Annotated in this window: 49 protein-coding genes, 6 tRNA genes, 3 rRNA genes and 1 other annotated feature; of the genes, 29 read left to right on the top strand and 29 right to left on the bottom strand. The window is 58.4% G+C overall.

Annotation, left to right across the window (positions count from 1 at the left end):
* Positions 1–138: 138 nt before the first annotated feature.
* The 6 genes from MC269_RS04340 to speG are packed head-to-tail and all read left to right on the top strand — an operon-like array spanning position 139 to position 5,712.
* A complete protein-coding gene (locus tag MC269_RS04340) occupies positions 139–1,707 on the top strand; it encodes an ABC transporter substrate-binding protein (RefSeq protein WP_239954144.1) in 1,569 nt (522 codons plus the stop codon).
* Complete coding sequence (locus tag MC269_RS04335) at positions 1,707–2,759, top strand: ABC transporter permease (RefSeq protein WP_239954142.1); 1,053 nt, start codon at positions 1,707–1,709, stop codon at positions 2,757–2,759. The genes MC269_RS04340 and MC269_RS04335 overlap by 1 nt, the downstream gene beginning before the upstream one ends.
* Positions 2,756–3,613 carry an ABC transporter permease gene (locus tag MC269_RS04330; RefSeq protein WP_239954140.1) on the top strand — a complete coding sequence of 286 codons (858 nt, stop codon included), beginning with the start codon at positions 2,756–2,758 and terminating at the stop codon, positions 3,611–3,613. Before MC269_RS04335 ends, MC269_RS04330 begins: the two co-directional genes overlap by 4 nt.
* Positions 3,603–4,436 (top strand): ABC transporter ATP-binding protein, encoded by an 834-nt coding sequence (locus MC269_RS04325; protein WP_081142402.1) that lies wholly within the window; start codon positions 3,603–3,605, stop codon positions 4,434–4,436. Before MC269_RS04330 ends, MC269_RS04325 begins: the two co-directional genes overlap by 11 nt.
* The gene (locus tag MC269_RS04320) at positions 4,429–5,106 is read left to right on the top strand and encodes an ABC transporter ATP-binding protein (protein ID WP_081142404.1); all 678 of its coding nucleotides are present in this window, start codon (positions 4,429–4,431) and stop codon (positions 5,104–5,106) included. The genes MC269_RS04325 and MC269_RS04320 overlap by 8 nt, the downstream gene beginning before the upstream one ends.
* Before the next feature lie 60 nt (positions 5,107–5,166).
* Entirely contained in the window at positions 5,167–5,712 is a 546-nt protein-coding gene (speG, locus tag MC269_RS04315) for a spermidine N1-acetyltransferase (RefSeq protein ID WP_033791956.1), read from the top strand.
* A 6-nt stretch (positions 5,713–5,718) separates the two neighbouring features.
* Here the strand turns inward: speG and MC269_RS04310 are convergent, their stop codons facing one another.
* The 4 genes from MC269_RS04310 to MC269_RS04295 form a co-directional block, all read right to left on the bottom strand.
* Positions 5,719–6,138, bottom strand: coding sequence for a hypothetical protein (locus MC269_RS04310; protein WP_081142406.1), 420 nt, complete (start codon positions 6,136–6,138; stop codon positions 5,719–5,721).
* 85 nt (positions 6,139–6,223) lie between these two features.
* Positions 6,224–7,159 (bottom strand): homocysteine S-methyltransferase, encoded by a 936-nt coding sequence (gene mmuM, locus MC269_RS04305; RefSeq protein WP_239955062.1) that lies wholly within the window; start codon positions 7,157–7,159, stop codon positions 6,224–6,226.
* A complete protein-coding gene (mmuP, locus tag MC269_RS04300) occupies positions 7,149–8,555 on the bottom strand; it encodes an S-methylmethionine permease (protein ID WP_081142410.1) in 1,407 nt (468 codons plus the stop codon). The genes mmuM and mmuP overlap by 11 nt, the downstream gene beginning before the upstream one ends.
* 134 nt (positions 8,556–8,689) lie before the next feature.
* Positions 8,690–9,025 (bottom strand): DUF2002 family protein, encoded by a 336-nt coding sequence (locus tag MC269_RS04295; protein ID WP_081142412.1) that lies wholly within the window; start codon positions 9,023–9,025, stop codon positions 8,690–8,692.
* Positions 9,026–9,177: 152 nt separating this feature from the next.
* On the opposite strand from MC269_RS04295, the gene MC269_RS04290 reads away from it, so the two are divergent.
* The 12 genes from MC269_RS04290 (at position 9,178) to emrB (ending at position 22,357) form a co-directional block, all read left to right on the top strand.
* On the top strand, positions 9,178–9,495 hold the full coding sequence (locus MC269_RS04290) for a DUF883 family protein (protein ID WP_081142414.1): 318 nt from the start codon (positions 9,178–9,180) through the stop codon (positions 9,493–9,495).
* A gap of 303 nt (positions 9,496–9,798) precedes the next feature.
* Positions 9,799–10,041: a redoxin NrdH gene (locus MC269_RS04285; RefSeq protein ID WP_239954138.1), complete on the top strand. Its 243-nt coding sequence runs from the start codon at positions 9,799–9,801 to the stop codon at positions 10,039–10,041.
* 4 nt (positions 10,042–10,045) lie between these two features.
* The gene (gene nrdI, locus MC269_RS04280) at positions 10,046–10,456 is read left to right on the top strand and encodes a class Ib ribonucleoside-diphosphate reductase assembly flavoprotein NrdI (RefSeq protein ID WP_239954136.1); all 411 of its coding nucleotides are present in this window, start codon (positions 10,046–10,048) and stop codon (positions 10,454–10,456) included.
* Positions 10,426–12,564 carry a class 1b ribonucleoside-diphosphate reductase subunit alpha gene (gene nrdE, locus MC269_RS04275; RefSeq protein ID WP_239954134.1) on the top strand — a complete coding sequence of 713 codons (2,139 nt, stop codon included), beginning with the start codon at positions 10,426–10,428 and terminating at the stop codon, positions 12,562–12,564. The genes nrdI and nrdE overlap by 31 nt, the downstream gene beginning before the upstream one ends.
* 8 nt (positions 12,565–12,572) lie before the next feature.
* Positions 12,573–13,532, top strand: a complete 960-nt coding sequence (gene nrdF, locus MC269_RS04270; RefSeq protein ID WP_081142449.1) for a class 1b ribonucleoside-diphosphate reductase subunit beta — start codon at positions 12,573–12,575, stop codon at positions 13,530–13,532.
* 383 nt (positions 13,533–13,915) lie between these two features.
* A complete protein-coding gene (gene proV, locus MC269_RS04265) occupies positions 13,916–15,112 on the top strand; it encodes a glycine betaine/L-proline ABC transporter ATP-binding protein ProV (protein ID WP_239954132.1) in 1,197 nt (398 codons plus the stop codon).
* A complete protein-coding gene (gene proW / locus MC269_RS04260; protein WP_239954130.1) occupies positions 15,109–16,248 on the top strand; it encodes a glycine betaine/L-proline ABC transporter permease ProW in 1,140 nt (379 codons plus the stop codon). The genes proV and proW overlap by 4 nt, the downstream gene beginning before the upstream one ends.
* Before the next feature lie 58 nt (positions 16,249–16,306).
* Positions 16,307–17,305, top strand: coding sequence for a glycine betaine/L-proline ABC transporter substrate-binding protein ProX (gene proX, locus MC269_RS04255; RefSeq protein ID WP_239954128.1), 999 nt, complete (start codon positions 16,307–16,309; stop codon positions 17,303–17,305).
* 145 nt (positions 17,306–17,450) lie between these two features.
* Complete coding sequence (locus tag MC269_RS04250; RefSeq protein WP_239954126.1) at positions 17,451–18,638, top strand: MFS transporter; 1,188 nt, start codon at positions 17,451–17,453, stop codon at positions 18,636–18,638.
* A 316-nt stretch (positions 18,639–18,954) separates the two neighbouring features.
* Complete coding sequence (gene mprA, locus MC269_RS04245; RefSeq protein ID WP_081142432.1) at positions 18,955–19,485, top strand: transcriptional repressor MprA; 531 nt, start codon at positions 18,955–18,957, stop codon at positions 19,483–19,485.
* A gap of 147 nt (positions 19,486–19,632) precedes the next feature.
* Positions 19,633–20,805 (top strand): multidrug efflux MFS transporter periplasmic adaptor subunit EmrA, encoded by a 1,173-nt coding sequence (gene emrA, locus MC269_RS04240; RefSeq protein ID WP_239954124.1) that lies wholly within the window; start codon positions 19,633–19,635, stop codon positions 20,803–20,805.
* A gap of 16 nt (positions 20,806–20,821) precedes the next feature.
* The gene (emrB, locus tag MC269_RS04235; protein WP_239954122.1) at positions 20,822–22,357 is read left to right on the top strand and encodes a multidrug efflux MFS transporter permease subunit EmrB; all 1,536 of its coding nucleotides are present in this window, start codon (positions 20,822–20,824) and stop codon (positions 22,355–22,357) included.
* Positions 22,358–22,393: 36 nt separating this feature from the next.
* On the opposite strand, the gene MC269_RS04230 is transcribed toward emrB, so the two are convergent.
* Positions 22,394–23,512, bottom strand: a complete 1,119-nt coding sequence (locus MC269_RS04230) for a tRNA/rRNA methyltransferase (RefSeq protein WP_081142438.1) — start codon at positions 23,510–23,512, stop codon at positions 22,394–22,396.
* A gap of 159 nt (positions 23,513–23,671) precedes the next feature.
* Between MC269_RS04230 and trxC the strand changes: the two genes are divergently transcribed.
* The 4 genes from trxC (at position 23,672) to pssA (ending at position 29,138) form a co-directional block, all read left to right on the top strand.
* Positions 23,672–24,091, top strand: coding sequence for a thioredoxin TrxC (trxC, locus tag MC269_RS04225; protein ID WP_081142440.1), 420 nt, complete (start codon positions 23,672–23,674; stop codon positions 24,089–24,091).
* Between the two features lie 106 nt (positions 24,092–24,197).
* Positions 24,198–24,896 (top strand): tRNA-uridine aminocarboxypropyltransferase, encoded by a 699-nt coding sequence (locus tag MC269_RS04220; RefSeq protein WP_239954120.1) that lies wholly within the window; start codon positions 24,198–24,200, stop codon positions 24,894–24,896.
* Between the two features lie 111 nt (positions 24,897–25,007).
* A complete protein-coding gene (locus MC269_RS04215; RefSeq protein WP_239954118.1) occupies positions 25,008–27,665 on the top strand; it encodes a bifunctional acetate--CoA ligase family protein/GNAT family N-acetyltransferase in 2,658 nt (885 codons plus the stop codon).
* Between the two features lie 117 nt (positions 27,666–27,782).
* Complete coding sequence (gene pssA, locus MC269_RS04210; protein ID WP_081142446.1) at positions 27,783–29,138, top strand: CDP-diacylglycerol--serine O-phosphatidyltransferase; 1,356 nt, start codon at positions 27,783–27,785, stop codon at positions 29,136–29,138.
* A 38-nt stretch (positions 29,139–29,176) separates the two neighbouring features.
* On the opposite strand, the gene MC269_RS04205 is transcribed toward pssA, so the two are convergent.
* From MC269_RS04205 to rluD, 8 genes are all read right to left on the bottom strand, one after another.
* Positions 29,177–30,484, bottom strand: a complete 1,308-nt coding sequence (locus MC269_RS04205; RefSeq protein WP_081142448.1) for an MFS family transporter — start codon at positions 30,482–30,484, stop codon at positions 29,177–29,179.
* 153 nt (positions 30,485–30,637) lie between these two features.
* Positions 30,638–30,753: ribosomal RNA gene (rrf, locus tag MC269_RS04200) — 5S ribosomal RNA — on the bottom strand.
* A 92-nt stretch (positions 30,754–30,845) separates the two neighbouring features.
* Positions 30,846–33,748 (bottom strand): 23S ribosomal RNA (locus tag MC269_RS04195).
* 210 nt (positions 33,749–33,958) lie between these two features.
* Positions 33,959–34,033 (bottom strand) — tRNA-Glu (locus MC269_RS04190).
* 92 nt (positions 34,034–34,125) lie between these two features.
* Positions 34,126–35,666: ribosomal RNA gene (locus tag MC269_RS04185) — 16S ribosomal RNA — on the bottom strand.
* Together the 16S, 23S and 5S rRNA genes with 1 tRNA gene alongside form the textbook arrangement of a ribosomal RNA operon.
* 471 nt (positions 35,667–36,137) lie before the next feature.
* Entirely contained in the window at positions 36,138–38,711 is a 2,574-nt protein-coding gene (gene clpB / locus MC269_RS04180) for an ATP-dependent chaperone ClpB (RefSeq protein WP_081140986.1), read from the bottom strand.
* A 125-nt stretch (positions 38,712–38,836) separates the two neighbouring features.
* Positions 38,837–39,565 carry a purine nucleoside phosphorylase YfiH gene (gene yfiH / locus MC269_RS04175; protein ID WP_239954116.1) on the bottom strand — a complete coding sequence of 243 codons (729 nt, stop codon included), beginning with the start codon at positions 39,563–39,565 and terminating at the stop codon, positions 38,837–38,839.
* Entirely contained in the window at positions 39,562–40,542 is a 981-nt protein-coding gene (gene rluD / locus MC269_RS04170) for a 23S rRNA pseudouridine(1911/1915/1917) synthase RluD (RefSeq protein ID WP_081140984.1), read from the bottom strand. Before rluD ends, yfiH begins: the two co-directional genes overlap by 4 nt.
* A gap of 131 nt (positions 40,543–40,673) precedes the next feature.
* Between rluD and bamD the strand changes: the two genes are divergently transcribed.
* The 4 genes from bamD (at position 40,674) to pheA (ending at position 43,419) form a co-directional block, all read left to right on the top strand.
* Positions 40,674–41,408, top strand: a complete 735-nt coding sequence (gene bamD, locus MC269_RS04165) for an outer membrane protein assembly factor BamD (protein ID WP_081141000.1) — start codon at positions 40,674–40,676, stop codon at positions 41,406–41,408.
* A gap of 273 nt (positions 41,409–41,681) precedes the next feature.
* Complete coding sequence (gene raiA, locus MC269_RS04160; RefSeq protein ID WP_081140983.1) at positions 41,682–42,008, top strand: ribosome-associated translation inhibitor RaiA; 327 nt, start codon at positions 41,682–41,684, stop codon at positions 42,006–42,008.
* A 97-nt stretch (positions 42,009–42,105) separates the two neighbouring features.
* Positions 42,106–42,230 (top strand) — a sequence feature (Phe leader region).
* Positions 42,107–42,154 (top strand): pheA operon leader peptide PheL, encoded by a 48-nt coding sequence (gene pheL, locus MC269_RS04155; RefSeq protein WP_100703679.1) that lies wholly within the window; start codon positions 42,107–42,109, stop codon positions 42,152–42,154. Its footprint overlaps the feature before it by 48 nt.
* Before the next feature lie 22 nt (positions 42,231–42,252).
* On the top strand, positions 42,253–43,419 hold the full coding sequence (gene pheA, locus MC269_RS04150) for a bifunctional chorismate mutase/prephenate dehydratase (RefSeq protein WP_081140982.1): 1,167 nt from the start codon (positions 42,253–42,255) through the stop codon (positions 43,417–43,419).
* A gap of 30 nt (positions 43,420–43,449) precedes the next feature.
* Here pheA and tyrA read toward each other — a convergent pair whose 3' ends face one another.
* Both tyrA and MC269_RS04140 read right to left on the bottom strand, forming a co-directional pair.
* Complete coding sequence (tyrA, locus tag MC269_RS04145) at positions 43,450–44,571, bottom strand: bifunctional chorismate mutase/prephenate dehydrogenase (protein WP_239954114.1); 1,122 nt, start codon at positions 44,569–44,571, stop codon at positions 43,450–43,452.
* A gap of 6 nt (positions 44,572–44,577) precedes the next feature.
* A complete protein-coding gene (locus MC269_RS04140) occupies positions 44,578–45,657 on the bottom strand; it encodes a 3-deoxy-7-phosphoheptulonate synthase (RefSeq protein WP_239954113.1) in 1,080 nt (359 codons plus the stop codon).
* 288 nt (positions 45,658–45,945) lie between these two features.
* On the opposite strand from MC269_RS04140, the gene MC269_RS04135 reads away from it, so the two are divergent.
* A complete protein-coding gene (locus tag MC269_RS04135) occupies positions 45,946–46,476 on the top strand; it encodes a GNAT family N-acetyltransferase (RefSeq protein WP_239954111.1) in 531 nt (176 codons plus the stop codon).
* 68 nt (positions 46,477–46,544) lie between these two features.
* On the opposite strand, the gene rplS is transcribed toward MC269_RS04135, so the two are convergent.
* The 5 genes from rplS to ffh all read right to left on the bottom strand — a co-directional run bounded on the left by rplS (position 46,545) and on the right by ffh (position 50,053).
* Positions 46,545–46,892, bottom strand: a complete 348-nt coding sequence (gene rplS / locus MC269_RS04130; RefSeq protein WP_033752010.1) for a 50S ribosomal protein L19 — start codon at positions 46,890–46,892, stop codon at positions 46,545–46,547.
* 42 nt (positions 46,893–46,934) lie between these two features.
* Positions 46,935–47,696, bottom strand: coding sequence for a tRNA (guanosine(37)-N1)-methyltransferase TrmD (gene trmD, locus MC269_RS04125; protein WP_094078528.1), 762 nt, complete (start codon positions 47,694–47,696; stop codon positions 46,935–46,937).
* A 35-nt stretch (positions 47,697–47,731) separates the two neighbouring features.
* Positions 47,732–48,280 carry a ribosome maturation factor RimM gene (gene rimM, locus MC269_RS04120; RefSeq protein WP_081140977.1) on the bottom strand — a complete coding sequence of 183 codons (549 nt, stop codon included), beginning with the start codon at positions 48,278–48,280 and terminating at the stop codon, positions 47,732–47,734.
* Positions 48,281–48,298: 18 nt separating this feature from the next.
* Positions 48,299–48,547, bottom strand: coding sequence for a 30S ribosomal protein S16 (rpsP, locus tag MC269_RS04115; protein WP_007893313.1), 249 nt, complete (start codon positions 48,545–48,547; stop codon positions 48,299–48,301).
* Between the two features lie 144 nt (positions 48,548–48,691).
* Entirely contained in the window at positions 48,692–50,053 is a 1,362-nt protein-coding gene (ffh, locus tag MC269_RS04110) for a signal recognition particle protein (protein WP_081140976.1), read from the bottom strand.
* 168 nt (positions 50,054–50,221) lie between these two features.
* Between ffh and MC269_RS04105 the strand changes: the two genes are divergently transcribed.
* A complete protein-coding gene (locus MC269_RS04105) occupies positions 50,222–51,019 on the top strand; it encodes an inner membrane protein YpjD (protein ID WP_081140975.1) in 798 nt (265 codons plus the stop codon).
* Positions 51,020–51,036: 17 nt separating this feature from the next.
* Entirely contained in the window at positions 51,037–52,323 is a 1,287-nt protein-coding gene (locus MC269_RS04100; RefSeq protein WP_239954109.1) for an HlyC/CorC family transporter, read from the top strand.
* A 58-nt stretch (positions 52,324–52,381) separates the two neighbouring features.
* Here the strand turns inward: MC269_RS04100 and luxS are convergent, their stop codons facing one another.
* The 9 genes from luxS to MC269_RS04055 all read right to left on the bottom strand — a co-directional run bounded on the left by luxS (position 52,382) and on the right by MC269_RS04055 (position 56,915).
* Complete coding sequence (gene luxS / locus MC269_RS04095; protein ID WP_081140973.1) at positions 52,382–52,897, bottom strand: S-ribosylhomocysteine lyase; 516 nt, start codon at positions 52,895–52,897, stop codon at positions 52,382–52,384.
* A gap of 149 nt (positions 52,898–53,046) precedes the next feature.
* On the bottom strand, positions 53,047–54,651 hold the full coding sequence (gene gshA / locus MC269_RS04090) for a glutamate--cysteine ligase (protein WP_239954107.1): 1,605 nt from the start codon (positions 54,649–54,651) through the stop codon (positions 53,047–53,049).
* Between the two features lie 31 nt (positions 54,652–54,682).
* Positions 54,683–55,111 carry a YqaA family protein gene (locus MC269_RS04085; protein WP_081140971.1) on the bottom strand — a complete coding sequence of 143 codons (429 nt, stop codon included), beginning with the start codon at positions 55,109–55,111 and terminating at the stop codon, positions 54,683–54,685.
* Positions 55,108–55,674, bottom strand: coding sequence for a fructose-1-phosphate/6-phosphogluconate phosphatase (gene yqaB, locus MC269_RS04080; protein ID WP_081140970.1), 567 nt, complete (start codon positions 55,672–55,674; stop codon positions 55,108–55,110). Before yqaB ends, MC269_RS04085 begins: the two co-directional genes overlap by 4 nt.
* Before the next feature lie 451 nt (positions 55,675–56,125).
* A tRNA-Arg gene (locus tag MC269_RS04075) sits at positions 56,126–56,202 on the bottom strand.
* A gap of 182 nt (positions 56,203–56,384) precedes the next feature.
* Positions 56,385–56,461, bottom strand: a tRNA-Arg gene (locus MC269_RS04070).
* A 55-nt stretch (positions 56,462–56,516) separates the two neighbouring features.
* Positions 56,517–56,593: transfer RNA gene (locus MC269_RS04065), tRNA-Arg, on the bottom strand.
* Positions 56,594–56,736: 143 nt separating this feature from the next.
* Positions 56,737–56,813 (bottom strand) — tRNA-Arg (locus MC269_RS04060).
* Between the two features lie 9 nt (positions 56,814–56,822).
* A tRNA-Ser gene (locus MC269_RS04055) sits at positions 56,823–56,915 on the bottom strand.
* Between the last annotated feature and the right edge of the window lie 270 nt (positions 56,916–57,185).

The raw sequence follows: 57,185 nt of genomic DNA, 5'->3' as shown, positions 1-57,185 counted from the left end.
TTAACGCCGGTTTGCCGCCCTTATAACCAGCCCGCTACACTTATAACTTTTATGCATAAGGTTAGCCAATAATAGACTATTCTTCCCTTAAGCCCTCTCGTACACTCGCGTGACTACTTTATAAGGCAAGGAAATACCATGAAAAAAACCGCTGCTTCTCTGCTGGCGCTCTCGCTAGCAGCCGCCTTTGCCGCACAGGCCGCCACGCCGAAAGATACGCTGGTTATCGCGCAGTCGATTGACGACGCCGACAGCTTCGATCCCGCTAAAGGGTTTGAGCTGACCAGCGTGCAGGCCTTTACCAACCTCTATCAGCGTCTGGTCCAGTCCGATCCGCAAAACCCGACGGATCTGAAACCCACGCTCGCCAGCAGCTGGCAGCCTGGCAGCGACAACCGCAGCCTGACTTTCGAACTGCGCAAAGACGCCAAATTCTCCAGCGGCAATCCGCTGCGCCCGGAAGATGTGATCTTCTCGCTGGGTCGCGTGGTGAAGCTTAACCTCGATCCCTCTTTTATCCTGACGCAGCTCGGCTGGACCAAAGAGAACGTCGACAGCTTCCTGAAAAAAGTGGACGACAACCATGTGCAGATCAGCTGGACCGCCAACGTCAGCCCAACCTATGTGCTGAGCCTGCTCTCTGCGCCGGTCTCCTCTATCGTCGATGAAAAAACCGTGAAGGCGAACGAGAAAAACGGCGATCTGGGCAACGGCTGGCTGGCGACCAATTCAGCGGGCAGCGGCCCCTATCAGATCCGTAAAGTGGTGCTGCATCAGGTGGTGCTGCTGACCGCTAACCCGACCTCGCCGGGCGGCGCGCCGAAGCTGAAAAACGTGCTGATCAAAAACGTGCCGGAGCCGGCGGCGCGCCGTCTGCTGCTGGAGCAGGGCGACGCGGATATCGCGCGTAACCTGGGCGCCGATCAGATCGCCGCGCTGAAGGGCAAAGCAGGCGTGAAGACGGAAGCCTACCCGATGGCGTCGCTCTACTACATTCAGTTCAACGTCGGCGGCAACGACACCCTGAAAAACCCGGCGCTGTGGGAAGCGGCGCGCTACCTGTTCGACTACAAAGGCATCGCCAACGATCTGCTGAAAGGCCAGTTCGACGTGCATCAGACCTTCCTGCCGAAGGGCTTCCTCGGCGCGGTCAATGACACCCCTTACAGCTACGATCCTGAAAAGGCGAAGGCGATTCTGCAGAAAGCGGGCCTGACCAACGTCAGCTTCGATCTCTCCACCAGCAACCAGCCGCCCTACCTCGATATCGCCCAGGCGCTGCAGGGCAGCTTCGCCAAAGGCGGCGTGAAGATCAACGTGCAGCCTGGCCTGAGTTCCGAAGTCTCTACCAGCGTGAAGGCGCATAAATATCAGGCGACGCTGAACGCCTGGGGCGCGGACTATTTCGACCCTAACACCAACGCCGCCTCATTCGCCTATAACCCGGAAGATGGCAGCAAAACCATCGCTTACCGCTCCGACTGGCATATTCCCGAGCTGAACAAGCAGGTGCTGGCGGCGACGGCAGAGAGCGATCCGCAGAAGCGCGTGGCGCTCTATAAAGCGATGCAGGAATCGGTGCTGAAAAACTCGCCGTACGTGATCGGTCTGCAGGCACGCAACCTGATCGCGCTGCGCGACAACCTGAAAGGCTACGTGCAGGGCATCAACCCTGACATGGTCTACTACTCACAGGTCAGCAAATAATGGCGCAGTCAGCCTCGGAGGCCGGGTTCGCCCGGCACCTCTGGCCGCGCCTGTCGCGGCTGGTCACCAGCCTGCTGTCGCTGCTGGTGACGCTGCTCGGGCTGCTGGCCTTTACCTTTATGCTCTCCCACCTGTCGCCGGTGGATCCGGTGCAGCAGATCGCCGGAGATCACGCCAGCGAAGCGACCTACGCGCAGGTGCGCCACGAGCTGGGGCTGGATCAGCCGGTGCTGGTGCAGTTCTGGCGCTATCTGGCGCACCTGGCACGCGGCGATCTCGGCCTTTCCCACCTGACCAGTCAGCCGGTGGCGAACGACCTGATGCAAACCTTTCCCGCGACCATTGAGCTGGCAACCTGCTCGATGATCTTTGCCGCCGTGTTCGGCATCAGCCTGGCGTTGCTCGCCGCCTGGAAACCCGGCAGCGTGATCGACAACGTGGCGCGCTTTATTTCGCTGCTCGGCTATTCGGTACCGGTTTTCTGGCTCGGCCTGCTCGGCCTGCTGCTGTTCTACGCCGTGCTGCACTGGTCGGCGGGTCCGGGACGGCTCGACGATCTCTACGTCTATACGCTGGAGCCGAAAACCGGCTTCGAGCTGATCGACAGCTGGCTCTCTGGCGATCGCGAGATGTTCCGCAACGCCATTGCTCACCTCTGGCTGCCGGTGGTGATCCTCGGTTTGCTGGCGATGGCGGGCATTACCCGTCTGCTGCGCGCCGCGCTGCTGGAAGAGAGCAGCAAAGAGTATGTGACGCTGGCGCGCGCCAAGGGCGCCGGTCGCGGCCGCATTCTGCTGCGCCATATTTTCCCTAACGTGCTGGGCACGCTGGTGACGGTGATCGCCCTCTCCTACGCCACGCTGCTGGAAGGCTCGGTGCTGACCGAGACCGTCTTCGCCTGGCCCGGCGTCGGGCGCTATATGACCAACGCGCTCTTTTCCGCCGACACGCCCGCCATCCTCGGCTCCACGCTGCTGATCGGCGCCTGCTTTATTCTGCTGAACGCCCTGGCGGACGCCTTAACCTGGTTAACCGATCCGAGAACCCGATGACGCAACAACTTTCCGAACTCGAAACCGTGCGGCCGCGCCGCCGCCGCCGTCGCGTCACCTCGCTGACTATCGGCCTGACGCTGGTGGCGATACTGGTGCTGACCGCCCTGTTCGCGCCGCTGCTGGCGCCTGTCGACCCTAATCTGCAGACCATTTCGGCGCGCCTGCTGCCGCCGTCGGCGCAGCACTGGTTTGGCACCGACGGCTTCGGCCGCGATCTGCTCTCCCGCGTGATCTATGGCGCGCGCCCGACGCTGCTGCTGGTGTCGCTGATCCTTGTGCTGACCATTCCGGTCGGCCTGCTGGTGGGCATCACCGCTGGCTACGTCGGCGGCTGGACGGAGCGCGTGCTGATGCGCATTACCGATATCTTTCTTTCGCTGCCCAATCTGGTGATCGCGCTGGCGCTGGTGGCGATGCTCGGTCCAGGCCTGATGAACGGCGCACTCGCGCTGGCACTCACCAGCTGGCCGCCCTTTGCCCGCCAGGCGCGCGCCGAAACCCTGGCGCTACGCCGCAGCGACTATCTGGCCGCCGCGCGCATGCAGGGCATCACCGGGCTGCGCCTGATGTTCGGCCATATTCTGCCGCTCTGCATGCCGACCGCCGTGGTGCGCGCCGCGCTGAGCCTCGGCGGCATTATTCTCTCTGCCGCCGGTCTCGGCTTTCTCGGCATGGGCGTACAGCCGCCGACCGCCGAATGGGGCTCGATGGTGGCGGAAGGCAGCAAAGTGATTTTCGACCAGTGGTGGGTCGCCGCCGCGCCCGGCGCGGCGATCCTGTTCGCCAGCCTGGCCTTTAACCTGACAGGCGACGGCCTGCGCGACCGACTGGATACCCGCCATGCCAAATGATCTGTTACTTCACGCCGAGTCGCTGAGCATCCGCAGCGACGACGCGCTGCTGGTGGACGACATCAGCTTCCGCATCGGCCGCGAGCGCGTGGCGCTGGTAGGCGAATCCGGCTCCGGCAAATCCCTCACCGCCCGCTCGCTGATGGGCCTGCTCTCGCCAGCGCTGCATCTGCATGCGCAGAAGCTGGAGGTGGCGGGCCACGACGCGCTGCGCCTGAGCGAAAAAGCCTGGAGCGCGCTGCGCGGCGATACGGTGGCGATGGTGATGCAGGACCCGAAATATGCCCTTAACCCGACGCGCACCATCGGCTGGCAGGTCGAGGAGCCGCTGCTGCTGCACCGCCGCCTGAGCCGCAGCGAGCGCAAAGAGAAGGTGTGCGAGATGCTCGACGCTGTGGGCCTGCCGCAGCCGCGCCAGCTGATGCAGCGCTATCCGCACCAGCTCTCCGGCGGCATGGGCCAGCGCGTGATGCTGGCGATCGCCCTGATCACCGATCCGGCATTTTTGATCGCCGACGAGCCAACCTCGGCGCTCGATCACGCCATGCGCGATCAGGTGCTGGCGCTGATCCGACGCCTGGTGGAGGCGCGCAATATGGGCCTGCTGCTGATCAGCCACGATCTGCAGCAGGTCTCTGAACACTGCGAGCGCGTGATGGTGATGTACAAGGGCCGCGTGCTTGACACCCTGCCCGCTGCGGAGCTGCCGCGCGCTACCCATCCCTATACGCGCACGCTATGGTCGTGCCGTCCGAGCAAAGCGACCCACGGCGAAGCGCTGCCGGTGCTGGATCGCGCCGCGCTGGAGGCGAACCATGATTAATCTTCAGCGGCTCAGCGTCGCGCATAAACAGGGCTATGAACTGCGCACCGTGGTGCATGAGGTCGATCTGCAGGTGAACGCCGGCGAGTGCTTCGGCCTGGTCGGCCCCTCCGGCTGCGGCAAGTCATCGCTGCTGTGGGTGATGGCCGGACTCAATCCGCACTGGCAAGGCAAGATGCGGCTGGCGGGCAGCGACGTCGCGCCGGGCAAGCCCTTTACCGGCCAGCTGCGCCGGGACGTGCAGATGGTGTTTCAGGATCCCTACGCCTCGCTGCATCCGCGCCATCGCCTGCGCCGCACCCTGGCGGAGCCGCTGAAGCTGCTGCGCCGCGATAATATCGACGACCGCATCAATCAGGGCTTCCGCCACGTTGGGCTGGATCCGGCGCTGGCGGATCGCTACCCGCATCAGCTCTCCGGCGGCCAGCGCCAGCGCGTAGCCATCGTGCGCGCGCTGCTGCTGGAGCCGAAAATCCTGCTGCTGGATGAGCCAACCTCGGCGCTGGATATGTCGGTGCAGGCGGAGATCCTCAACCTGCTGAACGATCTCAAGCGCGACGACGGCCTGACGATGGTGCTGGTCAGCCACGATCCCGACGTGATCGATCATATGTGCGATCGCGCCGCGCGCATGGCCCAGGGCCGCATCGTCGAGCAGATCGGTGCCTGATGGATCACGCGCGAGTGGGCACGCTATACTCGCGCGTAATCTATCAGCAATGAGGCTTTTATGACGGTTAAGCTACGCCCGCTAGAGCGGGAAGATCTGCACTTCGTTCATCAGCTGGACAATAACGCCAGCGTAATGCGCTACTGGTTTGAAGAGCCCTACGAGGCGTTCGTCGAACTCTCCGACCTCTACAACAAGCATATTCACGATCAGAGCGAGCGCCGCTTTGTCGTCGAGCACGACGGTCAGAAAGCGGGGCTGGTGGAGCTGGTGGAGATCAACCACGTGCATCGCCGCGCCGAGTTTCAGATCATTATCGACCCGGCGCATCAGGGCAAAGGGCTGGCGAGCCAGGCGGCGAAGCTGGCGATGGAGTACGGTTTTTCCGTGCTGAATCTCTACAAGCTCTATCTGATCGTCGATCAGGAGAATGAAAAGGCGATCCACATCTACAGCAAGCTGGGGTTTGAGACCGAGGGCGTGCTGAAGCACGAGTTCTTTATCAACGGCGAGTACCGCAACACCATCCGCATGTGCATTTTCCAGCATCAGTTTCTGGAGCGGTTCCGCTCAGGCGGCGCGATGGTGAAGCCCACCGCGCAGTAGTGCCCGTCAGCCGCGCGCGCCGACCGGATTAAGGAAGGGGCGCGGATGTTCCGGCTGCAGGTTGTACATGCCGCCGTTGAAGGGATCGACCAGCAACCAGCCGGGAAAACCGCCCAGCGGAATATTGCCGAGCAGATACCAGAGGTTGGCTTTGCCTTCGATCGGCAGCGTTACCGGCACGTAGCCCGGGCTTTCCAGCATCACCTGATAGTGCTTCTTGCCGAAATAGCGGCCGGTCGACTTCGCCAGATCCACGGTTTGCGGCGTGTAGCCCTCCGCCACCGACCGTCCGTCCTCATCCTGTATCGTAAAGCGCGCGCCCTGCGGCTGAGAGTCGATACGCACCGCCTGGCTCGACGAGCCGACAATCGAGGCGCAGCCGCTCAGCAGCAGCGCGGCGGCAAGGATAACAAGTCGCAGTTTCATGAAGGGATCCGCTAAAGAGTCAGAAAGGGCAGTGTAAACCGCCCTTGCGCTGTTAATCGCCTTAGCATCGCCTGTTTTCTGCGCTTTATTGCGGTTGACAGTCGTGCGCAAGCGCGGCGATATCCTGCGGCGTGGTGCGGCAGCAGCCGCCGATCAGCCGTGCGCCGGCGGCGCGCCACTCGGGCAGTTTGTCGTGCAGCGTGCAGCCCGACGGCGCAGAGTGCCAGCTTTTGCTCACGGGATCATACTGCTCGCCGGAGTTGGGATAGACCACCAGCGGCTTGCTGGTCAGCGCCTGCAGCGCGGCCAGCGCCGGCGTCGTCTGCTCCAGCGCCACGCAGTTGATGCCCAGCGCAACAACCTGCGGCTGGGCGTGCAGAAAGGCCGCTACCTCGCGCAGCGGCGTGCCGTCGCTGATGTGCTGCGCGTCGCGCAGCGTAAAAGAGAACCACGCCTGCGCGCAAGGGAACTCCGCCAGCAGCGCCACCAGCGCCTGCGCCTCGGCGAACGAAGGCAAGGTTTCGCACGCCAGCAGATCCGCGCCCGCCGCCAGCAGCGCCTGCACGCGCGGACGGTGAAACGCCTTCATCTCCGCTTCGGGCAGCGCATAATCGCCGCGATACTCCGCGCCGTTGGCGAGAAAGGCGCCGTATGGCCCGACCGATCCCGCCACCAGCAGCGCGGCCTGGCTGTGGCTTGCGGCGCGATAGTCGTCGCGCGCGCGTCGCGCCAGCTCAACGCTGCGGGCGATCAGCTGCAGCGACTGCGCCTCGTCCAGCCCGCGCGCGGCGAAGCCCTGCGGCGTCGCCTGGTAGCTGGCGGTAATAGCGACGCGCGCCCCGGCGGCGAAATAGTCATGGTGCACCTGATAGATCAGCTCGGGGTTTTCCATTAACACCTTTGCCGACCAGAGCGCGTCTGCCAGATTGCAGCCGCGCGCCTCCAGCTCTGTTGCCAGCGCGCCGTCCAGAATAAGCGTGCTGTTTTCAGCCAGCGCCTGCGCCACGGAATTATGCTGCATCATTGGCCTCCTCAGCCTGCGATTTTTTATGGGTAGCAGCGTAAACCGCATAGCAGAGCAGCACAAAGGGAATGCCGCACCAGAGCGCGATGCGCTGCGAAGGATCGAACGCCAGCCCAACGCACGCCAGCAGGCAGAGCACGAAGCCGAGTATCGGCGTCAGCGGGTAGAATGGCGCGCGGTAGACCAGCTCGCTCAGCGCCCTGCCCTGCGCCAGATGACGGCGGCGGAACATGTAGTGCGAGGCGCAGATGCTGAGCCAGACGGCCACCACCGCGAAGCCGGAGATGGCGGAGAGCGCGACGAACACCGTGTCCGGCGCGATAACGCTGGAGAGCAGCGCCAGCACGCCGCCCAGCATGCTGACGGTGATCGCCAGCTGCGGTACGCCGCGTTTATTGACGCGGGCGAAGCAGCGCGGCAGCGTCTTCTCATTCGCCAGCGACCAAAGCATGCGCCCAGAGGCGTAGAGCCCGGAGTTCGCCGCCGAGAGGATCGCCGTCAGGATAACGAAGTTAACAATATCGGCCGCGTAAGGAATACCGATCTTCTCAAATACCACCACAAAGGGGCTTTTGACGATACCCGCCTGATCCATCGGGATCAGCGCCGCCAGCACCAGCACCGTGCCGACAAAGAAGATAATCAGCCGCGCCACCGTGGTGCGGATCGCCAGCGGCAGCACCTTCTGCGGATTTTCAGTTTCCCCGGCGGCGATGCCGATCAGCTCGGTGCCGGAAAAGGCGAAGTTAACCGCCACCATGGTCATGATAATCGGCAGGATGCCGTGCGGCAGCCAGCCGTGCTGGGTGAGATTGCTCAGCCCCGGCGCGGCGCCGCCCGCTTTCAGTGGAATAAAGCCGAACATCGCCGCCGCGCCCAGCACGATAAAGGCGATGATGGTGACGACTTTGATCAGCGAGAACCAGAACTCCCCTTCGGCGAAGAAGCGCGTGGAGATGATATTCAGCAGGTAGATCGCGACGCAGAACAGCAGACACCAGATCCACACCGGCACCTGCGGAAACCAGTACTGCATGCAGAAGCCTGCGGCGGTAAAGCTGGAGCCGAGCGCCACCGTCCAGGTGAGCCAGTAGAGCCAGGCAACGGTGTAGCCGGTGGCCGGGCTGAGATAGCGCGCCGCATAGACGTGGAACGCGCCGGTTTCCGGCATCGCCACCGACAGTTCGCCCAGACAGACCATCACCAGCCAGACCACCAGCGCGCCGATCAGGTAGGCGAGCAGCGTGCCCGCCGCGCCGGTGGTGGAAATGATATAGCCGGTATTAAAGAACAGCCCGGTGCCGATGACGCCGCCCAGCGACAACATCACCAGATGGCGTGTTTTCATGGTGCGCTTAAATTGATCCCGTGACGGGTTTTCCTGCTCGCTCATCTTTTACCCATATGGACGTCTAAACATCTATATGGCAGGTTTATACGCGTCGCTGCGCAAAATTGCAACGTGGGAAAAGATAAGGTTTTGCTAAAAAAAGACGCCTTGCCCCGCGCTGACGGGGCGGCCTGTTGTCAGCCGAAGACGCTTTGCAGATAGCGCTCCAGCGCGACGCGCGAGCTGAAACCGTGGGGAATACCGTAGTGCTCCTGCGACTCGCCCGCCAGATAGAGCGGAAAACGCGTGTAGTGATCGCAGGTTTTGACTTCAGACGCCGGCTCGGCAAACGGCTGACTCTTCTCTTTTAGCGTGGGGTGGATCACCAGCGCCGTGCGTCCCATACGGGCTTCGCGGTTAACGTAAACATAGCTGTCGCCACGGCGATAACCGTAGGCTTTCGGCGTGACCTCATCGACTTCAAATCCCGCCTTTTCCAGAACGCGCGCTACCTCATCGGGTCGTAAATACATGCTCTCTCCTCTCTTCTTTCAAGCCTCGCAACCTTACAACAGCACGCCGCCATGCGGCTTTCGGAATTTCCCTAAACCCCGGTCCTGCCGATGCGTTTATCCGCGTATCGTCTACACTCAGTATTACGTTTAAAATCAAAGGGAGCGAAAAAATGTTTAATCGAACCACTAAAAACGATGACATTGATGTTAACCAGGATGTGAACGATCTCGCGGATTCGCTGGAAGCGCTGCTGAAATCCTACGGCAGCGAAGCGAAAGATGAAGTGGACTCTGCGCGCAGCCAGGCGCAGGCGCTGCTGAAGCAGACGCGCGCGAAGCTGAACGGCGGTCATAATCGCGTGTCGCAGGCCGCGCGCGACGCAGGCACCCAGGTCGATGCCTATGTGCATGACAAACCCTGGCACGGCGTCGGCATCGGTGCCGCTGTCGGGCTGGTGCTGGGCGCCCTGCTGGTCGGCCGTCGCTAACACCGCGTAACAGAAGAAAACCGGGCCTCGCCATCGCGAGGCTTTTTTTTGCGCTTTTTTTAGCCGCCCGCCTTTACAAAAAAATTTCCTTTTGCCTCGGCCCGCATGCAGCCTGGCGTTAGCAGGATTTTAGCGATCCTCAGTCCAAATCCCTATATCTGGTATGCTTGAATTTATCAGGCACTATATCTAGTATTCACTCTATCATCCAGACACCAGATGCGAGCCACAGCGACGCCACAAATTCAGGCGTAGACGGCGCTACCCCATCACCCTGTCCATGAGCAAAGGGAAATACGAATCATGCGCATTATTATTTACACTAAAGATAACTGTGTCCAGTGCAACGCCACCAAAAACGCGATGGATCGTCAGGGCATCGACTATCAGCTGATCAACCTCGACACGCAGCCTGACGCCATCGACAGCCTGAAATCCCTCGGCTACCGCCAGGTGCCGGTGGTGATGGCGGACAGCGATCACTGGAGCGGCTTCCGCCCGGATAAAATCGCCGGCCTGCGCCAGCTCGCGGCGGCAGGAGAATAATCCCATGTTTCCACTGGTCTATTTTTCCAGCCAGTCGGAGAACACCCACCGGTTTATTACCCGTCTGGGCCTGCCCGCGCGCCGCATTCCGCTCGACCTCGCCGCACGTCTGCAGCAGCAGCAGCCCTACATTCTGGTGGTGCCGAGCTATGGCGGCGGCAGCCGCGGCGCGGTGCCCAGACAGGTGATCCACTTTCTTAATGATGAATCGAACCGGCGCGGCATTCGCGGCGTGATCGCAGCGGGCAACCGCAATTTCGGCGAGGCTTACTGCCTGGCCGGCGACATTATCGCGCAGAAATGCCAGGTTCCCGTGCTCTACCGCTTTGAGCTAATGGGAACGCCGGAAGACATCGCCACGGTTAAAGCGGGAGTAACTCAATTTTGGCAACAACAGACACCCTCAATGGCGTAGCGCTCGACTACCACGCGCTGAACGCCATGCTGAATCTTTATGATGCCGACGGCCGCATCCAGTTCAGCAAAGATCAGGAAGCGACGCGCCAGTTCTTTCTGCAGCATGTCGCGCCGAATACGCTCGCGTTCGCCAGCGCGGCGGAGCGTCTGCGCTATCTGGTAGCGGAAGGCTATTACGAAGCGGCGGTGCTGAATCAGTACAACTTCGACTTTCTCTGCCGCTTCCATGACGAGGCGGCGGCCTGGGGCTTTGAATTCAAAACCTTTCTCGGCGCGTGGAAGTTCTACACCAGCTATACGCTGAAGAGCTTCGACGGCAAACGCTATCTGGAAAGCTTCGAACAGCGCGCCTGTATGGTGGCGCTGACGCTGGCGCAGGGCAGCGAAACGCTGGCGCGCGCGCTGCTGGAAGAGATGCTGAGCGGGCGTTTCCAGCCGGCGACGCCGACCTTCCTCAACTGCGGCAAACAGCAGCGCGGCGAGCTGGTCTCCTGCTTCCTGCTGCGCATCGAAGACAACATGGAGTCGATTGGCCGCGCGGTGAACTCGGCGCTGCAGCTCTCTAAACGCGGCGGCGGCGTGGCGTTTCTGCTCTCTAACCTGCGGGAAAACGGCGCGCCGATCAAACGCATCGAAAACCAGTCGTCGGGCGTGATCCCGGTGATGAAGATGCTGGAGGACGCCTTCTCCTACGCCAACCAGCTCGGCGCGCGTCAGGGCGCGGGCGCGGTCTGGCTCAACGCGCACCATCCCGACATCCTGCGCTTTCTCGACACCAAGCGGGAAAACGCCGATGAGAAGATCCGCATCAAGACGCTGTCGCTCGGCGTGGTGATCCCTGATATCACCTTCCAGCTGGCGAAAGAGAATCGCCAGATGGCGCTCTTTTCGCCCTACGACGTCGAGCGGATTTACGGCCAGGCGTTCGGCGATATCAGCATCAGCGAGAAGTATGAAGAGATGGTGGCGGACGACCGCATCCGCAAAAGCTGGATCGCGCCGCGCGACTTCTTCCAGACGCTGGCAGAGATCCAGTTCGAGTCGGGCTATCCCTACATCATGTACGAGGACAGCGTAAACCGCAGCAATCCAGTCGCCGGGCGCATCAATATGAGCAATCTCTGCTCGGAGATCCTGCAGGTCAACAGCGCCAGCGAGTTCAACGAGGATCTCAGCTATCGCCGCGTCGGCAAAGATATCTCCTGCAACCTGGGCTCGCTGAATATCGCGCACGCTATGGACTCACGCGATCTGGCTAATACCGTGGCGGTGGCAGTGCGCGCCCTGACGGCGGTGTCCGACATGAGCCATATCGGCTCGGTGCCGTCGGTCGCGGAAGGCAATCAGCGCTCGCACGCCATCGGCCTGGGCCAGATGAACCTGCACGGCTATCTGGCGCGGGAAGGCATCGCCTACGGTTCACCGGAAGCGCTTGATTTCACCAATCTCTATTTCTACTGCGTCACCTTCTACGCGCTGCGCACCTCTAATCAGCTGGCGCAGGAGCGCGGGCAGCGTTTCGACGGCTTTGAACGCTCGGCCTACGCCAGCGGCGCTTATTTCGATAAGTATGTCGAGCGCGACTGGCTGCCGCGCACCGAACGCGCGGCCGCGCTGTTCGCCGCCGCCGGCATCACGCTGCCGACCCGCGCCGACTGGCAGGCGCTGCGTGAATCGGTGATGACGCACGGGCTATACAATCAGAACCTGCAGGCGATTCCGCCTACCGGCTCGATCTCCTATATCAACCACGCCACGTCAAGCATTCACCCGATTGTGTCGCGCATTGAGATCCGCAAAGAGGGGAAAACCGGACGCGTTTACTATCCGGCGCCCTTTATGACTAACGAGAACCTGGAGCTTTATCAGGACGCCTATCAGATTGGGCCTGAGGCGATTATCGACACCTATGCCGAAGCGACGCAGCATGTCGATCAGGGGCTGTCGCTGACGCTGTTCTTCCGCGACGACGTCACCACGCGTGACATTAACAAAGCGCAGATTTACGCCTGGAAGAAAGGCATCAAAACGCTTTACTACATTCGACTGCGCCAGATGGCGCTTCAGGGCACGGAGGTGCAGGGCTGCGTTTCCTGCGCGTTGTGATGAAAACTATGCGACTACAACAGATTCAGGCCATTAACTGGAACCGCCTTCAGGACGAGAAAGACCTGGAGGTGTGGAACCGTCTGACCAGCAACTTCTGGCTGCCGGAAAAGGTGCCGCTCTCCAACGATCTGCCCGCGTGGCAGACGCTGAACCCACAGCAGCAGCAGCTCACTATCCGGGTGTTTACCGGCCTGACGCTGCTCGACACCATTCAGAACGTGATCGGCGCGCCGGGCCTGATGCCGGATGCGCTGACGCCGCATGAAGAGGCGGTGCTTTCCAATATCAGCTTTATGGAGGCGGTGCACGCGCGATCCTACAGCTCGATTTTCTCGACGCTGTGCAACAGCAGCGACGTGGACGCTGCCTATCAGTGGAGCGAAGAGAATGAGGCGCTGCAGAACAAGGCGCGCATCATTCTTGAGCACTACCGCGCCGACGATCCGCTGAAGAAAAAGATCGCCAGCGTGTTTCTCGAATCGTTTCTGTTCTACTCCGGCTTCTGGCTGCCGATGTACTGGTCAAGCCGCGGCAAATTGACCAATACCGCCGATCTGATTCGACTGATCATTCGCGACGAAGCGGTGCACGGCTACTACATCGGCTACAAGTACCAGCAGGCGCTGGAACAGGTGGATGACGCGCGCAAAGAGGCGCTGCAGCAGTTCGCCTACGATCTGCTGCTGGCGCTGTATGAGAATGAGGTCGCCTATACCGAGGCGCTCTACGCCGACGTCGGCTGGGCGGAAGAGGTGAAAACCTTTCTGCACTACAACGCCAACAAGGCGCTGATGAATCTGGGCTACGAGGCGCTGTTCCCGGCGGAGCTGACCACGGTGAACCCGGCCATTCTCGCCGCGCTGTCGCCAAACGCCGATGAAAATCACGACTTTTTCTCCGGCTCCGGCTCCTCCTACGTGATGGGCAAAGCGGTAGAAACCGAAGACGAAGACTGGGACTTTTAATCCTCTGGCGTCGGGCCGGTCGCGGCCCGACGTTATTCTCCTTTCCGCCCGTCTGGCTACCCAATATTGCGGCGAAAGTCGCTATTTATTTCCCCGCTATTCTTCTTTCATAACGCGTTAATTTCCTTTTTTCACCCTCTCATTTTCTGACAATTTTCTGCTTTTCAGCATCAAATCCGCATAATTTGATCTCACACCGGGAAAAAATTTGCTCCCCCTTATCCCTTGTGAGCACTGGGAATTCTGCGCTTCACGCCTGCTATTCCGCCATAAATATCGCCATTCAGGGTTGTCAGATAATGTCAGTGTGTTACGGTATGAGCCGCTTAAATTTAACCGGGAAAGCTGAACTTCAATTAATTTAATCAGGATTTCATCACTGCATGGCAATTAAACTTGAAGTAAAAAACCTTTATAAAATATTTGGGGAAAACCCCGATCGCGCGTTTAAATATATTGAGAAAGGGGAAGGCAAAGAGACAATACTGGCAAAAACCGGGTTGTCGCTCGGCGTCAAGAACGCCAGTCTGGCCATTGAAGAAGGCGAGATCTTCGTCATCATGGGACTCTCCGGCTCTGGAAAATCGACCATGGTTCGCCTTCTCAATCGTCTGATAGAACCCACCCGAGGTCAGGTCATCATCGACGGCGTCGACATCGCTAAAATATCCGACAGCGAACTGCGCGACGTGCGCCGAAATAAAATAAGCATGGTGTTCCAGTCATTTGCGCTGATGCCGCATATGACCGTGCTAAATAATACCGCCTTCGGCATGGAATTAGCCGGCGTGGCGCTGGCGGAACGTCAGGAAAAAGCGCTGGATGCGCTGCGTCAGGTCGGGCTGGAAAATTACGCTCACGCGTATCCCGACGAACTTTCCGGCGGCATGCGTCAGCGCGTTGGATTAGCCCGCGCGCTGGCGATTAATCCCGATATTTTGCTGATGGACGAGGCGTTTTCCGCGCTCGATCCGCTGATCCGCACCGAAATGCAGGATGAGCTGGTAAAGCTGCAGGCGAAACACCAGCGCACCATTATTTTTATTTCCCACGATCTCGACGAAGCGATGCGCATCGGCGACCGCATCGCCATTATGCAGGGCGGCGAAGTGGTGCAGGTGGGTACGCCGGACGACATCCTGAATAACCCGGCCAACGACTATGTGCGCACCTTCTTCCGCGGCGTCGATATCAGCCACGTCTTTAGCGCAAAAGATATCGCGCGCCGCAGCGCGGGCGCGCTGATCCGTAAAGCGCCCGGCTTCGGCCCACGCTCCGCCATCAAACTGCTGCAGGATGAAGATCGCGAATTTGGCTATGTGCTGGAGAAGCAAAAGTTTGTCGGCGTGGTCTCTACCGACTCGCTGAAAGCGGCGCTGGCGGCAGGCGAAGGGCTCGACAGCGCCCTGCTCGACGCGCCCACCGCCGTTCCCTCTGATACCTCGCTGAACGATCTGCTCGGCCACGTCGCACACGCGCCCTGCGCTGTGCCGGTGGTGGGCGAAGAAGATCAATACGTCGGGATTATTTCCAAAGGCATGTTGTTACGCGCTTTAGATCGTGAGGGAGCTCTATCATGAGTGAACAGAACAGTAATCCGTGGGAGAGCGCCAGTGCTGCGCCTCAAACCGACGCCGCCGCGCAGTCGAGCAGCGATCCCTGGTCCGGCGCAGGCGATGCCGCGCCCGCCAGCAGCGGCGCTGACGCCTGGGGCACCCCGGACGGCGGTGGCGCGCATGACGCCGCCACCAGCAGCAGTGACTGGCTGGCCAGCGCCCCGGCGCCGCAGCCGGAGCATTTCAACCTGCTCGATCCCTTTCACAAGTCCCTGATTCCACTCGATCGCTGGGTAACGGAAGGCATCGACTGGGTGGTGACCCATTTCCGACCGCTGTTTCAGGGCATTCGCGTGCCGGTGGACTACATCCTTAGCGCCTTTCAGCAGCTGCTGCAGAGCCTGCCCGCGCCGGTGGCGATTGTGGTGTTCGCCCTGATCGCCTGGCAGATCGCCAGCCCGGCGATGGGCGTCGCGACGCTGATTTCGCTGGTGCTGATCGGCGCTATCGGCGCCTGGTCGCAGGCGATGGTGACGCTGGCGCTGGTGCTGACCGCGCTACTGTTCTGCATCGTTATCGGACTGCCGCTCGGCATCTGGCTGGCGCGCAGCGAGCGTGCGGGCCGCATCATCCGTCCGCTGCTGGACGCGATGCAGACCACGCCGGCGTTCGTCTATCTGGTGCCGATCGTGATGCTGTTCGGCATCGGCAACGTGCCTGGCGTGGTGGTGACCATTATCTTCGCCCTGCCGCCGATGGTGCGCCTGACCATTCTCGGCATCAAGCAGGTGCCCGCCGATCTGATCGAGGCCAGCGAGTCCTTTGGCGCCAGCCCGCGTCAGATGCTGTTCAAGGTGCAGCTGCCGCTGGCGATGCCGACCATTATGGCGGGCGTCAACCAGACGCTGATGCTGGCGCTGTCGATGGTGGTGATCGCCTCGATGATCGCTGTCGGCGGGCTGGGCCAGATGGTGCTGCGCGGCATCGGCCGTCTCGATATGGGACTCGCCACCGTCGGCGGCGTCGGCATCGTGATCCTCGCCATTATCCTCGACCGTTTAACCCAGTCCGTGGGTCGCGACGGTCGCAGCCGAGGCAGCCGCCGCTGGAGCCATAGCGGCCCGATTGGCCTGCTGACGCGCCCTTTCCGTAAAGCCTGATTTTTCGGGCGGCCCGTCGCGGTCGCCCGCCTCGCAACGCCGACAATAAGGAATAACTATGCGCAAGACCGCACCTCTTTTCGCCGCCGTGCTGACCACGTTCGCCCTCTCCCACGCCGCCGCGGCCGATTTGCCGGGCACAGGCATTACCGTTAAGCCGGCGCAGAGCACCATCGCCGAAGAGGGTTTTCAGACGCTGCTGGTGAGCCGCGCGCTAGAGAAGCTGGGCTACAGCGTCGAAAAGCCGAGTGAAATCGACTACAACGTCGCCTATACCTCAATGGCCTCCGGCGACATTACCTTCGTCGCCACCAACTGGCAGCCGCTGCACGACGACATGTACAACGCCGCGGGCGGCGATAAAAAGTTCTATCGCGCTGGCACCTATATTTCTGGCGCGGCGCAGGGCTACCTGATCGACAAGAAAACCGCCGAGCAGTATCACATCACCAATATCGCCCAGCTGAAAGATCCGAAAATCGCGCAGCTGTTCGACAGCAACGGCGACGGCAAGGCGGATATGACCGGCTGTACGCCGGGCTGGGGCTGCGAAGCGGTTATCAATCATCAGAACAGCGCCTTCGGCCTGAGCGATACCGTCACTGCCAATATGGGCAACTACTCGGCAATGGTGGCCGACACGCTGGCGCGCTTTAAGCAGGGCAAGCCGATCCTCTACTACACCTGGACGCCCTACTGGCTGAGCGACGTGCTGAAGCCGGGCCGCGACGTGGTCTGGCTGCAGGTGCCGTTCTCGTCGCTGCCGGGCGCGCAGAGCAAGGTCGACACCAAGCTACCGAACGGCGCCAACTACGGCTTCCCGGTTAATACCATGCATATTGTGGCGAACAAAGCCTGGGCGGAGAAGAACCCGGCGGCGGCGAAGCTGTTTGCCGAGATGAAGCTGTCGATTAGCGACATCAACGCGGAAAATGCGGCGATGCACGCCGGTCAGGCGTCAGAGGCGGATATCAATCGCCACGTCGACGGCTGGATCAAGGCCCACCAGCAGCAGTTCGACGGCTGGATCAAAGAGGCGCTCGCGGCGGCGAAATAAACGCGACTCCTTTCGGGGCGGGACTCTCCGCCCCTTCGCTGCTCAGCGAACCGACTGGTACGTCCTGTTAATTTACACATCAATGAAATAGTTTTTTGGGTTACTATTACCCGATTATGATTATTACTGCCTGCCTTAACTGTCCATGAATGCAAATCGCCCAAGCCTGACGCCCGCGCTGGTGCTGCTGATGTCTCTCGCCACCGGCCTCTCCGTGGCAAGCAACTACTATGTGCAGCCGCTGCTGCATACCGTCGCCAACGACTTTGGCCTCTCCGTCAGCCTGGCAGGATTTATCGTCACCACGGCGCAGCTCGGCTACGCCTGCGGCTTGCTGCTGCTGGTGCCGCTTGGCGATATGCTGGAGCGCCGCGCCCTGATTGTCAGCATGAGCCTGCTGGCTGCGGGCGGCATGGTGATCACCGCCACCTCATCCTCTTTTGCTCTATTGCTGTTGGGTACGGTGCTGACCGGGCTGTTCTCGGTGGTGGCACAGATCCTGGTGCCGCTCGCCGCGACGCTGGCGGCGCCGGAGAAGCGCGGCAAAGTGGTGGGCACGGTGATGAGTGGCCTGCTGCTCGGCATCCTGCTGGCGCGCACCGTGGCGGGCGCGCTGGCGCAGCTCGGCGGCTGGCGCACCGTTTACTGGGTCGCCAGCGCGTTAATGGTGCTGATGGCGCTGGCGCTGTGGCGCTTTCTGCCGCAGGTCAAACAGTCGGTGTCGCTTAACTATCCGCAGCTGCTGAAGTCGATTTTCCAGCTCTACCGGGCGAATCGCGTTATCCGCACCCGCGCCTGGACCGGCTGCCTCTCTTTCGCCAACTTTAGCGTGCTCTGGACCTCGATGGCGTTTCTGCTTGCCTCGCCGCCCTATAACTACACGGAAGGGGAAATCGGCCTGCTGGGTCTGGTCGGCGCGGCGGGCGCGCTGGCGGCGCGTCAGGCGGGATCGCTGGCGGACAAAGGCAAAGCGCGGCTCACCACCTCGCTGGGCCTGCTCATTATGCTCGCCTCCTGGGGCATGACGGCGCTGGGCGCGCACGCTTTAATCGCGCTAATCGTCGGCATTCTGCTGCTCGACCTGGCCGTTCAGGGCGTGCATATCACTAACCAGAGCGTGATCTATAGCCAGATGCCGGAGGCGCGCAACCGCCTGACCGCTGGCTATATGACCAGCTATTTTATCGGCGGCGCGTGTGGGTCGGTGCTTTCCGCCAACGCTTTTCATATCGCTGGCTGGTACGGCGTCTGCGCCGCTGGCGTGGTAATGACGCTGCTCAACCTGCTGATCTGGTGGCGCGGCTACCGCTTCGAAACGCCCTTAAGTAAGTAAATAAAATGCCAAAAAAGTGATTGAGTCTGGTCACGAATGGTTAGTTTTGTTATGGTTAGCAGCAAATTTATTCACAGAAGTTATTTTTTCTTGCGAAATTATTTAGCAAACAAAAAGTTTCTTCCCGTTTTGATAACGCGTCCTGTAGCCGAAGGCGGCAGCGAGCGAGGGTTTTGTGCCCAGGGTTACGGATTGACCTGGAAACACCTGATGACGACAGTGTGATCTTCTGAACAATTGCGCGGAGTAAAAATGACTACGCTTAATCTGTCACCATCGTTACTATATTAGCTGCAACTAGTGAGGTTTTTTTATAATGGAAAGTTCGTTTACTCCCATTGAACAGATGCTTAACATCCGCGCAAATCGCCACAAAGATTTCCCGCTGCACGAAATCATTCTGACGCGTCTGTGCATGCACATGCAGGGGAAGCTGCTGGAAAACCGCAACAAGATGTTAAAGGCGCAGGGAATTAACGAAACCTTATTCATGGCGTTGATCACCCTGGACGCGCAGGAAAACCAGAGCATTCAGCCGTCTGAGCTGAGCGCCGCGCTGGGTTCTTCGCGCACTAACGCAACGCGCATCGCCGATGAGCTGGAAAAACGCGGCTGGATCGAACGCCGCGAGAGCGACAACGATCGTCGCTGCCTCCACCTGCATCTCACCGAAAAAGGCAACGAGTTCCTGCGTCAGCTGCTGCCGCCTCAGCATCAGAGCCTGCAGTATCTGTGGTCTTCACTCTCCACAGACGAAAAATCGCAGCTGGAAGGCATCACGCGTAAGTTGCTCAATCGTCTCGACAAAATGGACGAAGATCAGGTCATCGCTTCCCTCTCTCGTTAATAGCAAGAACTGCGACACAATCACCTGTCGAAACCGTTATTTTAATCCCCTTTTATCCGGCCAGCGCTCTGTCGCTGGCTTTTTTCGACTCGGGCTCCGTGAAAGGGACGATCGCGCCCCGATCCTATGAAACAGTTGGAGAGTGAGATGAGTGCAACTGCGGAGGCGCAAAGCCCGCAACAGCCAGCCAATAAAAAGAAGACGCGTAAAAAAGTGCTGCTTCTGCTGGCGCTGCTTTTTGTGCTGGCGGGCATCGCATGGGGCGTTTACTGGTTCCTGGTGCTGCGGCACTTCCAGGAAACAGACGACGCCTACGTGGCGGGAAATCAGGTGCAGGTAATGGCGCAGGTCTCGGGCAGCGTCAATAAAGTCTGGTTTGACGACACCGATTTCGTCAAAAAAGGCGACGTGCTGGTGTCGCTGGATAAAACCGACGCCGAGCAGGCGTTTGAAAAAGCGCAGACCGCGCTGGCCACCAGCGTGCGTCAGACGCATCAGCTGATGATCAACGCGAAGCAGTATCAGGCGAGTATCGCGCTGCAGCAAACCGCGCTGGCGCAGGCGCAAGCCGATCTGAAACGCCGCGAGCCGCTGGGCGCCTCTAATCTTATCGGACGTGAAGAGCTGCAGCACTCGCGCGACGCGGTCGCCACCGCGAAAGCGCAGCTCGACGTGGCGGTGCAGCAGTATAACGCCAATCAGGCGATGATCCTCAACACCTCGCTGGAAGAGCAGCCAGCGGTGAAACAGGCCGCCGCGGAACTGCGCGACGCCTGGCTGGCGCTGCAGCGCACCGATATTCGCAGCCCAATGGACGGCTATGTGTCGCGCCGCAGCGTGCAGGTCGGTTCGCAGATCGACACCAGCAGCGCGCTGATGGCCGTGGTGCCCGCCACCAATCTGTGGATCGACGCCAATTTTAAAGAGACGCAGCTGGCGGGCGTGCGCATTGGCCAGGACGCCACGGTGGTGGCAGATATTTACGGCGACGACGTGGTCTACCACGGCAAAGTGGTCGGCCTGGATATGGGCACCGGCAGCGCCTTCTCGCTGCTGCCTGCGCAGAACGCCACCGGCAACTGGATCAAAGTGGTGCAGCGTCTGCCGGTGCGTATCGAGCTGAATCAGGACGATATCGTCAAGCATCCGCTGCGCATTGGCCTGTCGACGCTGGTGAAAATCGATACCACCAACGCCGACGGCAGCATGCTCGCCACCAGCGTTCGCCAGCAGGCCGCCTACAGCAGCAATGCGCTGGCGATCGATCTGGCGCCGGCGAATCAGCTGATCGCGGATATCGTTCGCGCCAACGCCGGATGATGACGCGGAGGCTGTTATGGCACAAAAACCGCTAGAAGGCGCGCCGCTGGTCCTGATGACGATTGCGCTGTCGTTGGCGACCTTTATGCAGGTGCTGGACTCGACCATCGCTAACGTGGCGATCCCGACCATTGCCGGCAATCTGGGCGCCTCTAACTCGCAGGGCACCTGGGTGATCACCTCGTTCGGCGTGGCGAACGCCATCTCCATCCCGATTACCGGCTGGCTGGCGAAGCGCATCGGCGAGGTGAAACTCTTTACCTGGGCGACGGTGCTGTTCGCCCTTGCCTCCTGGGCGTGCGGCATGTCGGAAAGCCTGGAGATGCTGATTTTCTTCCGTATTCTTCAGGGCATCGTGGCGGGCCCGCTGATCCCGCTGTCGCAGAGTTTGCTGCTAAGCAACTACCCGCCGGCCAAACGCAGCATCGCGCTTTCGCTGTGGGCGATGACGGTGATCGTCGCACCGATTTGCGGCCCGATCCTCGGCGGCTGGATCAGCGATAACTATCACTGGGGCTGGATCTTCTTTATCAACGTGCCGATTGGTGCCGTGGTGGTGATGCTGACGCTGCAGACGCTGCGCGGCCGCGAGACGCGCACCGAGGTTCGCCCGATCGACGTGGTGGGTCTGGTGCTGCTGGTGGTGGGTATCGGCTGTCTGCAGGTGATGCTGGATCGCGGCAAGGAGCTTGACTGGTTTAACTCCACCGAGATTGTGGTGCTGACGGTGGTCGCCGTGGTGTCGCTGGCGGTGCTGCTGGTGTGGGAGCTGACCGACGACCATCCGATTGTCGATTTGGCGCTGTTTAAGTCGCGCAATTTCACCATCGGCTGTCTCTCGATCAGCCTGGCCTATATGCTCTACTTCGGCTCGATTGTGCTGTTGCCGCAGCTGCTGCAGGAGGTCTATGGCTACACCGCCACCTGGGCCGGGCTGGCGTCGGCGCCGGTGGGGATTATTCCGGTGATCCTGTCGCCGATTATCGGCCGCTTCGCCCATAAGCTGGATATGCGCCGGCTGGTGACCTTTAGCTTTATTATGTACGCCATCTGCTTCTACTGGCGCGCCTACACCTTCGAGCCTTCAATGGACTTCGGCGCGTCCGCCTGGCCGCAGTTTATCCAGGGGTTCGCCGTCGCCTGCTTCTTTATGCCGCTCACCACCATCACCCTGTCCGGGCTGGCGCCCGAGCGGCTGGCGGCGGCGTCGAGCCTGTCGAACTTTGTGCGCACCCTGGCGGGATCGATTGGCACCTCGATTACCACTACGCTGTGGACCAATCGGGAGTCGATGCATCACAGCACCTTTAGCGAATCGATTACGCCTTATAACCCGAACGCGCAGCAAATGTATCAACAGCTGGAAGGCATGGGCATGTCCCACCAGCAGGCGTCGGCCTATATCGCGCAGCAGATTACTAATCAGGGATTGATCATCTCTGCCAATGAGATCTTCTGGGCGTCGGCTGGGGTGTTTTTGATTCTGCTGGTGCTGATCTGGTTCGCTCGCCCGCCGTTTGGTTCCGGCAGCGGCGGCGGCGGCGCGCACTAAACGCAGCAACAAAAACGGGCCTTTCGGCCCGTTTTTTTATGCGTTCTGTCGCCACCATTCGGCAAGCAGAATGCCGGTGGCCACCGAGACGTTAAGGCTCTCGACGTTGCCGGTGCCGCCGATAGAGAGGCTGATATCGCCCTGCTGGAAGGCGCTGTCGGAGAGGCCTTCGCGCTCCTGGCCCAGCACCAGCACCATCTTCGCCGGCAGCTCGGCCTGCGCCAGCGGCGTGCCCTGATGGCTTGAGGTGGTGACGATGGTATAACCTGCTTTGCGGAACGCTTCCAGACCGGCCGCGAAGCTTTCGCCGCTGATCGCCTGAACGTGTTCGGCGCCGCCTTCAGCGGTGCGCACCGCTGCGCCGGACTCCAGCAGCGAGGCGTCGTTCACCAGCAGACCTTTCGCGCCGAAGTGCGCGCAGGTGCGCATAATGCCGCCCAGGTTGTGCGGGTTGCTGACATCTTCCAGCGCCAGCACGCAATCTTTCTCACCGGCCTGGCTCAGCCACTCGCTGACCGCCATGCCCAGACGTTTTTTGATAATAAAGCAGACGCCGCCGTGATGCTCAGTGCCGGACGCCTTCGCCAGCTCAGCGTCATCCACGACGTGATAGGCTTTGCGGTTCGCCGCCAGCCAGCGCAGCGCTTCGCGGAAACGCGGCGTCACGCTCTGCACGAACCAGGCGCGAACGATCGCTTCCGGACGACTCTGGAACAGCGCCTGACAGGCGTTTTCACCATAGACGCGCGTCTCTTCCTGACGCTGGCGACGGATCACTTCTGGATCGATCGCGACTTTGCCGCCCTGCTCCGGCTGTGCGTCGTCAACGGGCGCGCGTTCGCTCGGCGGACGCGACACGGTGCGCCAGGGCGAAAAAGCCTCGTCGCTGCGCGGTCTGCGGCTGTTTTCTTCGCTGCGTGGCCGACGGCTGCCTTCCTCGCTGCGCGGTTTACGGCTGCCTTCGTCGCTGCGCGGCTTGCGGCTTGCGCCCTCTTCGCTGCGGCGGCCAGAGGAACGACGCGAATCTTCCTGACGGGCTGGGCGGCCACCCCCTTTACCGGTACGCGGGTTCGGCGCGCGTGAGCCTGACTCGCCCTCATCTCGCACGTACATCACTTTTACCTTGCCACTTTTGCCTTTAAATTCGTCGTTCATCTGTTCCTCCTGCATTGAGAGCGCGAAGATTACCTGATGTATTAGCGCTTAGCTATCAACTATTGAACCTATTGGACAATCCAGTTTGAGGGCTGTTCGCAACCTTCTCATAATGGACAATATTTACAAAAGTGACACCTGCAACCCCCCGAGGTATCTATGAATACGGTATGTGCTTCCTGTCAGGCAACCAATCGCGTTCCGCAAGAGCGCGTGGCCGATGGAGCAAAATGCGGTCGCTGCGGCAGCGAACTGTTTAATGGTGAAGTGGCAAACGCCACCGCCGAGACGCTGGATAAATATCTGCAGGACGACCTGCCGGTCGTGGTGGATTTCTGGGCGCCGTGGTGCGGTCCCTGCGTGAACTTCGCGCCGGTGTTTAAAGAGGTGGCGCAGGAGCGCAGCGGCCAGGTGCGTTTCGTTAAGGTCAATACCGAAGCGGAGCCTGCGCTGAGCAGCCGTTTTCGCATCCGCAGCATCCCGACCATTATGATCTTCAAAAATGGCGAGATGGTGGACATTCTCAACGGCGCGATGCCGAAATCGCCCTTCAACGAATGGCTGGATGAATCGCTGTAACACCGGCGATAACGCATCCTGTCAGCCTACTCAGGCCAGCCGCGCTGGCCTTTTTCTTTTCCCGCGCGCTTCGATTACAATGGCGTTTTCCTTCTCTTGCTAAGCCATGACTGATAACGCCGTTCTCCGCCTGCGTGCGCAGCGCCTTGCTCGCGCCACTCGCCCTTTTCTCGCCAGAGGCAACCGCGTCGTGCGCTGCCAGCGCTGTTTGCTGCCGCAAAAAAACTGCCTGTGCGCCACCATCCAGCCGCAGCACGCGCGCAGCCGCTTTTGCCTGGTGATGTTCGATACCGAGCCGATGAAGCCGAGCAATACCGGCCGGCTGATCGCCGATATTCTGCCGCAGACCGACGCGTTCGGCTGGTCGCGCACCGAGCCCGAGCCCGCGCTGCTGAGCGCGGTCGCCCATCCTGACTATCAGCCGATGGTGGTGTTTCCCGCCTCTTACGCCGATCCCGGCCGCGAGGTGCTGACCGCGCCGCCGCTGAGCGGCAAACCGCCGCTGTTTATTATGCTTGATGGCACCTGGACCGAGGCGCGCAAAATGTTCCGCAAGAGTCCCTGGCTCGATGCGCTGCCGGTAATGTCGCTAAACGTTACCGCGCCGTCGCGCTACACGCTGCGCGAGGCCCACGGCGAAGGCCAGCACTGCACCGCCGAGGTCGCCGCCGCGCTGCTGGCGCAGGCGGGAGATGAGGCCGCCGCGCAGGCGCTGCAGCGCCATTTCGACCATTTCCGTCACGCCTATCTGGCGGGCAAGCCGCACCATCCCGCGCATGGCGCCTCGCAGGCCGACACGCCCTAGCCTCGGCCTGCGCAGGCAAAAACCTGCCGACCTTCGCAGCCTGCGATCGCCGAACCGGCAAAGCGGTGAAAAAGCGATTACAATCACGCCAGTCGACCTGGAGAGAGTGGGATGAGCCAACGCGGACTGGAAGCGCTGTTACGACCTAAATCGATTGCGGTTATCGGCGCGTCCGACAGGCCGGGGCGTGCCGGCCACTTTATGATGCGTAATCTGCTGGCGGGCGGCTTTAGCGGCCCGGTGATGCCGGTGACGCCTAAGTACAGAGCGGTCAGCGGCGTGCTCGCCTGGCCCACCATCGCCAGCCTGCCGTTCGCGCCCGATCTGGCGGTGATCTGCACTCATGCAAAACGCAATCTGGAACTGCTCCAGCAGCTGGGCGAGAAAGGATGCAAGGCCTGCATTATTCTCTCCGCGCCCGCCAGCCAGCTGGAGGCGCTCAAGAGCTGCGCGGCGCAGTGGCAAATTCGTCTGCTGGGGCCCAATAGCCTCGGGCTGCTCGCGCCCTGGCAAGGACTTAACGCCAGCTTCTCGCCGGTGCCGATCGAAAAAGGCCGTATCGCCTTTATCTCCCAGTCGGCAGCGGTCTCCAACACCATTCTCGACTGGGCGCAGCAGCGCAATCTGGGCTTCTCCTGGTTTATCGCGCTGGGCGACAGCCTGGACACCGACGTTGACGATCTGCTCGATTTCCTGGCGCGCGACGGCAAGACCAGCGCCATTCTGCTCTATCTCGAACACCTCAGCGACGCGCGGCGGTTTGTTTCAGCCTCGCGCAGCGCGTCGCGCAATAAACCTATTCTGGTGATTAAAAGCGGCCGCAGCCATCAGGCGCAGGCGCTGCTTGGCACCCATAGCGGACTGGACGCCGCCTGGGATGCGGCGATCCAGCGCGCCGGCCTGCTGCGCGTGCAGGACACCCATGAGCTTTTTACCGCCGTTGAGTCCCTTAGCCATATGCGCCCGCTGCGCGGCAACAGGCTGATGATCGTTAGCAACGGCGCCGCGCCCGCCGCGCTGGCGCTCGACGAACTCTACGCGCGCAACGGCAAGCTCGCCTCGCTGAGCGACGACACGCTGACGGCGCTGGCCGCGCTGCTGCCGGAAGGTGTGGGACGCGGCAATCCGCTTGACCTGAAAGATGACGCCACGCCGCAGCGCTATGTCGACTGCATTAACATCTTGCTGAACAGCCATGAGCTGGATGCGCTGATGATCGTTCACGCGCCCAGCGCGGTGGCGCCCGCCACCGAATCGGCGGAGCAGATCATTCAGGCTATCGCCGCTCATCCGCGCGGCAAGCAGGTGACGCTGTTAACCAACTGGTGCGGTGAGTTCTCGTCGCAGGCGGCGCGGCGCGCCTTTACTCAGGCGGGGATCCCCACCTGGCGCACGCCGGAAGGCACCGTCACGGCATTTATGCATCAGGTGGAGTATCGCCGCAATCAGAAACAGCTGCGTGAAACCCCAGCGCTGCCCGCGAGCCTGACGCAGGACAGCGCGCAGGCGCATCAGCTGCTGTCGCAGGCGCTGGCGCGGGGCGTCACCACGCTGGACACCCATGAAGTGCAGCCGATACTGCAGGCGTACGGCCTGGCGACCCTGCCCACCTGGATTGCCGGCTCGAGCGAGCAGGCGGCGACGATAGCCGAACAGATTGGCTATCCTGTGGCGCTGAAGCTGCGATCGCCCGACATCGCGCACAAATCTGAAGTTCAGGGCGTGATGCTCTACCTGCGCAACGGCGCCGAAGTGCAGCAGGCAGCCGACGCCATCGTCGATCGCGTTAAGAAGACGTTGCCGCAGGCGCGCATCGAAGGCCTGCTGGTGCAGAGCATGGCCCATCGCGCCGGCGCACAGGAGCTGCGCGTGGTAGTGCAGCAGGATGCGCTGTTCGGCCCGGTGATTTTGCTGGGCGAAGGCGGCGTTGAGTGGCAAGCGGATAAACAGGCGGCGGTCGCGCTGCCGCCGCTCAATATGACGCTGGCGCGCTACCTGGTGATACAGGCGATTAAGAGCGGCAAAATCCGCCGTCGCGGCGGGCTGGCGTCGCTGGATATCCCGGCGCTCAGCCAGCTGCTGGTGCAGGTCTCCAACCTGGTGGTGGATTGCCCCGAGATCCAGCGGCTTGATATTCATCCGCTGCTGGCGGCGGGCAGCGAGTTTACCCTGCTTGACGTCACGCTCGAGCTGGCGCCGTTCAGCGGCGACAATGCCGCGCGGCTGGCAATACGCCCCTATCCGCAGCAGCTGGAAGAGTTGGTCACGCTAAAAGACGGACAGCGCTGCGTGTTCCGCCCTATTCTGCCGGAAGACGAACCGCTGCTGCGCGCCTTTATCGCGCAGGTCACCAAAGAGGATCTTTACTATCGCTACTTCAGCGAGATCAACGAGTTCACCCATGAGGATCTCGCCAATATGACGCAGATTGATTACGACCGCGAGATGGCGTTCGTCGCGGTGCGCCAGCAGCAGGCAAGCAGCGAGATTATCGGCGTTACGCGCGCCATTTCCGATGCCGACAATATCGACGCGGAGTTTTCCGTGCTGGTGCGATCCGATTTAAAAGGGCTGGGCATGGGACGACGGCTGCTGGAGAAGATGATCCGCTATACGCGTGAGCATGGTCTGCAGCAGCTCACCGGCATCACCATGCCGCACAACCGCGGCATGATCACGCTGGCGCGCAAACTCGGTTTCGGCGTGGATGTTCAGCTGGATGAGGGCATCGTCAGCCTGAATTTACCCTTACACAGGGACATCAGCTAACCTTGTAGAGAAAGGTAAAAAATGGCCGACCGGTGCAGGTTGATGTTATTATTTACCGTTATGACCCTGATTTGATGGCAAAAGGCCATGCAATGAACCGAGAAGAAGCGCACTGCGATGCTGACTAAATTCAAACGCAATAAGCATCAACAACACCTCGCACAGTTGCCGAAGCTGTCACAGTCCGCTGCGGACGTGGCAACTCTTTACTCGCCTGCCGATTTTCGTCGCACGCTGCTGGAAAAAATCGCCGCGGCGCAGCACCGTATCTGCATTGTCGCCCTCTATATGGAAAACGACGACGCCGGACGCGCGGTGATGGATGCGCTCTACGCGGCGAAACGCGCCCGTCCCGAGCTGGATATCAGCATTCTGGTCGACTGGCATCGCGCCCAGCGCGGACGCATCGGCGCGGCGCGCGGCGTCACTAATGCCGACTGGTACTGCGAGATGGCGACGCAGCATGCCGATATCGCCATTCCGGTTTACGGCATTCCGGTGAATACCCGCGAAGCGCTTGGCGTGCTGCACCTTAAAGGCTTTATTATCGACGACACGCTGCTTTACAGCGGCGCCAGCATCAATGACGTCTATCTGCACCAGCACGATAAATATCGCTATGACCGCTATCAGCTGATCCGCAACCCGCAGCTGGCCGACGCCATGTTTGAGTGGATCAACGTCAATCTTAAGCAGTCGGAAGCGGTCAACCGTCTCGATCGGGAAGAGCGCCCCTCCAGTCCGGAAATCAAAAATGAAACGCGCCAGTTCCGTCAGGATCTGCGCGGCTTCAATTATCAGTTTACCGGCGACGGGCATAACGAAGAGCTGACGGTGACGCCGCTGGTCGGGCTGGGCAAGCGCAGCCTGCTGAATAAAACCATTTTCCATCTGATGCCCTGCACCGAGCAGAAGCTGACCATCTGTACGCCCTACTTCAACCTGCCGGCGATTCTGGTGCGCAACATTATCCATCTGCTGCGCGAGGGAAAAGAGGTGGAGATTATCGTCGGCGATAAGACCGCTAACGACTTCTATATCCCGCCCGAGCAGCCGTTTAAAATTATTGGTGCGCTGCCCTATCTCTATGAGATTAACCTGCGCCGCTTTCTCAGCCGTCTGCAGTATTACGTGGATAACGGCCAGCTGGCGGTGCGCCTGTGGAAGGATGGCGAAAACAGCTATCACCTGAAAGGCATCTGGGTGGATGACGAGTGGATGCTGATTACCGGCAATAACCTCAATCCGCGGGCCTGGCGGCTCGACCTGGAAAATGCGGTGCTGATCCACGATCCGCTGCAGCAGCTTGCCGAGCAGCGCGAGAAAGAGTTAGCGCTGATCCGCACCCATACTCATGTGGTGAGCCATTTCCGCGATCTGGAAAGCATCTCTGACTATCCGGCGAAGGTGCGCAAGCTGATCCGCCGCCTGCGTCGTATTCGTATTGACCGCCTGATTAGCCGCATTCTCTGACGCAATGCCTGCGGCGATCAGCGCCGCAGGCACCTCGCTTACAGCCTGATACCCTTGCCGCGCTTATGCAGCAGCAGCGATACCAGAAACGCCAGCGCGCCCATCGCCGACACATACCAGAAGAAGGTCGTCTCTACGCCCTGCTGCTTCAGCAGCAGCGCCACATACTCCGCCGAACCGCCAAAAATCGCGTTAGCCACGGCATAGGAAAGTCCCACGCCCAGCGCGCGCACCTCTGGCGGGAACATTTCTGCTTTCAGGATCCCACTGATCGCGGTGTAGAAGCTGGTGATCAGCAGCGCCAGCATAATCAGGCAGAATGCGAGCGTCGGACTCTGCACGCTTTGCAGCGCGGTCAGGATCGGAACGGTGCAGATCGCGGCGCCCGCGCCGAAGATCAGCATCGATCCGCGTCGGCCGATTTTGTCGGAGAGCGCGCCGATAACCGGCTGGATCAGCATAAAGACCAGCAGCGCGCCGGTCATCAGCCCGCTGGCGCTTTTGGCATCCATTCCCGCCGTGTTCACCAGGTATTTCTGCATATAGGTGGTAAAAGTGTAAAAGCTCAGCGAACCGCCGGCGGTGAAGCCCAGCACCATTAAAAAGGCGCGCGTATGGTTGCGCAGCAGTCCGGTAATGCTGCCGGCATCTTTATGATGACGGCTTTGATTATCAGAGGTTTCATGCAGCGAACGCCGCAGCCAGAGCGCCACGACGGCGAGGATTGCGCCGAGGAAAAAGGGGATGCGCCAGCCCCAGCTGCGCAGATCCTCTTCGCTGAGGATAAACTGCAGCACCACCACCGTCAGCACCGCCAGCAGCTGACCGCCGATTAGCGTAACGTACTGAAAAGAAGCGTAGAATCCTTTACGTCCTTCCAGCGCCACTTCGCTCATATAGGTGGCGCTGGTGCCATATTCCCCGCCGACAGAGAGGCCCTGGAACATGCGCGCCAGCAGCAGGATCGCCGGCGCGGCGATGCCGATAGCGCCATAGCCAGGCAGGCAGGCGATCACCAGCGAGCCGAAACACATCATGCACACCGAGATAAGCATCGACTTTTTGCGGCCGTGACGATCGCCGATATAACCAAATAGCCAGCCGCCGATGGGACGCATCAAAAAGCCGGCGGCGAATACGCCAGCGGTTTGCAGTAGCTGCGTGGTGGTATCACCTTTAGGAAAAAAGACGTGCGCAAAATAGAGGGAGAAGAAAGAGTAGACGTAGAAGTCGAACCATTCGACCAGGTTGCCCGACGACGCGCCGACGATTGCCCAGACACGTTTTTTGCTGATCCCCTGCGCGTCTGTCGCGTGACGGGATGAGCGCGTATTATTTTCTGCCATGCGTTACCTCAAGTTCCTTGCTGATAAGCAGCGTTAAAACAATGAGTAAAGCATTTCAGCCACGTCAACGGAACGTAATCACGCGCCGGGTGCGGTAAATGTGACGCAAAGCAAAAAACCCTGACCGTGAGGTCAGGGTTATTGCAATTGGATGCCTGGCAGTTCCCTACTCTCGCATGGGGAGACCCCACACTACCATCGGCGCTACGGCGTTTCACTTCTGAGTTCGGCATGGGGTCAGGTGGGACCGCCGCGCTAGTGCCGCCAGGCAAATTCTGTTTTCCGCGCCGCCCGAAGGCCACGCGGTGTATCCGTTAACAAGCTGAAAATCTCGCGTCTCACAAAACGCCTCTGGCGTTGTAAGGTTAAGCCTCACGGGTCATTAGTACCGGTTAGCTCAACGCATCGCTGCGCTTACACACCCGGCCTATCAACGTCGTCGTCTTCAACGTCCCTTCAGGACCCTCAAGGGGTCAGGGAAAACTCATCTCGGGGCAAGTTTCGTGCTTAGATGCTTTCAGCACTTATCTCTTCCGCACTTAGCTACCGGGCAGTGCCATTGGCATGACAACCCGAACACCAGCGGTGCGTTCACTCCGGTCCTCTCGTACTAGGAGCAACCCCCCTCAGTTTTCCAGCGCCCACGGCAGATAGGGACCGAACTGTCTCACGACGTTCTAAACCCAGCTCGCGTACCACTTTAAACGGCGAACAGCCGTACCCTTGGGACCTACTTCAGCCCCAGGATGTGATGAGCCGACATCGAGGTGCCAAACACCGCCGTCGATATGAACTCTTGGGCGGTATCAGCCTGTTATCCCCGGAGTACCTTTTATCCGTTGAGCGATGGCCCTTCCATTCAGAACCACCGGATCACTATGACCTGCTTTCGCACCTGCTCGAGCCGTCACTCTCGCAGTCAAGCTGGCTTATGCCATTGCACTAACCTCCTGATGTCCGACCAGGATTAGCCAACCTTCGTGCTCCTCCGTTACGCTTTGGGAGGAGACCGCCCCAGTCAAACTACCCACCAGACACTGTCCGCAGCCCGGATAACGGGCCTACGTTAGAACACCAGCCATTAAAGGGTGGTATTTCAAGGACGGCTCCACGCAGACTGGCGTCCACGCTTCGAAGCCTCCCACCTATCCTACACATCAAGGACCAGTGTTCAGTGTCAAGCTGTAGTAAAGGTTCACGGGGTCTTTCCGTCTTGCCGCGGGTACACTGCATCTTCACAGCGATTTCAATTTCACTGAGTCTCGGGTGGAGACAGCCTGGCCATCATTACGCCATTCGTGCAGGTCGGAACTTACCCGACAAGGAATTTCGCTACCTTAGGACCGTTATAGTTACGGCCGCCGTTTACCGGGGCTTCGATCAAGAGCTTCTCCTTGCGGATAACCCCATCAATTAACCTTCCGGCACCGGGCAGGCGTCACACCGTATACGTCCACTTTCGTGTTTGCACAGTGCTGTGTTTTTAATAAACAGTTGCAGCCAGCTGGTATCTTCGACTGGCCTCGGCTCCGGGAGCAAGTCCCCTCACCTACGCGCCAGCGTGCCTTCTCCCGAAGTTACGGCACCATTTTGCCTAGTTCCTTCACCCGAGTTCTCTCAAGCGCCTTGGTATTCTCTACCTGACCACCTGTGTCGGTTTGGGGTACGATTTCGTGTTGCCTGATGCTTAGAGGCTTTTCCTGGAAGCAGGGCATTTGTTGCTTCAGCACCGTAGTGCCTCGTCGTCACGCCTCAGCCTTGACTTTCCGGATTTGCCTGGAAAGTCAGCCTACACGCTTAAACCGGGACAACCGTCGCCCGGCCAACATAGCCTTCTCCGTCCCCCCTTCGCAGCAACACCAAGTACAGGAATATTAACCTGTTTCCCATCGACTACGCCTTTCGGCCTCGCCTTAGGGGTCGACTCACCCTGCCCCGATTAACGTTGGACAGGAACCCTTGGTCTTCCGGCGAGCGGGCTTTTCACCCGCTTTATCGTTACTTATGTCAGCATTCGCACTTCTGATACCTCCAGCGGCCCTCACAGGCCACCTTCGACGGCTTACAGAACGCTCCCCTACCCAACAGTATCGCTACTGCTGCCGCAGCTTCGGTGCATGGTTTAGCCCCGTTACATCTTCCGCGCAGGCCGACTCGACCAGTGAGCTATTACGCTTTCTTTAAATGATGGCTGCTTCTAAGCCAACATCCTGGCTGTCTGGGCCTTCCCACATCGTTTCCCACTTAACCATGACTTTGGGACCTTAGCTGGCGGTCTGGGTTGTTTCCCTCTTCACGACGGACGTTAGCACCCGCCGTGTGTCTCCCGTGATAACATTTCTCGGTATTCGCAGTTTGCATCGGGTTGGTAAGCCGGGATGGCCCCCTAGCCGAAACAGTGCTCTACCCCCGAGAATGAGTTCACGAGGCGCTACCTAAATAGCTTTCGGGGAGAACCAGCTATCTCCCGGTTTGATTGGCCTTTCACCCCCAGCCACAGGTCATCCGCTAATTTTTCAACATTAGTCGGTTCGGTCCTCCAGTTAGTGTTACCCAACCTTCAACCTGCCCATGGCTAGATCACCGGGTTTCGGGTCTATACCCTGCAACTTAACGCCCAGTTAAGACTCGGTTTCCCTGCGGCTCCCCTATACGGTTAACCTTGCTACAGAATATAAGTCGCTGACCCATTATACAAAAGGTACGCAGTCACCCCATAAAAGAGGCTCCCACTGCTTGTACGTACACGGTTTCAGGTTCTTTTCACTCCCCTCGCCGGGGTTCTTTTCGCCTTTCCCTCACGGTACTGGTTCACTATCGGTCAGTCAGGAGTATTTAGCCTTGGAGGATGGTCCCCCCATATTCAGACAGGATACCACGTGTCCCGCCCTACTCATCGAGCTCACAGCCTGTGTGTTTTCGTGTACGGGAGTATCACCCTGTACCCTGCGACTTTCCAGACGCTTCCACTAACACACAAGCTGATTCAGGCTCTGGGCTGCTCCCCGTTCGCTCGCCGCTACTGGGGGAATCTCGGTTGATTTCTTTTCCTCGGGGTACTTAGATGTTTCAGTTCCCCCGGTTCGCCTCGCAACACTATGTATTCATGTTGCGATAGTGTGTCGAAACACACTGGGTTTCCCCATTCGGACATCGCCGGCTGTAGCGGTTCATATCACCTTGCCGGCGCTTTTCGCAGATTAGCACGTCCTTCATCGCCTCTGACTGCCAGGGCATCCACCGTGTACGCTTAGTCGCTTAACCTCACAACCCACAGGCGTCTTGCGACGTCGCGGTTGTGATTATTGAGAGACTCGAACGCGTTGCCTTTATTCCTTATTACGGAGGAATAACGCAAAGCGTCGTTTCAATTTTCAGCTTGTTCCGGATTGTTAAAGAGCAATATCTTAAACATGACTCGCAAGTCATCTTTAAGATACGGGGGTCGGTGACTTTCACTCACGAACCAGCAAGTGGCGTCCCCTAGGGGATTCGAACCCCTGTTGCCGCCGTGAAAGGGCGGAGTCCTAACCGCTAGACGAAGGGGACACGAAAACGCGTCACGACTTCGCAGCCGTCTTGCTTCTTTACGTTTCTATCAGACAATCTGTGTGAGCACTTCGAAAGGCAGTATCTTCAGGTAAGGAGGTGATCCAACCGCAGGTTCCCCTACGGTTACCTTGTTACGACTTCACCCCAGTCATGAATCACAAAGTGGTAAGCGCCCTCCCGAAGGTTAAGCTACCTACTTCTTTTGCAACCCACTCCCATGGTGTGACGGGCGGTGTGTACAAGGCCCGGGAACGTATTCACCGTGGCATTCTGATCCACGATTACTAGCGATTCCGACTTCACGGAGTCGAGTTGCAGACTCCGATCCGGACTACGACGCACTTTATGAGGTCCGCTTGCTCTCGCGAGGTCGCTTCTCTTTGTATGCGCCATTGTAGCACGTGTGTAGCCCTACTCGTAAGGGCCATGATGACTTGACGTCATCCCCACCTTCCTCCGGTTTATCACCGGCAGTCTCCTTTGAGTTCCCGACCGAATCGCTGGCAACAAAGGATAAGGGTTGCGCTCGTTGCGGGACTTAACCCAACATTTCACAACACGAGCTGACGACAGCCATGCAGCACCTGTCTCACGGTTCCCGAAGGCACTAAGGCATCTCTGCCAAATTCCGTGGATGTCAAGAGTAGGTAAGGTTCTTCGCGTTGCATCGAATTAAACCACATGCTCCACCGCTTGTGCGGGCCCCCGTCAATTCATTTGAGTTTTAACCTTGCGGCCGTACTCCCCAGGCGGTCGACTTAACGCGTTAGCTCCGGAAGCCACTCCTCAAGGGAACAGCCTCCAAGTCGACATCGTTTACGGCGTGGACTACCAGGGTATCTAATCCTGTTTGCTCCCCACGCTTTCGCACCTGAGCGTCAGTCTTTGTCCAGGGGGCCGCCTTCGCCACCGGTATTCCTCCAGATCTCTACGCATTTCACCGCTACACCTGGAATTCTACCCCCCTCTACAAGACTCTAGCCTGCCAGTTTCGAATGCAGTTCCCAGGTTAAGCCCGGGGATTTCACATCCGACTTGACAGACCGCCTGCGTGCGCTTTACGCCCAGTAATTCCGATTAACGCTTGCACCCTCCGTATTACCGCGGCTGCTGGCACGGAGTTAGCCGGTGCTTCTTCTGCGGGTAACGTCAATCGACGCGGTTATTAACCGCATCGCCTTCCTCCCCGCTGAAAGTACTTTACAACCCGAAGGCCTTCTTCATACACGCGGCATGGCTGCATCAGGCTTGCGCCCATTGTGCAATATTCCCCACTGCTGCCTCCCGTAGGAGTCTGGACCGTGTCTCAGTTCCAGTGTGGCTGGTCATCCTCTCAGACCAGCTAGGGATCGTCGCCTAGGTGAGCCGTTACCCCACCTACTAGCTAATCCCATCTGGGCACATCCGATGGTGTGAGGCCCGAAGGTCCCCCACTTTGGTCTTGCGACGTTATGCGGTATTAGCTACCGTTTCCAGTAGTTATCCCCCTCCATCGGGCAGTTTCCCAGACATTACTCACCCGTCCGCCACTCGCCACCCAAGAGCAAGCTCTTCTGTGCTGCCGTTCGACTTGCATGTGTTAGGCCTGCCGCCAGCGTTCAATCTGAGCCATGATCAAACTCTTCAATTTAAGTTTGATTTGCTTAAACGAGTTAAGCGGTGCTCATCTGTAAAACGTCATAATGAATGTCATTATGTGTCCACTCGTGAGGCTTGATATTTTTAAGTCCGAAGACTTTGATATCTGCTCTCGAGTGCCCACACAGATTGTCTGATAAATTGTTAAAGAGCGGTGCAGTCAGCGGCTGAGCCTGCTGCTGCGAGGTGGCGTATATTACGCTACTCTCCTTCGGAGTCAACCCCTTTTTTCAGGGACTTCATCCGGCGACTCAGCTGCCTGAGTCTCCTGAACACCGCATTTCGTAAGCCGTTGTGCCGTGTCAGTGGAGGCGCATTATAGGGAGTTCTTCCGGGCTGACAAGTGCTAATTCAAACTTTTTTGCCGACTGCCTGTTTTCCAGGCAATGCGGCTTAAAATGCGCCAAAATCACCGTTTTTAGCGAAAAAAAACGGGCCCGCAGGCCCGTTTCGCAATAGTCAGTTATTGATGAGCAACGATTTCGCCCTCTTTAACATCCATTTCGATGGTTTTTCCCGGCACCAGCTGACCGGAAAGGATCTGCTGCGCCAGCGGGTTTTCTATCTGCTGTTGAATCGCGCGTTTCAACGGACGCGCACCGTAAACCGGATCGTAGCCGGTTTCGCCCAGCAGCTTCAGCGCCTCGTCGGAGATATGCAGCTGATAGCCGCGCTCATCCAGACGTTTATACAGCCGCTGCAGCTGAATCTGCGCAATAGAGGCAATATGCTGCTCGCCCAGCGGATGGAACACCACCACTTCGTCGATACGGTTAACAAACTCCGGACGGAAGTGGTGACCGACAACATTCATCACCACATCTTTCATCTCTGCGTAGTTCAGCTCGCCGAAGCGTTCCTGAATCAGATCGGAGCCCAGGTTCGACGTCATAATCACCACCGCATTGCGGAAATCGACGGTGCGGCCCTGCCCGTCGGTCAGACGGCCATCATCCAGCACCTGCAGCAGAATGTTAAAGACATCCGGATGCGCTTTCTCGACTTCATCCAGCAGAATGACCGAGTAAGGACGGCGTCGTACCGCTTCCGTCAGGTAGCCGCCCTCTTCATAACCGACATATCCCGGAGGCGCGCCCACCAGCCGCGACACGGAATGTTTTTCCATAAACTCCGACATATCGATGCGCACCATCGCGTCGTCGCTGTCAAACAGGAAGTTCGCCAGCGCTTTGCAGAGTTCGGTTTTACCGACGCCGGTCGGACCGAGGAACAGGAACGAACCGATTGGGCGATTGGGATCTGACAGGCCAGCGCGGCTACGGCGAATGGCGTTCGACACCGCCTCCACCGCTTCGTCCTGTCCAATCACGCGGCTATGCAGCTCCTGCTCCATGCGCAGCAGCTTATCGCGCTCGCCTTCCATCATGCGCGCCACGGGAATACCGGTCCAGCGCGCCAGCACGTCGGCGATTTCGACATCGGTCACGCGATTGCGCAGCAGCTTCATGGTTTTACCTTCAGACTGCGTCGCGGCCGCCAGCTGTTTTTCCAGCGCCGGGATCTTGCCATACTGCAGCTCCGACATCTGCGCCAGGTCGCCAACGCGACGCGCCTGCTCCAGCGATAAACGCGCCTGCTCCAGTTCCGCCTTGATATTCTGCGTGCCAGAGAGCGAAGCTTTTTCTGCCTTCCACTCCTCTTCCAGCTCAGCGTACTCGCGCTCTTTCTGATCAAGTTCGCTTTCCAGCATCTCCAGACGCTTAATGCTGGCGTCGTCAGACTCTTTCTTCAGCGCCTGCTGCTCCAGCTTCAGCTGGATGATGCGGCGCTCAAGGCGATCCAGTGACTCCGGTTTAGAGTCGATCTGCAGACGAATGCTGGACGCCGCCTCGTCGATCAGGTCGATGGCTTTATCCGGCAGCTGTCGGTCGGCGATATAACGATGTGACAGCGTCGCCGCCGCAACAATCGCCGGGTCGGTGATCTGCACATGGTGATGCAGCTCATAGCGCTCTTTCAGACCGCGCAGAATCGCGATGGTATCTTCCACGCTCGGTTCGGCAACGTAGACCTTCTGGAAACGACGCTCCAGCGCGGCGTCTTTCTCTATGTACTGGCGATACTCATCAAGCGTCGTCGCGCCAACGCAGTGCAGTTCGCCGCGCGCCAGTGCCGGCTTCAGCATATTGCCGGCATCCATCGCGCCGTCGGCTTTACCAGCGCCGACCATAGTATGCAACTCATCAATAAACAGGATAACGTTGCCTTCCTGCTTAGAGAGATCGTTGAGCACGCCTTTCAGGCGCTCTTCAAATTCGCCGCGATATTTTGCGCCCGCCACCAGCGCGCCCATGTCTAGCGCCAGCACGCGGCGGCCTTTCAACCCTTCCGGCACTTCGCCGTTAATAATGCGCTGCGCCAGCCCTTCTACAATGGCGGTTTTACCTACGCCCGGTTCGCCAATCAGCACCGGGTTGTTTTTGGTGCGGCGCTGCAGCACCTGAATAGTGCGGCGGATCTCTTCGTCACGGCCGATAACCGGATCGAGCTTGCCCTGTTCGGCGCGCTCGGTCAGGTCGATTGTGTATTTTTTCAGTGCCTGGCGCTGATCTTCAGCCCCTTGATCGTTCACGTTGTCTCCTCCACGCAGCTGTTCAATCGCTTTGGTTAGCTTGTCAGTGGTCGCGCCAGCCGATTTCAGCAAATCGGCTAAGGAGCCGCGCGAGTCGAGGGCCGCCAGAACAAAGAGTTCAGATGAGATAAAGTTGTCGCCGCGCTTTTGCGCCAGCTTGTCGCACAGGTTGAGCACGCGCACCAGGTCGGCGGAGGGCTGAACATCCCCTTCGCTGCCTTCTACCTGCGGTAAACGGTTGATGGCCTGCTCGACGCCGTTGCGCAGAGCGGCCACATCAACCCCTGCTGAAGATAATAACGGACGAACGGATCCGCCTTCCTGATTAAGCAGCGCACTCATCAGATGCAGAGGTTCGATAAATTGGTTGTCGTGTCCCAGAGCAAGGGACTGCGCGTCGGCAAGGGCCAGTTGGAATTTATTGGTAAGACGATCCAGACGCATGATTCCTCCCATTACAGGTCAAAATGCTACTGGAGATTAAAATGAGGTCATGCCTCAAATTTTCAAGGTTAATGACCTGCTCTGTGAGCAAAAAATCCGCTACTGGATCGTCTTGTGGCGTAAGGTTATCTCAGCCAAATTAAAGAAGCCATACGCCCGGTGGTTCCGTCGCGTCGGAAGGAGAAAAATTCGCCACTCTCATGAAAGGTGCAGCGTCGCGCCATGCTCACAGAGGTGACGCCCGCTTTCTCCAGCCGCTGCTGGGCGAGCAGCCAGATGTCGGCGAAATACTTTGCGCCAGCCGGACGAAAAGCCTGCTGGGCACGCGCGTCTTTCGCCATAAAAGCATCCCGCACTTCGCTGCCGACTTCGAACGCGTCGGGGCCGATAGCGGGTCCAAGCCAGGCGTGTATCTGGCTGGCTGGCGCAGCAAACTGCGCCAGCGTATTTTCCAGCACGCCGCCGCAGAGGCCGCGCCAGCCGGCATGGGCCGCCGCCACTTCTCTGCCGTCGTGGGAACAGAACAGTACCGGCAGGCAATCCGCCGTCATCACCGCGCACACCACACCCGCCTCGCGAGTGATGCAGGCATCCGCCTGTAAGGTTCCCGTCTGCGAGGAAGGGAGACGAACCACCCCGGTGCCGTGAACCTGCTCAAGCCAGCGCGGCATCTCCGGCAGCCCGGCGCGCGTCACCAGACGTTGCCGGTTAGCGGCGACATGCGCCGGTTCGTCGCCGACGTGGCTGCCCAGGTTAAAGGCGTTCCACGGCGCCAGACTCACGCCGCCGTCGCGCAGCGTCGAACAGGCGCCCACGCTGGCGGGCGCGGGCCATTCGGGCAGGATCAGACTCACAGCCAGTCCAGCTGATCGCGGAACTCGTCGGTGTCCGCCTTCAGCACCTCGATCAGATCGACCATGTCCTGCGGCAGCGGCGCATGCCACTCCATCTCGATGCCGGTAATCGGATGATAGAGACGCAGCATGGTCGCGTGCAGCGCCTGGCGATCGAAGGCGCGCAGCGTCGCAATAAACTGATCCGAGGCGCCTTTCGGCGGACGCGGACGACCGCCGTAGAGCGGATCGCCCACCAGCGGATGGTTAATGTGCGACATATGCACACGGATCTGGTGCGTACGACCGGTTTCGAGGCGCAGACGCAGCCGCGTATGGGCACGGAAGTGCTCCATAATACGGTAGTGCGTCACCGCCGGTTTGCCCATCGGATGCACTGCCATATGGGTGCGTTTGGTCGAGTGACGGCTAATCGGTTCATTCACCGTGCCGCCTGCCGTCATGGTGCCAATCGCCACCGCTTCATACTCACGCGTGATTTCGCGCAGCTGCAGCGTCTCCACCAGGTGCGTCTGCGCCGGGACGGTTTTCGCCACCACCATTAAGCCGGTGGTGTCTTTATCCAGTCGATGCACGATACCGGCGCGCGGTACATCGGCAATAGCGGGATAGTGATAGAGCAGCGCATTGAGTACGGTGCCGTCGGGATTGCCGGCGCCAGGATGCACCACCAGATCGCGCGGCTTGTTGATCACCAGAATATCGTCATCTTCATAGACGATGTTCAGCGGGATGTTTTGCGCTTCCCAGCGCTGCTCTTCTTCGATTTCTGCATCGATAGCGACCTGTTCGCCGCCCAATACTTTCTCTTTCGGTTTATCGACGATCGCGCCGTTAACGCTGACGCGCCGGTCCAGGATCCACTCTTTTATGCGCGAGCGTGAATAATCAGGGAACAATTCCGCCAAAGTTTGATCTAAGCGTTGTCCCAGCTGCGCTTCGGAGACCGTTGCGGTGAGTTGAACTAGTTGTGCCATATACAGCTTCTTCGTTAACGTTGGGTTTTCACGGCGATGCCGTTTAATATAATGTGCTATCGTACCTGGTCATTACCGGGAGCTATACGGACAGCTTCCGCCATAACAAATTTGAGGATAACCATTTCGTCATGACGCGTATGAAATATCTGGTGGCTGCTGCCACACTGAGCCTGGCCCTTGTGGGTTGTTCCAGCTCAAAGGACACAGTACCGGACAGCCCGCCTTCCGAAATCTACGCTACCGCTCAGGAAAAGCTGCAGGACGGTAACTTTAAAGCGGCGATTAAGCAACTGGAAGCGCTGGACAACCGTTATCCTTTTGGTCCTTATTCTCAGCAGGTACAGCTTGATTTGATCTATGCCTACTACAAAAACGCCGATTTGCCGCTGGCGCAGGCTGCTATAGATCGCTTTATGCGTCTTAACCCGACCCATCCGAACATTGACTACGTGATCTATATGCGTGGCCTGACGGATATGGCGCTGGACGACTCCGCGCTGCAGGGCTTCTTTGGCGTTGATCGCTCTGACCGCGATCCGACCCATGCCCGCGACGCGTTCCGCGACTTCTCGCAGCTGGTGCGTAACTATCCCAACAGCCAGTATGCGGCCGATGCGCAGAAACGCCTGGTTTATCTGAAAGACCGTCTGGCGAAGTATGAGCTCTCGGTGGCGCAATTCTATACTAAGCGCGAAGCTTATGTCGCGGTTGTTAACCGTGTTGAAGGTATGATGCGTGATTATCCCGATACGCAGGCGACGCGCGACGCGCTTCCGCTGATGGAAAAAGCCTACCGTAATCTGCAGCTGAATGCTGAAGCGGACAAAGTGGCGAAAATTATTGCGGCAAATAGCGCCAGCTAATTTTCAAGTCATCAGAAAAGAAAAAGCAGCCGTCAGGGCTGCTTTTTTTTGTGCGGAAAATCACCGTTTCTACAATTTCTCCGCCGGGCTAACTCAACAATAATGCGCCTCTCCCTGCCTTGATTCAAGGTCTTTCGGCGACATTCCCGCCCTTTCTCACAAACTATTTCCATTGACAAAAAGTGACATTTTTTCGTGATCTGAATCACACATTTCATCGCTCAGCGCGTTATGCTGGATCTACCCAGACGGAAATGACAGAGAGGTAGACCTATGATTCTGAACATTACCAGCAAACAAATGGAAATCACCGCGGCTATCCGCGACCATGTCGAAGACCGTCTCGCCAAGCTGGAAAAATGGCAAGCTCATCTGATAAATCCGCACATTGTTCTCTCTAAAGCGCCGAAAGAGTTTGTGGCCGATGCCACCATTACTACGCCAAACGGCACGCTGGTCGCCAGCGCTAAGCACGAAGATATGTATACGGCGATCAACGATCTCATCGGCAAGCTTGAGCGACAGCTGAACAAGGTTCAGCATAAGCCGGAAGCCCGTCGGGCCGCGACCAGCGTAAAAGCCTTTACGCCCGTCACGTAATCACCCAGTTTTGACTAACGCGCCTGCGGGCGCGTTTTTTATTGACAGCTTTTAATCAGTGCGGGTACTCTCAGACGACTTCTTCAATGGAAATCATCATGAAACATCTGCCGTTTTTCTTCGCTTTCTTTTTTACCTTCCCCTGACTGGGAGGCAATTCGTCGTGTGAAAACGAAAGCGAAGACGAACAACAAAGCCTCCCAACCGGGAGGCTTTTTTATTGGACAGCTTACAGGTGAGCCCTATGAATCCCGACAATCCTTTGCTGGCGCTGCGTGACCAAATCAGCGCCGTTGATGAGAAACTGTTGACGCTGCTGGCGGAGCGACGCGCTCTTGCCGTTAAGGTCGCCGAAGCGAAGCTGGCGACGCACCGCCCTATTCGCGATATCGAACGCGAACGCGCGCTGCTGGAGCACCTCATCGTACTCGGCAAAAAGCATCAGCTGGATGCGCATTACATCACGCGGCTGTTTCAGCAAATCATTGAGGATTCCGTGCTGACGCAGCAGGCGCTGCTGCAGAAAAACCTGAACCACGCGCACGCGCTGGCGGCCCGCATCGCCTTTCTCGGCCCTAAAGGCTCTTACTCGCATCTGGCCGCGCGCCAGTATGCGGCCCGTCACTTCGACTCCATGGTGGAGATCGGCTGTCTGAAGTTTCAGGATATTATTCGTCAGGTTGAGAATGGTCAGGCTGACTATGCGGTGCTGCCGATTGAGAACACCAGCTCCGGCTCGATTAATGACGTTTACGATCTGCTGCAGCAGACCAGCCTTTCTATTGTTGGCGAACTGACTCAGCCGATCGATCACTGCGTGCTGGTCACCGGCACCACCGATCTGCAGCAGATTGAAACCGTCTACAGCCATCCGCAGCCTTTCCAGCAGTGCAGCCAGTTTATTAGCCGCTTCCCGCACTGGAAGATTGAATATACCGAAAGCACCGCCGCCGCGATGGAAAAAGTCGCGGCGCTGAACTCGCCGAAAGCAGCCGCGCTGGGCAGCGAAGCGGGCGGCGAGCTTTATCATCTTCAGGTGCTGGAGCGCAATCTGGCCAATCAGCAGCAGAACCATACGCGCTTTATCGTGCTGGCGCGCAAAGCTATCGCCGTCTCCGATCAGGTTCCGGCGAAAACCACGCTGCTGATGGCGACCGGCCAGCAGGCGGGCGCGCTGGTTGAGGCGCTGCTGGTGCTGCGTCAGCATAACCTGATTATGAGCAAGCTGGAGTCGCGCCCGATTAACGGTAATCCGTGGGAAGAGATGTTTTATATCGACGTGCAGGGCAATCTGGAGTCTGACAGCATGCAGCAGGCGCTGCAGGAGCTGAAAGCGCTGACGCGCATGCTGAAGGTGCTGGGGTGTTATCCCGGCGAGAATGTCGTCGCGGTCGAGCCGCGCAGCGCATAACAAAACGGCATCCCGAGGGATGCCGTTTTTTTACGGTCGGCTGTCGTTAGCGGAGCGCAGCAGGCTGCGGCTTTCCACCATAAAGCGTTTAGCGTGGTCGCCAAACCAGTGTTCGACGCGATTGAAGCTGCTAATAAACGCCTGTTTATCGCCCTGCTCCAGCAGCGTAATCGCTTCGCCAAAGCGCTGATAGTAGCGTTTGATCAGCGCCAGATTGCTCTCCGAAGACATAATAATGTCCGCATAGAGTTGAGGATCCTGGGCAAACAGCCGCCCCACCATCGCCAGCTCCAGACGGTAAATCGGCGATGAGAGCGCCAGCAGCTGATCGAGATTGACGTTCTCTTCTGCCAGATGCAGCCCGTAGGCGAAAGTGGCAAAGTGGCGCAGCGCCTGAATAAACGCCATATTCTGGTCGTGCTCCACTGCGCTGATGCGATGCAGCCGTGCGCCCCACACCTGAATTTGCTCCAGGAACCACTGGTAGGCTTCAGGCTGACGCCCGTCGCACCAGACCACCACCTGTTTCGCCAGGCTACCGCTGTCCGGACCGAACATCGGATGCAGACCCAGCACCGGGCCCGCGTGCGCCGCCAGCATCGCCTGCAGTGGACGGTTTTTGACCGACGCCAGATCCACCAGAATACAATCTTCCGGCAGCGGCGGCAGCTGGGCGATGACCTGCTCCGTCAGATGGATCGGCACGCTGATAATCACCATGCCGGCATCGCCTAGCAGCGACGGCGCGCGATCCCAGTCCTCTTTATCCAGCGTTTTGACGCTGTAGCCCGACAAAGTCAGCATGCGCGCAAACAAGCTGCCCATCTGCCCTTTGCCGCCGACAATCACCACCGGACGCAGTGCCGGATTAAGCGTTTTAAAGCCTTTGTCGTTCTCGCTGGTGTAGGACTCGCGCATCACGCGGCGCAGAATGTCCTCAATCAGATCGGGGGGCACGCCAAGCGCCTGCGCCTCTTTGCGGCGCGAAGCCAGCATCGACGCTTCGCGCTCCGGCACATAAATAGGCAAGCCGTAGCGGCTCTTTACTTCGCCGACTTCAGCCACCAGTTCCAGCCGTTTCGCCAGCAGATCCAGCAACGCCTTATCGACGGTATCAATTTGATCGCGCAGCGCGGTCAGTTCAGCCACCATTGCTCATTACACCTCGTGTGACAGACGCGCCGACAGCACCTCTTGCAGATCCTGATGCATCTCGCGCAGCAGCGTTGCGGTGGTTTCCCAGTTGATGCAGGCATCGGTAACGGAAACGCCGTATTTCATTTCGCTGCGCGGCTGCTCGGAAGATTGATTGCCTTCATTGATGTGGCTCTCCAGCATCAGGCCAATAATCGAGCGGTTGCCATCTTTGATCTGGGCAATCGCCGATTCGGCGACGCCAGGCTGGCGGCGGTAGTCTTTGTTAGAATTGCCATGGCTGCAATCTATCATCAAGGCCGGGCGCAGTCCCGCTTTGACCATCTCTTTTTCGCACTGCGCGACATCTTCCGGGCCGTAGTTCGGCGCTTTGCCGCCGCGCAAAATAACGTGACCGTCTGGATTGCCCTGCGTTTGCAGCAGGCAAACCTGGCCGGCCTGATTAATGCCGACGAAACGGTGCGGCATCGAGGCGGCGCGCATGGCGTTGATGGCGGTGCCCAGGCTGCCGTCGGTACCGTTCTTAAAGCCGACCGGCATCGAGAGGCCAGACGCCATTTCACGATGCGTTTGCGACTCGGTGGTGCGCGCGCCAATCGCCGACCAGCTAAAAAGATCGCCGAGGTATTGCGGGCTGTTGGGATCGAGCGCCTCGGTCGCGAGCGGCAGACCCATCTCCACCAGGTTCACCAGCAGCTGACGCGCAATATGCAGGCCTGCTTCCATATCAAACGAGTTATTCATATAGGGATCGTTGATCAACCCTTTCCAGCCGACAGTGGTGCGGGGTTTTTCAAAATAGACGCGCATAACGATATAGAGCCGATCCTTCAGCTGGTCAGAGAGATCTTTCAGGCGGCGAGCGTAATCCAGAGCGGCTTCGGTGTCATGAATCGAACAAGGGCCACATACCACCAGCAGGCGCGGATCGCGGCCGGCGATGATATCGGAAATCGTCTGACGCGAAGCGGCAATTTGCGCTTCCTGCTGAGCACTCAGCGGGAACTTCGCTTTCAGCTCTTCCGGTGTGATCAAGATTTGTTCGTCAGCGATATGGACATTGTTCAGCGCGTCTTTTTGCATGATTACGATCCTTTTTTCCTCGTTATGCGGTTAGTGATCCTCTGACAGGATGCGAATACTGTATCACAGCACGTAAAACAAGCAATCCACCTATGTACACTTTTATTACCATATGAATTTACAAGATTGAGATTTTTCATTTAAACCATTTATAAACAATAACTTAAATAATCAAACCAACCTAACACCCGCATGAATTAGTAAAGTTATCGTTACATAAGCTGTTTAGCCTTTGGCAACTTAGCCTGATAAGCTAGCCCTACTCCTCTCTTTTCAATGGAAAAGCCCATGCCTCCAGCGATCCAGCTTCGCCCGTTTACCCTGGCAGACATCCCGGCCTTCACCGCGGCCGTAAACGCCTCTCTGGATACGCTGCGGCCCTGGATGGTCTGGGCGCATCCAGACTATCAACCCGAAGAAGCGGCCAGCTGGATCGCTTTTACTCAGCAGCAGCGAATAAAGGGTGAGGCAGAAGAGTTCGCCATCGTAGACGATCGGGATCGTTTGCTGGGCGGCGCCGGGATCCGTTTTGCCCGTGAACCGGGACAGCTTGCCGCGCTGGGATACTGGGTGCGCAGCGACAGCCAGCGTCAGGGCGTAGCCAGCCGTGCCGTCGCGCTTTTGCTTGCGCGGGGATTTGCGCGACCAGAGATAAACGCGATAGAAATCCTCGCGGCGGAAGAGAACCACGCCAGCCGCGCGGTGGCGGAGCGCTGCGGCGCGCGGTTTCTCGATATGCGCTACGGCTTAATCGTGCTGGAGAGCGGGCCGGTGAACACGGCGATATACCATGTGCAGCGTCCCGAGACGCAGGCATAAAAAAAGGGGCTGGCATCACGCCAACCCCTTGTTTGCTATTAACTTTTAGATGTCGCGTTAGCGATACCTTAGTTAAGACGCTCTTTGATACGAGCTGACTTACCAGTACGCTCACGCAGGTAGTACAGTTTGGCTTTACGCACAGCACCACGACGTTTGACAGAAATGCTGTCGATGACCGGAGAGTGAGTCTGGAAGACACGCTCAACGCCTTCGCCGTTAGAAATCTTACGAACAGTGAATGCAGAGTGCAGACCGCGGTTACGGATAGCGATAACCACGCCCTCGAATGCCTGCAGACGTTTCTTAGAACCTTCAACGACCCATACTTTCACTTCCACGGAATCACCCGGGCGGAAGGAAGGTACGTCCTGTTTCATCTGCTCTTGTTCAATTTGCTTGATAATGTTGCTCATAATTAAATCTCTTATCCTGGGTAAACTGATAGTCGCGGGAGATTACTCTGCCGCCTCATCGTTTTGTTGCTGATGTTCCCGCTGGAACATTTTCAGCAACCTTGCTTGCTCTTCAGTCAGAGCCAGGTTTTCCAGAAGTTCAGGTCTTCTTAGCCAGGTTCGGCCCAGCGACTGTTTCAGGCGCCAACGGCGAATCTCAGCATGGTTGCCGGACAGTAACACTGCCGGTACCTCCATGCCTTCCAGCACTTCAGGTCGGGTATAGTGGGGACAATCCAGCAAACCGTCAGAGAACGAATCCTCCTCGGCCGACGCCTGCTTGCCCAGTACGCCAGGAATTAACCGGGCCACTGAATCAATCATCGTCATGGCTGGCAGCTCGCCGCCGCTAAGCACGTAGTCGCCGATTGACCATTCTTCGTCAATTTCGGTTTTAATCACGCGCTCATCAATACCTTCGTAGCGCCCGCAGACCAGAATTAACTTCTGCTGCGTCGCCAGTTCGCAAACGCCCTGTTGGTCGAGTTTGCGTCCCTGAGGTGACAGATAGATCACCCTGGCCCCTTCTCCCGCCGCCGCTTTCGCTGCGTGGATTGCATCCCGTAAGGGCTGCACCATCATCAGCATTCCCGGTCCGCCGCCGTAAGGACGATCGTCCACCGTGCGGTGCCGGTCGTGAGCGAAGTCGCGAGGACTCCAGCTCTCGATGCTGAGCAGGCCATTTTTTACTGCCCGGCCAGTTACCCCGTAATCGGTAATTGCGCGAAACATCTCTGGAAAGAGGCTAATAACACCAATCCACATCGTTTTCGCCGCTACGTTACCTTGCGATTCGGAGATCAAAAACCAGGATCCCAGTCTACTTCAATGACGCCAGTAGCGAGATCGACTTTCTTGATAACCTGTTCATCGAGAAACGGAATTAACCGCTCCTTCACACCGAACGCATCTTTCAGGTTCGCCTTCACGACGAGAACGTCGTTCGAGCCGGTCTCCATCATATCGATGACTTTGCCCATCTCGTAACCGTCAACGTTGACCACCTGGAGACCCATCAGGTCTTTCCAGTAGTAATCACCGTCGGTGAGTTCCGGCAGCTGCGTCGAGTCGACCGTAATTTCGCAATGGGTCAACTGCGTCGCCGCATCCCGATCGTCAATGCCTTTGACTTTGATGATCAGGTCCTGATTGTGATGCCGCCAACTCTCCAGCTCAACCTGCTGCCATTTACCGGCGCGCTGAATGAACCAGGGTTGGTAGTCGAAGATACTTTCGGCCGCTTCGGTGGAGGAAAACACTTTGAGCCAGCCACGTATGCCGTAGGCAGCGCCCATTTTGCCCAAAACAAGGGGCTTAACGGGAGGCTGTGCGGCAACTTCTTTGCTCATGCTCACCACCGTGACAGATTAAGCTGCTTTTTTTGCTTCTTTGATCAGCGCGTTAACGCGATCAGAAAGCGTTGCGCCCTGGCCAACCCAGTGCTCGATGCGGTCCAGATCCAGACGCAGACCTTCAGCCTGACCAGATGCGATCGGGTTGAAGAAACCAACGCGCTCGATGAAGCGACCGTTACGTGCATTGCGGCTGTCAGTAACGACGACCTGATAGAACGGACGCTTTTTCGCGCCGTGACGTGCCAAACGAATTGTTACCATAACATCCTCTTAAGTTAATAAAACAACCGGGCCCCATTGAGGGAACGGGGCCCGGGTGCAATATAAAAAGCCCGAAAATTTTACTCATTTCGGCGCAAAAAGCAACCTGTCAGGGCAACCTTTCGGGCTTTTATTGCCGAACGCCTAGCGTCCGGGGAATCCTGGCGGCATCATGCCCTTCATGCTGCGCATCATTTTCGCCATGCCGCCCTTCTTCATTTTCTTCATCATGCGCTGCATGTCGTCGAACTGCTTAAGCAGACGGTTAACGTCCTGCACCTGCATGCCGGCGCCGGTGGCGATGCGACGCTTGCGCGAGCCTTTGATAATTTCCGGCTTCTCGCGCTCTTTGCGCGTCATGGAGTTGATAATCGCCTCCATACGCACCAGCACCTTATCGTCCATCTGCGACTTTACGTTGTCCGGCAGCTGGCCCATGCCAGGCAGTTTGCCCATCAGGCTCGCCATGCCGCCCATGTTGCGCATCTGCTTAAGCTGCTCAAGAAAGTCATTGAGATCGAAGCCGTCGCCAGTTTTGAGTTTTTTCGCCAGCTTTTCCGCCTGATCGCGGTCAACCTTGCTTTCGATATCCTCAATCAGCGACAGCACGTCGCCCATGCCGAGGATGCGCGAGGCGATGCGATCGGGATAGAACGGCTCCAGCGCCTCGGTCTTCTCGCCAACACCCATAAACTTAATCGGCTTGCCGGTGATATGACGAATCGACAGCGCGGCACCGCCGCGTGCGTCGCCGTCGACCTTGGTCAGGATCACGCCGGTCAGCGGCAGCGCTTCGTTAAAGGCTTTCGCCGTGTTCGCCGCATCCTGGCCGGTCATGGCGTCAACCACAAACAGCGTCTCGACCGGGTTGATCGCGGCGTGCACCTGTTTGATCTCGTCCATCATCGCTTCGTCGACGTGCAGACGACCGGCGGTATCCACCAGCAGCACGTCATAGAACTGTAGCTTCGCCTCTTTCAGCGCGTTCTTAACGATATCGACCGGCTTCTGGCTCAGATCGGACGGACAAAAATCGACGCCAACCTGCTGCGCCAGCGTTTCAAGCTGTTTGATCGCCGCCGGGCGATAAACGTCCGCGGAGACGACCAGCACTTTCTTCTTGTGCTTCTCACGCAGGAATTTACCCAGTTTGCCGACGCTGGTGGTTTTACCGGCACCCTGCAGACCCGCCATCAGCACCACGGCCGGCGGCTGTGCGGCCAGGTTAAGCGCGTTGTTCTCCGCGCCCATCGCCGCAACCAGCTCGTTGCGCACGATCTTGATAAACTCCTGGCCAGGGGTCAGGCTTTTGTTAACGTCATGGCCCACCGCGCTCTCTTTGACGCGGTTGATAAAGTCGCGCACCACCGGCAGCGCGACATCCGCCTCCAGCAGCGCCATGCGTACTTCGCGCAGCGTGTCTTTGATGTTGTCTTCTGTCAGCCTTCCGCGGCCGCTGATGTTGCGCAGGGTTTGCGACAAACGATCGGTTAAATTGTCAAACATTGTCTCTCACTCAAAAAAAATCGCGAGGCGCCTGATCGGCATAATGCGGCGGATTATAACACGAAGCTGCAACGATCTCTGCTATTGCGCCTCAGATCGGTTGGAGGCGGCTTCCGCTGGCGCTATACTGCCTTTTTCCTTTCATCTCGCTGATACCTGTAAGGATCTATGTCCGTTTTCTCGCTTCTGGCGCTGTTCGCCTACTCCCTGAGTCTTGCACTGATCATTCCCAGCCTGTTGAAACGCAACAGCGGATGGCGGCGAATGGCGGTGCTCTCCGCCTGCGTCGCGCTGGTGGCGCACGCCGTGGCGCTGCAGCAGCGGATTTTTGCCGTCGACAGCGGGCAAAATCTCAGCCTGTTGAATATCGGCTCGCTGGTGAGCCTGCTGATCTGCGCCATTATGACTATCGTCGCGTCGCGCAATCGCGGCTGGCTGCTGTTGCCGATCGTCTACAGCTTCGCGCTGATTAATCTGGCGTTCGCCACCTTTGTGCCTAACGCCTTTATCACCCATCTGGAAACCACGCCGGGCATGATGATCCACATTGGCCTGTCGCTGTTCGCCTACGCGACGCTGATCATTGCCGCGCTCTATGCGCTGCAGCTGGCATGGATCGACTATCAGCTGAAGAACAAAAAGCTGGCCTTCACCCAGGATATGCCGCCGCTGCTGAGCATCGAGCGCAAAATGTTTCATATCACGCAGGTGGGCGTGGTGCTGCTAACGCTGGTGCTCTGTACCGGCTTGTTTTATATGCATAACCTGTTCAGCGCGGAGAACGTCGACAAAGCGGTGCTCTCTATCCTCGCCTGGTTTGTCTACATCGTTTTGCTCTGGGGCCACTATCATGAAGGCTGGCGCGGGCGTCGCGTGGTGTGGTTCAACTGCGGCGGCGCGCTGCTGCTGACCATGGCCTACTTCGGCAGCCGTGTTTTACAGCACCTGCTGACTCACTCGTCTTAACACAAGGAATTGCTTCGTTGGAACAGGTTTCAACCACCACCTTAATCATTATCTTAATCGTTATGGTTCTGGTTTCCGCCTGGTTCGCCGGGTCGGAAACCGGCATGATGACGCTTAACCGCTACAAGCTGCGCCATCAGGCGAAAAACGGCAGCCGCGCCGCGCGTCGGGTGGAAAAGCTGCTGCGCCGTCCCGATCGTCTGCTCAGCCTGGTGCTGATCGGCAATAACCTCGTCAATATCCTGGCCTCGGCGCTGGCCACCATCGTCGGCATGCGTCTGCACGGCGATGAAGGCGTGGCGATCGCCACCGGTATTCTGACCTTTGTGGTGCTGGTCTTTGCCGAGGTGCTGCCGAAAACCGTGGCGGCGCTCTACCCCGAACGCGTCGCCTTCCCCAGCAGCTTTCTGCTGGTGCCGCTGCAGTACGTCATGCTGCCGCTCGTCTGGCTGTTGAACACCATTACCCGCCTGCTGATGCGCATGGCCGGGATTAAAACCGAGGGTGCCAGCAGTTCAGCGCTGAGCAAAGAAGAGCTACGCACCATCGTTTATGAGTCGCGCAGCCTGATGTCGCGTCGCAATCAGGACATGCTGCTGTCGGTGCTCGATCTGGAGAAGGTCAGCGTCGACGACATCATGGTGCCGCGCAATGAGATCGTCGGCATCAATATCAACGACGACTGGAAGTCGGTAATGCGCCAGCTCAGCCATTCGCCTCATGGCCGCATCGTGCTGTTTCGCGACTCGCTGGACGACTGCGTCGGCATGCTGCGCGTCCGCGAAGCCTGGCGCACCATGACCGAAAAGAAAGAGTTCAACAAAGAGACCCTGCTGCGCGCAGCCGATGAGATCTATTACGTGCCAGAAGGCACGCCGCTTAACATTCAGCTGGTGAAGTTTCAGCGCAACAAAAAGAAAGTGGGTCTGGTGGTCGACGAATATGGCGACATCAAAGGGCTGGTGACCATCGAGGATATTCTTGAAGAGATCGTCGGCGACTTCACCACCTCAATGTCTCCTACCCTTGCGGAAGAGGTGATGCCGCAAAACGACGGCTCCGTGCTGGTGGAAGGCAGCGCCAACGTGCGTGAAATCAACAAGGCGTTTAACTGGCGCCTGCCGGAGCAGGAGGCGCGTACCATTAACGGCATGCTGCTGGAGGCGCTGGAGGAGATCCCGGAAATCAACACCCGGGTGAAGGTCGCTGACTACGCTATCGATATTCTCGACGTGCAGGACAATATGGTGAAGCAGGTGCGCATTACGCCGCAGACGCCGCTAAAAACCTCTGTAGGCTCCTGACGTCTAATCATAAAAAAACGCCGCATCGTAGCGGCGTTTTTTTTCAGGCAGCGACAGGCTAGATGTGCAGCTCTTTCAGCTTCTCTTGCGGCAGCTTCAGATCTTCGTTGCGGTTGACGCCGATATCGTGCGCCAGCACGTTACGCGCGATCTGCTGCGCCTCATCCAGCGAGTGCAGCTTGTAGCTGCCGCACTGGTATTCGTTCAGCTCTGGGATCTGATTCTGATCCTTCACTTTCAGCACATCTTCCATCGCCCCTTTCCAGGCGCTGGCGACGCGCTGCTCGTCCGGCGTGCCGATCAGGCTCATATAGAAACCGGTGCGGCATCCCATCGGAGAGATATCGACGATTTCTACGCCGTCACCGTTGAGGTGGTTACGCATAAAGCCAGCGAACAGATGCTCAAGCGTATGAATGCCGCGCTCAGTGAGGATCTCTTTGTTCGGACGGCAGAAACGCAGGTCGAAAACGGTGATGGTATCGCCATGGGGAGTTTTCATGGTCTTCGCCACGCGCACTGCAGGCGCGGCCATGATGGTATGGTCAACGGTAAAACTGTCCAGTAGTGGCATACGTCACCTCCTGTTTTGAAATTTTTTTATAAACGATGAAACTTTTCTGTTCGCCCAGCGTCTGAATATATGAAAGACGCGCATTTGTTATCATCATCCCTGACAACAGAGATGTTAATTTGGCCACATTGATGTGGCCTTTTTCTTTTCTAGCCTTCGCGACTGGCGAGATAAGCGTCGAAATCGAGCGTATCGCCCTCTTCCAGCGCTTTCTGCTCTGCCACCGACGCCTGCGCCTGACGCGTAAAATCTTCTTCGCTAATCACTTCCAGCGGCTCTTCGCACAGCATATGACGATACTGTTCCGCCAGCGCGATACCGGTGCCGGTCACGCCGTTTTCCTTCATCGCGTGCAGGATGCGCGCCGAATAGGTTAGCTCAGGATCGTCGAAGGACGCCACCAGTTGATCGCAAACCTGTTGATATTGCGTGCTGCCCTGATTGCTGTCGAGCACTTCGGCGACGCGATGCAGATCGGCGAACAGCGCTTTGCCGACCTCGACCAGCGCGTGCTCGGTTTCGCTGCAGCCAACCGAAATTTTTTGATTCGGCTTGCGCCCTTCCAGCACCACGCGGTTCCAGTTCTGACGGCTGCACAGCAGCTCGTCGGCGCTCATTTCCGGCGCGTCGGCCAGCGTGCACCAGATCAGGAACAGGTCGAGGAAACGTACCTGGTTAGCGTCAACGCCGATAGCGGAGAACGGGTTGATGTCGAGCGAACGCACTTCGATATATTCGATACCGCCGCGCAGCAGCGCATCGGACGGCGCTTCGCCGGAACGGGTAACCCGCTTCGGACGGATCGGCGCGTAGAGCTCGTTCTCAATCTGCAATACGTTGGTATTAAGCTGCAGCCAGTTGCCGTCGGCGTCTTTGGTGCCCATAGCGGCATACTCTTCAGACGGCGTTTTAATGGCCGCTTTCAGCGCCTTTACATAGCCGTCGAGCGAGTTAAAGGTGATGCCGAGGCCGCTCTGCGACTTATTGGTGTAGCCCAGGTCGCTAAGACGCAGCGAGGTGGCATAGGGCAGCCACAGCGAATCCTTGCCGTCAGTTTCAAACGGCAGCTTGCTTTCGCGTCCCTGCAGGAAGCTGGAGCTGATTGCCGGCGAGGCGCCGAACAGATAGGGGATCACCCAGCCGAAACGGTAGTAGTTGCGGATCAGGCGCAGATAGCCGGCAGAAATCGTCTCTTTTCCGCTCTCGGCATCTTTAACGTCCGCCCACTCCTGCCAGAAGCTCAGCGGCAGTGAGAAGTTATAGTGGATGCCGGAGATGGTCTGCATCAGCGCGCCGTAGCGGTTTTTCAGCCCCTGGCGATAGAGGGTTTTCATGCGGCCGATGTTAGAGCTGCCGTACTGCGCCAGTTCGATGCGATCGGCATCGTCGATCAGACAGGGCATGCTAAAGGGCCACATGCGCTCCTCGCCCAGCTCACGCGCCACATGGCGATGAATATCACGCAGGAACGCCAGCATATGGTCGATATTCTGATCCACCGGCGTGATGAACTCCAGCAGCGTCTCAGCAAAGTCGGTGGTGATCCAGTCATGCTTCAGCGCCGATCCCAGCGACTCGGGATGGCCACTTTCAGCCAGATGGCCATCAGGCTTTACGCGCAGCGTTTCGCGTTCAATGCCGCGACCAATACCTTTCAGGGCATTGGGATGCGCCTCCAGCCAGGAGAGCGCTTTAGATACGTCCGGGATCACATTAACCTCCCGCTGGGACAGTAATTTATTTTTGTTCAGCATAATGTTAACCCTAGCCTCAAATCTGTGCGAATCAATGCCACCATTGCATGCCCTGTAAGGTGGCGGTCGCAATAACGATATAACGTAGTGTTTTCCCGACGGCGAGAAACAGCAGGACCGGAGGCCAGGCAAAGCGCAACCAGCCTGCCAGCACGCAGAGCAGGTCGCCGATAATCGGCAGCCAGCTCAGCAACAGCGCTGCAGGTCCCAGTCGGTGCAACCACGTTATTGCTGTGTCATGCCATCGCCCCTGCTGTTTCAACGGCAGTAAGCGACCAAGAAAAATATTGGTTATGCCGCCCAGCGTATTCCCCACTGATGCAGCGACAATCAACCCATAAACGGACGCCTTTTTGGCGACCAGTAATGCAATCAGCAGCGCCTCAGAACTTCCCGGCAACAGCGTTGCGCTGAGAAAGCTGCTGCCGAACAAGGAAGCCAGCGCCAGCGCGTCACTCACAGCAGGCGGACATCGACCACGTCCATACCGGCCGCTTTCGCCGCCTGCACGCCGAAATCGGCGTCTTCGAACACCACGCAGCGCGCGGGATCGACACCCATCAGCGCGGCGCAGCGTAAAAAGGTGTCAGGCTCAGGCTTATGCCGCTCTACGTCGTCAGCGCCCACGACGGCGGTAAAGAGGTCACGCACGCCCAGCTGGGTCAGCAGCGCATCCGCCATACTGTGTTCGCTGCCGGTGCCGACCGCCATCGGACGTCGACCGTGGTACGCTTTCGCGACCTCAAGCAGCGGAAGCGGCTGGACGTTTTCCAGCAGCATGGCTTTGACCGCTGCGGTTTTCTCAGCGGCCAGCCGATGCGGATCGTGAGAAGAGTGATTAGATTCAATAATAAACTGCGCGAGTCGCCAGCTGGGCGCGCCATTAAATCCGACCATTTGCGATTCGTCTAACGTCAGTCCATATCGTCCCAGTACCTGATGCCACGCTTTTCGATGTGTCGGCTCGGTATCCAGAATCGTGCCGTCCATATCGAAAATCAGTGCGTCATATTGATCGTACATCGTCACTCCGGACCTCCAGCAAATGAGCCATTACTTTAGCGTAATGTGCACAGGTTGTCGCCAGGTGGCATGAACAGCAAATGCTTTGAAAGCATTAGCAATTTTTCTTTTCAGAAAAAGGTGATAGCGCGGTGCCGGGCGTAATTGCCGGAAATTTCAGGGGGTTTGGGTTTTATGACGGGTGCGATTGGTAAGCGTAAAAGGAGATTAAAGCGGGTTAAAACAGAGTGTGTTGTGACGCGAGTGTAGTTGAGAGAGTCGCTGAGAGCCTGAGGTAGTAAGAAGATTAATTCTGAAGGATAACGCGGAGAGAAGATGGTGCATCCGGGAGGATGACTCGGCTATCGCCTCGCCCTGCGGGCCGTTGCAAATGCAACGTTCTCCTCCCTCGTACTGCCTGGCGGTACAGCTTACCGTGTCAGTGCGGGGCACGCTTTCCTGTCTTGAGAAATGGTGCATCCGGGAGGATTCGAACCTCCGACCGCTCGGTTCGTAGCCGAGTACTCTATCCAGCTGAGCTACGGATGCATCGGGAAATCGTGTTGCAAGGGTAAAGCAATTAAGTGAAAAAGAGAGGGTGCATCCGGGAGGATAACTCGGCTTTCGCCTCGCCCTGCGGGCCGTTGCTCACGCAACGTTTTCCTCCCTCGTACTGTCTGGCTATACGACCTGCCATATCAGTTCGGGGCACTCTTCCATATCCAGAGATATGGTGCATCCGGGAGGATTCGAACCTCCGACCGCTCGGTTCGTAGCCGAGTACTCTATCCAGCTGAGCTACGGATGCATCGGGAAATCGTTTTACAGGGATTAAATCAGACAACCAGGAAGTGACAGGAATATGGTGCATCCGGGAGGATTCGAACCTCCGACCGCTCGGTTCGTAGCCGAGTACTCTATCCAGCTGAGCTACGGATGCAATGATAATTCTTGTACAACGCAGGGTGCTAACAACTCACCAGGAAAGGGACGACTCTTTCACTAACTTTTACTTTTTTCCGCATCTTCTAAAGATGGTGCCTGCCATATCAGTTCGGGGCACGCTTTCCATATCCAGAGATATGGTGCATCCGGGAGGATTCGAACCTCCGACCGCTCGGTTCGTAGCCGAGTACTCTATCCAGCTGAGCTACGGATGCATCGGAAAATGGCGGTGAGGCGGGGATTCGAACCCCGGATGCAGCTTTTGACCGCATACTCCCTTAGCAGGGGAGCGCCTTCAGCCTCTCGGCCACCTCACCTTACGCGTTCTTCCGAACTGTACCGCTGAACTTTGTTTCCGCTCATCGGCACTGCGTGGCGCACATATTACTTTCCCGCACTTATAAGTCAAACAATTTTTCCCGGCTTCCGATCGTTTGCACAAATGACGCTCAATTGGCGCAATTTGCCGACAAAAAGAGTGAATTATCAACAGTAAAAGCTGTTAAGGGGGAAAATATGAAACCAGGAGAAACGCAGGAAGAAAAAAGAAGAGGTGCAGAAAAGCGGTCGCGCCTCGCAAAAGCGTG

Source organism: Pantoea sp. Z09 (assembly GCF_022394795.1).
Lineage (GTDB): Bacteria > Pseudomonadota > Gammaproteobacteria > Enterobacterales > Enterobacteriaceae > Pantoea > Pantoea latae.
Note: the sequence above shows the minus strand (reverse complement) of the source record. Positions and strands in the feature narration are given on the sequence as shown.

Bases quoted from the DNA above. Each gene is read 5' to 3' on its own strand.
- MC269_RS04340 (WP_239954144.1), top strand. From the start codon at position 139: ATGAAAAAAACCGCTGCTTCTCTGCTGGCGCTCTCGCTAGCAGCCGCC.
- MC269_RS04335 (WP_239954142.1), top strand. From the start codon at position 1,707: ATGGCGCAGTCAGCCTCGGAGGCCGGGTTCGCCCGGCACCTCTGGCCG.
- MC269_RS04330 (WP_239954140.1), top strand. From the start codon at position 2,756: ATGACGCAACAACTTTCCGAACTCGAAACCGTGCGGCCGCGCCGCCGC.
- MC269_RS04325 (WP_081142402.1), top strand. From the start codon at position 3,603: ATGCCAAATGATCTGTTACTTCACGCCGAGTCGCTGAGCATCCGCAGC.
- MC269_RS04320 (WP_081142404.1), top strand. From the start codon at position 4,429: ATGATTAATCTTCAGCGGCTCAGCGTCGCGCATAAACAGGGCTATGAA.
- speG (WP_033791956.1), top strand. From the start codon at position 5,167: ATGACGGTTAAGCTACGCCCGCTAGAGCGGGAAGATCTGCACTTCGTT.
- MC269_RS04310 (WP_081142406.1), bottom strand. From the start codon at position 6,138: ATGAAACTGCGACTTGTTATCCTTGCCGCCGCGCTGCTGCTGAGCGGC.
- mmuM (WP_239955062.1), bottom strand. From the start codon at position 7,159: ATGCAGCATAATTCCGTGGCGCAGGCGCTGGCTGAAAACAGCACGCTT.
- mmuP (WP_081142410.1), bottom strand. From the start codon at position 8,555: ATGAGCGAGCAGGAAAACCCGTCACGGGATCAATTTAAGCGCACCATG.
- MC269_RS04295 (WP_081142412.1), bottom strand. From the start codon at position 9,025: ATGTATTTACGACCCGATGAGGTAGCGCGCGTTCTGGAAAAGGCGGGA.
- MC269_RS04290 (WP_081142414.1), top strand. From the start codon at position 9,178: ATGTTTAATCGAACCACTAAAAACGATGACATTGATGTTAACCAGGAT.
- MC269_RS04285 (WP_239954138.1), top strand. From the start codon at position 9,799: ATGCGCATTATTATTTACACTAAAGATAACTGTGTCCAGTGCAACGCC.
- nrdI (WP_239954136.1), top strand. From the start codon at position 10,046: ATGTTTCCACTGGTCTATTTTTCCAGCCAGTCGGAGAACACCCACCGG.
- nrdF (WP_081142449.1), top strand. From the start codon at position 12,573: ATGCGACTACAACAGATTCAGGCCATTAACTGGAACCGCCTTCAGGAC.
- proV (WP_239954132.1), top strand. From the start codon at position 13,916: ATGGCAATTAAACTTGAAGTAAAAAACCTTTATAAAATATTTGGGGAA.
- proW (WP_239954130.1), top strand. From the start codon at position 15,109: ATGAGTGAACAGAACAGTAATCCGTGGGAGAGCGCCAGTGCTGCGCCT.
- proX (WP_239954128.1), top strand. From the start codon at position 16,307: ATGCGCAAGACCGCACCTCTTTTCGCCGCCGTGCTGACCACGTTCGCC.
- MC269_RS04250 (WP_239954126.1), top strand. From the start codon at position 17,451: ATGAATGCAAATCGCCCAAGCCTGACGCCCGCGCTGGTGCTGCTGATG.
- mprA (WP_081142432.1), top strand. From the start codon at position 18,955: ATGGAAAGTTCGTTTACTCCCATTGAACAGATGCTTAACATCCGCGCA.
- emrA (WP_239954124.1), top strand. From the start codon at position 19,633: ATGAGTGCAACTGCGGAGGCGCAAAGCCCGCAACAGCCAGCCAATAAA.
- emrB (WP_239954122.1), top strand. From the start codon at position 20,822: ATGGCACAAAAACCGCTAGAAGGCGCGCCGCTGGTCCTGATGACGATT.
- MC269_RS04230 (WP_081142438.1), bottom strand. From the start codon at position 23,512: ATGAACGACGAATTTAAAGGCAAAAGTGGCAAGGTAAAAGTGATGTAC.
- trxC (WP_081142440.1), top strand. From the start codon at position 23,672: ATGAATACGGTATGTGCTTCCTGTCAGGCAACCAATCGCGTTCCGCAA.
- MC269_RS04220 (WP_239954120.1), top strand. From the start codon at position 24,198: ATGACTGATAACGCCGTTCTCCGCCTGCGTGCGCAGCGCCTTGCTCGC.
- MC269_RS04215 (WP_239954118.1), top strand. From the start codon at position 25,008: ATGAGCCAACGCGGACTGGAAGCGCTGTTACGACCTAAATCGATTGCG.
- pssA (WP_081142446.1), top strand. From the start codon at position 27,783: ATGCTGACTAAATTCAAACGCAATAAGCATCAACAACACCTCGCACAG.
- MC269_RS04205 (WP_081142448.1), bottom strand. From the start codon at position 30,484: ATGGCAGAAAATAATACGCGCTCATCCCGTCACGCGACAGACGCGCAG.
- clpB (WP_081140986.1), bottom strand. From the start codon at position 38,711: ATGCGTCTGGATCGTCTTACCAATAAATTCCAACTGGCCCTTGCCGAC.
- rluD (WP_081140984.1), bottom strand. From the start codon at position 40,542: ATGGCACAACTAGTTCAACTCACCGCAACGGTCTCCGAAGCGCAGCTG.
- bamD (WP_081141000.1), top strand. From the start codon at position 40,674: ATGACGCGTATGAAATATCTGGTGGCTGCTGCCACACTGAGCCTGGCC.
- raiA (WP_081140983.1), top strand. From the start codon at position 41,682: ATGATTCTGAACATTACCAGCAAACAAATGGAAATCACCGCGGCTATC.
- pheA (WP_081140982.1), top strand. From the start codon at position 42,253: ATGAATCCCGACAATCCTTTGCTGGCGCTGCGTGACCAAATCAGCGCC.
- tyrA (WP_239954114.1), bottom strand. From the start codon at position 44,571: ATGGTGGCTGAACTGACCGCGCTGCGCGATCAAATTGATACCGTCGAT.
- MC269_RS04140 (WP_239954113.1), bottom strand. From the start codon at position 45,657: ATGCAAAAAGACGCGCTGAACAATGTCCATATCGCTGACGAACAAATC.
- MC269_RS04135 (WP_239954111.1), top strand. From the start codon at position 45,946: ATGCCTCCAGCGATCCAGCTTCGCCCGTTTACCCTGGCAGACATCCCG.
- rplS (WP_033752010.1), bottom strand. From the start codon at position 46,892: ATGAGCAACATTATCAAGCAAATTGAACAAGAGCAGATGAAACAGGAC.
- trmD (WP_094078528.1), bottom strand. From the start codon at position 47,696: ATGTGGATTGGTGTTATTAGCCTCTTTCCAGAGATGTTTCGCGCAATT.
- rimM (WP_081140977.1), bottom strand. From the start codon at position 48,280: ATGAGCAAAGAAGTTGCCGCACAGCCTCCCGTTAAGCCCCTTGTTTTG.
- rpsP (WP_007893313.1), bottom strand. From the start codon at position 48,547: ATGGTAACAATTCGTTTGGCACGTCACGGCGCGAAAAAGCGTCCGTTC.
- ffh (WP_081140976.1), bottom strand. From the start codon at position 50,053: ATGTTTGACAATTTAACCGATCGTTTGTCGCAAACCCTGCGCAACATC.
- MC269_RS04105 (WP_081140975.1), top strand. From the start codon at position 50,222: ATGTCCGTTTTCTCGCTTCTGGCGCTGTTCGCCTACTCCCTGAGTCTT.
- luxS (WP_081140973.1), bottom strand. From the start codon at position 52,897: ATGCCACTACTGGACAGTTTTACCGTTGACCATACCATCATGGCCGCG.
- gshA (WP_239954107.1), bottom strand. From the start codon at position 54,651: ATGCTGAACAAAAATAAATTACTGTCCCAGCGGGAGGTTAATGTGATC.
- yqaB (WP_081140970.1), bottom strand. From the start codon at position 55,674: ATGTACGATCAATATGACGCACTGATTTTCGATATGGACGGCACGATT.